54 protein-coding genes and 3 pseudogenes (1 of these 57 cut by a window edge) are annotated in these 55544 nt (G+C 67.0%); 32 read left to right on the top strand and 25 right to left on the bottom strand.

Features of this window, described 5'->3' with window-relative positions; translation table 11 throughout:
- Positions 1 to 78: 78 nt before the first annotated feature.
- Positions 79 to 684: a TetR/AcrR family transcriptional regulator gene (locus WG924_RS06575; protein ID WP_345932200.1), complete on the top strand. Its 606-nt coding sequence runs from the start codon at positions 79 to 81 to the stop codon at positions 682 to 684.
- 349 nt (positions 685 to 1033) lie between these two features.
- Here the strand turns inward: WG924_RS06575 and WG924_RS06570 are convergent, their stop codons facing one another.
- A complete protein-coding gene (locus tag WG924_RS06570) occupies positions 1034 to 1717 on the bottom strand; it encodes a glutathione binding-like protein (RefSeq protein ID WP_345932199.1) in 684 nt (227 codons plus the stop codon).
- Positions 1653 to 1898, bottom strand: a complete 246-nt coding sequence (locus WG924_RS06565) for a hypothetical protein (protein WP_345932198.1) — start codon at positions 1896 to 1898, stop codon at positions 1653 to 1655. Before WG924_RS06565 ends, WG924_RS06570 begins: the two co-directional genes overlap by 65 nt.
- A gap of 13 nt (positions 1899 to 1911) precedes the next feature.
- Here WG924_RS06565 and WG924_RS06560 point away from each other — a divergent pair, with 13 nt between their 5' ends.
- From WG924_RS06560 to WG924_RS06535, 6 genes are all read left to right on the top strand, one after another.
- Entirely contained in the window at positions 1912 to 2748 is an 837-nt protein-coding gene (locus WG924_RS06560) for an AraC family transcriptional regulator (RefSeq protein ID WP_345932197.1), read from the top strand.
- A gap of 427 nt (positions 2749 to 3175) precedes the next feature.
- Positions 3176 to 4801 carry an ABC transporter substrate-binding protein gene (locus WG924_RS06555; RefSeq protein ID WP_345932196.1) on the top strand — a complete coding sequence of 542 codons (1626 nt, stop codon included), beginning with the start codon at positions 3176 to 3178 and terminating at the stop codon, positions 4799 to 4801.
- A 60-nt stretch (positions 4802 to 4861) separates the two neighbouring features.
- On the top strand, positions 4862 to 5803 hold the full coding sequence (locus WG924_RS06550; RefSeq protein WP_345932195.1) for an ABC transporter permease: 942 nt from the start codon (positions 4862 to 4864) through the stop codon (positions 5801 to 5803).
- 77 nt (positions 5804 to 5880) lie between these two features.
- A complete protein-coding gene (locus WG924_RS06545; protein ID WP_345932275.1) occupies positions 5881 to 6663 on the top strand; it encodes an ABC transporter permease in 783 nt (260 codons plus the stop codon).
- Positions 6664 to 6665: 2 nt separating this feature from the next.
- Positions 6666 to 8345, top strand: coding sequence for an ABC transporter ATP-binding protein (locus tag WG924_RS06540; protein WP_345932194.1), 1680 nt, complete (start codon positions 6666 to 6668; stop codon positions 8343 to 8345).
- A 48-nt stretch (positions 8346 to 8393) separates the two neighbouring features.
- Entirely contained in the window at positions 8394 to 9614 is a 1221-nt protein-coding gene (locus WG924_RS06535; protein ID WP_345932193.1) for an NAD(P)/FAD-dependent oxidoreductase, read from the top strand.
- Positions 9615 to 9643: 29 nt separating this feature from the next.
- Here the strand turns inward: WG924_RS06535 and WG924_RS06530 are convergent, their stop codons facing one another.
- From WG924_RS06530 to WG924_RS06520, 3 genes are read right to left on the bottom strand one after another with little or no spacing between them, the layout of a single operon-like run.
- Positions 9644 to 10450, bottom strand: a complete 807-nt coding sequence (locus WG924_RS06530; protein ID WP_345932192.1) for an IclR family transcriptional regulator — start codon at positions 10448 to 10450, stop codon at positions 9644 to 9646.
- Between the two features lie 20 nt (positions 10451 to 10470).
- Complete coding sequence (locus WG924_RS06525) at positions 10471 to 11454, bottom strand: CobW family GTP-binding protein (protein WP_345932191.1); 984 nt, start codon at positions 11452 to 11454, stop codon at positions 10471 to 10473.
- Entirely contained in the window at positions 11451 to 12956 is a 1506-nt protein-coding gene (locus tag WG924_RS06520) for an amidohydrolase family protein (protein WP_345932190.1), read from the bottom strand. Before WG924_RS06520 ends, WG924_RS06525 begins: the two co-directional genes overlap by 4 nt.
- 183 nt (positions 12957 to 13139) lie before the next feature.
- On the opposite strand from WG924_RS06520, the gene WG924_RS06515 reads away from it, so the two are divergent.
- Positions 13140 to 13919, top strand: coding sequence for a HugZ family pyridoxamine 5'-phosphate oxidase (locus WG924_RS06515; protein ID WP_345932189.1), 780 nt, complete (start codon positions 13140 to 13142; stop codon positions 13917 to 13919).
- 9 nt (positions 13920 to 13928) lie between these two features.
- Here WG924_RS06515 and WG924_RS06510 read toward each other — a convergent pair whose 3' ends face one another.
- A complete protein-coding gene (locus WG924_RS06510) occupies positions 13929 to 14486 on the bottom strand; it encodes a superoxide dismutase family protein (RefSeq protein WP_345932188.1) in 558 nt (185 codons plus the stop codon).
- 161 nt (positions 14487 to 14647) lie between these two features.
- On the opposite strand from WG924_RS06510, the gene WG924_RS06505 reads away from it, so the two are divergent.
- On the top strand, positions 14648 to 15322 hold the full coding sequence (locus WG924_RS06505) for a TetR/AcrR family transcriptional regulator (RefSeq protein ID WP_372044729.1): 675 nt from the start codon (positions 14648 to 14650) through the stop codon (positions 15320 to 15322).
- A 68-nt stretch (positions 15323 to 15390) separates the two neighbouring features.
- Here the strand turns inward: WG924_RS06505 and WG924_RS06500 are convergent, their stop codons facing one another.
- Positions 15391 to 16665, bottom strand: a complete 1275-nt coding sequence (locus WG924_RS06500; RefSeq protein WP_345932186.1) for a cytochrome P450 — start codon at positions 16663 to 16665, stop codon at positions 15391 to 15393.
- Between the two features lie 143 nt (positions 16666 to 16808).
- Here WG924_RS06500 and WG924_RS06495 point away from each other — a divergent pair, with 143 nt between their 5' ends.
- Positions 16809 to 18608 (top strand): thiamine pyrophosphate-dependent enzyme, encoded by a 1800-nt coding sequence (locus WG924_RS06495; protein ID WP_345932185.1) that lies wholly within the window; start codon positions 16809 to 16811, stop codon positions 18606 to 18608.
- A gap of 26 nt (positions 18609 to 18634) precedes the next feature.
- Here WG924_RS06495 and WG924_RS06490 read toward each other — a convergent pair whose 3' ends face one another.
- Together WG924_RS06490 and WG924_RS06485 are read right to left on the bottom strand one after the other, a co-directional pair.
- Entirely contained in the window at positions 18635 to 19450 is an 816-nt protein-coding gene (locus tag WG924_RS06490) for an alpha/beta fold hydrolase (RefSeq protein WP_345932274.1), read from the bottom strand.
- Between the two features lie 103 nt (positions 19451 to 19553).
- Positions 19554 to 19859: an ArsR/SmtB family transcription factor gene (locus WG924_RS06485; RefSeq protein ID WP_345932184.1), complete on the bottom strand. Its 306-nt coding sequence runs from the start codon at positions 19857 to 19859 to the stop codon at positions 19554 to 19556.
- Positions 19860 to 19999: 140 nt separating this feature from the next.
- Between WG924_RS06485 and WG924_RS06480 the strand changes: the two genes are divergently transcribed.
- Together WG924_RS06480 and WG924_RS06475 are read left to right on the top strand one after the other, a co-directional pair.
- Complete coding sequence (locus tag WG924_RS06480) at positions 20000 to 20971, top strand: HpcH/HpaI aldolase/citrate lyase family protein (RefSeq protein WP_345932183.1); 972 nt, start codon at positions 20000 to 20002, stop codon at positions 20969 to 20971.
- Positions 20968 to 21432 carry a YaiI/YqxD family protein gene (locus WG924_RS06475; RefSeq protein ID WP_345932182.1) on the top strand — a complete coding sequence of 155 codons (465 nt, stop codon included), beginning with the start codon at positions 20968 to 20970 and terminating at the stop codon, positions 21430 to 21432. The genes WG924_RS06480 and WG924_RS06475 overlap by 4 nt, the downstream gene beginning before the upstream one ends.
- A gap of 78 nt (positions 21433 to 21510) precedes the next feature.
- On the opposite strand, the gene WG924_RS06470 is transcribed toward WG924_RS06475, so the two are convergent.
- Positions 21511 to 21930: an OsmC family protein gene (locus tag WG924_RS06470; RefSeq protein WP_345932181.1), complete on the bottom strand. Its 420-nt coding sequence runs from the start codon at positions 21928 to 21930 to the stop codon at positions 21511 to 21513.
- Between the two features lie 561 nt (positions 21931 to 22491).
- Here WG924_RS06470 and WG924_RS06465 point away from each other — a divergent pair.
- Together WG924_RS06465 and WG924_RS06460 are read left to right on the top strand one after the other, a co-directional pair.
- Positions 22492 to 24189: a methyl-accepting chemotaxis protein gene (locus tag WG924_RS06465; protein WP_345932180.1), complete on the top strand. Its 1698-nt coding sequence runs from the start codon at positions 22492 to 22494 to the stop codon at positions 24187 to 24189.
- A gap of 227 nt (positions 24190 to 24416) precedes the next feature.
- The gene (locus tag WG924_RS06460) at positions 24417 to 26003 is read left to right on the top strand and encodes a bifunctional aminoglycoside phosphotransferase/ATP-binding protein (RefSeq protein WP_345932179.1); all 1587 of its coding nucleotides are present in this window, start codon (positions 24417 to 24419) and stop codon (positions 26001 to 26003) included.
- Positions 26004 to 26098: 95 nt separating this feature from the next.
- Here the strand turns inward: WG924_RS06460 and WG924_RS06455 are convergent, their stop codons facing one another.
- Both WG924_RS06455 and WG924_RS06450 read right to left on the bottom strand, forming a co-directional pair.
- Positions 26099 to 26578, bottom strand: a complete 480-nt coding sequence (locus WG924_RS06455; protein ID WP_345932178.1) for a MarR family winged helix-turn-helix transcriptional regulator — start codon at positions 26576 to 26578, stop codon at positions 26099 to 26101.
- A 39-nt stretch (positions 26579 to 26617) separates the two neighbouring features.
- A complete protein-coding gene (locus tag WG924_RS06450) occupies positions 26618 to 27946 on the bottom strand; it encodes a hypothetical protein (RefSeq protein ID WP_345932177.1) in 1329 nt (442 codons plus the stop codon).
- A gap of 212 nt (positions 27947 to 28158) precedes the next feature.
- Here WG924_RS06450 and WG924_RS06445 point away from each other — a divergent pair, with 212 nt between their 5' ends.
- From WG924_RS06445 to WG924_RS06435, 3 genes are all read left to right on the top strand, one after another.
- Positions 28159 to 29577: a sensor histidine kinase gene (locus WG924_RS06445; RefSeq protein WP_345932176.1), complete on the top strand. Its 1419-nt coding sequence runs from the start codon at positions 28159 to 28161 to the stop codon at positions 29575 to 29577.
- A gap of 163 nt (positions 29578 to 29740) precedes the next feature.
- Positions 29741 to 30508, top strand: a complete 768-nt coding sequence (locus tag WG924_RS06440; protein ID WP_345932175.1) for an SDR family oxidoreductase — start codon at positions 29741 to 29743, stop codon at positions 30506 to 30508.
- A 146-nt stretch (positions 30509 to 30654) separates the two neighbouring features.
- The gene (locus WG924_RS06435) at positions 30655 to 31329 is read left to right on the top strand and encodes a GntR family transcriptional regulator (protein WP_345932174.1); all 675 of its coding nucleotides are present in this window, start codon (positions 30655 to 30657) and stop codon (positions 31327 to 31329) included.
- A gap of 35 nt (positions 31330 to 31364) precedes the next feature.
- Here WG924_RS06435 and WG924_RS06430 read toward each other — a convergent pair whose 3' ends face one another.
- From WG924_RS06430 to WG924_RS06415, 4 genes are all read right to left on the bottom strand, one after another.
- Entirely contained in the window at positions 31365 to 32099 is a 735-nt protein-coding gene (locus tag WG924_RS06430) for a sulfite exporter TauE/SafE family protein (RefSeq protein ID WP_345932173.1), read from the bottom strand.
- Between the two features lie 156 nt (positions 32100 to 32255).
- The gene (locus WG924_RS06425) at positions 32256 to 33128 is read right to left on the bottom strand and encodes an ABC transporter permease (protein ID WP_345932172.1); all 873 of its coding nucleotides are present in this window, start codon (positions 33126 to 33128) and stop codon (positions 32256 to 32258) included.
- Positions 33118 to 33963, bottom strand: a complete 846-nt coding sequence (locus WG924_RS06420; RefSeq protein WP_345932171.1) for an ABC transporter ATP-binding protein — start codon at positions 33961 to 33963, stop codon at positions 33118 to 33120. Before WG924_RS06420 ends, WG924_RS06425 begins: the two co-directional genes overlap by 11 nt.
- Entirely contained in the window at positions 33960 to 35039 is a 1080-nt protein-coding gene (locus WG924_RS06415; protein ID WP_345932170.1) for an ABC transporter substrate-binding protein, read from the bottom strand. The genes WG924_RS06420 and WG924_RS06415 overlap by 4 nt, the downstream gene beginning before the upstream one ends.
- Before the next feature lie 207 nt (positions 35040 to 35246).
- Between WG924_RS06415 and WG924_RS06410 the strand changes: the two genes are divergently transcribed.
- The 5 genes from WG924_RS06410 to blaOXA are packed head-to-tail and all read left to right on the top strand — an operon-like array spanning position 35247 to position 38217.
- On the top strand, positions 35247 to 35951 hold the full coding sequence (locus WG924_RS06410; RefSeq protein WP_345932169.1) for a cysteine hydrolase family protein: 705 nt from the start codon (positions 35247 to 35249) through the stop codon (positions 35949 to 35951).
- Positions 35952 to 36006: 55 nt separating this feature from the next.
- Positions 36007 to 36489: a VOC family protein gene (locus WG924_RS06405; RefSeq protein ID WP_345932168.1), complete on the top strand. Its 483-nt coding sequence runs from the start codon at positions 36007 to 36009 to the stop codon at positions 36487 to 36489.
- Positions 36486 to 36854 carry an ArsR/SmtB family transcription factor gene (locus tag WG924_RS06400; RefSeq protein WP_345932167.1) on the top strand — a complete coding sequence of 123 codons (369 nt, stop codon included), beginning with the start codon at positions 36486 to 36488 and terminating at the stop codon, positions 36852 to 36854. The genes WG924_RS06405 and WG924_RS06400 overlap by 4 nt, the downstream gene beginning before the upstream one ends.
- Positions 36851 to 37351, top strand: coding sequence for an SRPBCC domain-containing protein (locus WG924_RS06395; protein ID WP_345932166.1), 501 nt, complete (start codon positions 36851 to 36853; stop codon positions 37349 to 37351). Before WG924_RS06400 ends, WG924_RS06395 begins: the two co-directional genes overlap by 4 nt.
- Positions 37348 to 38217, top strand: a complete 870-nt coding sequence (gene blaOXA, locus WG924_RS06390; RefSeq protein WP_345932165.1) for a class D beta-lactamase — start codon at positions 37348 to 37350, stop codon at positions 38215 to 38217. Before WG924_RS06395 ends, blaOXA begins: the two co-directional genes overlap by 4 nt.
- 26 nt (positions 38218 to 38243) lie before the next feature.
- Here blaOXA and solA read toward each other — a convergent pair whose 3' ends face one another.
- The 4 genes from solA to WG924_RS06370 form a co-directional block, all read right to left on the bottom strand.
- A complete protein-coding gene (solA, locus tag WG924_RS06385; protein WP_345932164.1) occupies positions 38244 to 39383 on the bottom strand; it encodes an N-methyl-L-tryptophan oxidase in 1140 nt (379 codons plus the stop codon).
- An 82-nt stretch (positions 39384 to 39465) separates the two neighbouring features.
- Entirely contained in the window at positions 39466 to 40872 is a 1407-nt protein-coding gene (locus WG924_RS06380) for an alpha/beta hydrolase family protein (RefSeq protein ID WP_345932163.1), read from the bottom strand.
- A gap of 89 nt (positions 40873 to 40961) precedes the next feature.
- Entirely contained in the window at positions 40962 to 41690 is a 729-nt protein-coding gene (locus WG924_RS06375; protein ID WP_345932162.1) for a DNA-3-methyladenine glycosylase I, read from the bottom strand.
- Between the two features lie 36 nt (positions 41691 to 41726).
- Positions 41727 to 42572 (bottom strand): alpha/beta fold hydrolase, encoded by an 846-nt coding sequence (locus WG924_RS06370; RefSeq protein WP_345932161.1) that lies wholly within the window; start codon positions 42570 to 42572, stop codon positions 41727 to 41729.
- Positions 42573 to 42740: 168 nt separating this feature from the next.
- Here WG924_RS06370 and WG924_RS06365 point away from each other — a divergent pair, with 168 nt between their 5' ends.
- The gene (locus WG924_RS06365; RefSeq protein ID WP_345932160.1) at positions 42741 to 44327 is read left to right on the top strand and encodes an ATP-binding response regulator; all 1587 of its coding nucleotides are present in this window, start codon (positions 42741 to 42743) and stop codon (positions 44325 to 44327) included.
- Positions 44328 to 44553: 226 nt separating this feature from the next.
- Here the strand turns inward: WG924_RS06365 and WG924_RS06360 are convergent.
- Positions 44554 to 44718 (bottom strand): annotated as a pseudogene (locus tag WG924_RS06360) (recombinase family protein); the annotation flags it as partial.
- Positions 44719 to 44847: 129 nt separating this feature from the next.
- Here WG924_RS06360 and WG924_RS06355 point away from each other — a divergent pair.
- The 4 genes and pseudogenes from WG924_RS06355 to WG924_RS06340 all read left to right on the top strand — a co-directional run.
- Positions 44848 to 45099, top strand: coding sequence for an antitoxin (locus tag WG924_RS06355; RefSeq protein ID WP_345932159.1), 252 nt, complete (start codon positions 44848 to 44850; stop codon positions 45097 to 45099).
- Complete coding sequence (locus tag WG924_RS06350) at positions 45096 to 45407, top strand: type II toxin-antitoxin system RelE/ParE family toxin (protein ID WP_345932158.1); 312 nt, start codon at positions 45096 to 45098, stop codon at positions 45405 to 45407. The genes WG924_RS06355 and WG924_RS06350 overlap by 4 nt, the downstream gene beginning before the upstream one ends.
- A gap of 502 nt (positions 45408 to 45909) precedes the next feature.
- Positions 45910 to 46170, top strand: a pseudogene (locus tag WG924_RS28225) (transposase); the annotation flags it as partial.
- Positions 46161 to 46442, top strand: a pseudogene (locus WG924_RS06340) (helix-turn-helix domain-containing protein); the annotation flags it as partial. The pseudogenes WG924_RS28225 and WG924_RS06340, both read left to right, overlap by 10 nt.
- 176 nt (positions 46443 to 46618) lie before the next feature.
- Here the strand turns inward: WG924_RS06340 and WG924_RS06335 are convergent.
- The 3 genes from WG924_RS06335 to WG924_RS06325 form a co-directional block, all read right to left on the bottom strand.
- Positions 46619 to 47308, bottom strand: a complete 690-nt coding sequence (locus WG924_RS06335) for a DUF8453 domain-containing protein (RefSeq protein WP_345932156.1) — start codon at positions 47306 to 47308, stop codon at positions 46619 to 46621.
- Between the two features lie 211 nt (positions 47309 to 47519).
- Positions 47520 to 47792, bottom strand: a complete 273-nt coding sequence (locus WG924_RS06330) for a ribbon-helix-helix domain-containing protein (protein ID WP_345932155.1) — start codon at positions 47790 to 47792, stop codon at positions 47520 to 47522.
- Positions 47793 to 47893: 101 nt separating this feature from the next.
- Entirely contained in the window at positions 47894 to 48628 is a 735-nt protein-coding gene (locus WG924_RS06325) for a response regulator (protein ID WP_345932154.1), read from the bottom strand.
- 279 nt (positions 48629 to 48907) lie between these two features.
- On the opposite strand from WG924_RS06325, the gene WG924_RS06320 reads away from it, so the two are divergent.
- The 5 genes from WG924_RS06320 (at position 48908) to WG924_RS06300 (ending at position 54173) form a co-directional block, all read left to right on the top strand.
- Complete coding sequence (locus WG924_RS06320; RefSeq protein ID WP_345932153.1) at positions 48908 to 50071, top strand: ABC transporter ATP-binding protein; 1164 nt, start codon at positions 48908 to 48910, stop codon at positions 50069 to 50071.
- Between the two features lie 100 nt (positions 50072 to 50171).
- Positions 50172 to 51068, top strand: a complete 897-nt coding sequence (locus tag WG924_RS06315; RefSeq protein WP_345932273.1) for a carbohydrate ABC transporter permease — start codon at positions 50172 to 50174, stop codon at positions 51066 to 51068.
- Positions 51065 to 51907 carry a carbohydrate ABC transporter permease gene (locus WG924_RS06310; RefSeq protein ID WP_345932152.1) on the top strand — a complete coding sequence of 281 codons (843 nt, stop codon included), beginning with the start codon at positions 51065 to 51067 and terminating at the stop codon, positions 51905 to 51907. Before WG924_RS06315 ends, WG924_RS06310 begins: the two co-directional genes overlap by 4 nt.
- Before the next feature lie 19 nt (positions 51908 to 51926).
- The gene (locus tag WG924_RS06305) at positions 51927 to 53225 is read left to right on the top strand and encodes an ABC transporter substrate-binding protein (RefSeq protein WP_345932151.1); all 1299 of its coding nucleotides are present in this window, start codon (positions 51927 to 51929) and stop codon (positions 53223 to 53225) included.
- A gap of 105 nt (positions 53226 to 53330) precedes the next feature.
- The gene (locus WG924_RS06300) at positions 53331 to 54173 is read left to right on the top strand and encodes a phosphodiesterase (RefSeq protein WP_345932150.1); all 843 of its coding nucleotides are present in this window, start codon (positions 53331 to 53333) and stop codon (positions 54171 to 54173) included.
- A 138-nt stretch (positions 54174 to 54311) separates the two neighbouring features.
- On the opposite strand, the gene WG924_RS06295 is transcribed toward WG924_RS06300, so the two are convergent.
- Positions 54312 to 55544: the 3' portion of a hypothetical protein gene (locus WG924_RS06295; RefSeq protein WP_345932149.1), read on the bottom strand. It continues 183 nt past the right edge of the window; only the last 1233 of its 1416 coding nucleotides appear in the window; the start codon falls outside the window, past its right edge — the gene reads right to left on this strand; it ends in the stop codon at positions 54312 to 54314.

Below are 55544 nucleotides of genomic sequence, written 5' to 3'. Positions count from 1 at the left end.
TGTGGTGAAGACCGGTGACAAGCCTGCCATGCCGGGGCCAGACTGGGCTATTCGCGTTTCGAACAGGGCCGCCCACCGATGCCGACATCGCCCCGAACCCGCCGCAGACAGCCACGACAGGCCAGGGCCCGCGCCACGGTCGACATTCTGGTGACGGCGACCTTTCAGATTCTGGACCGGCTGGCCGCCAAGGGTCGGCCGGCATCGGAGGCCACCACCACGCTGATCGCCGCGCGCGCCGGGGTGAGCATCGGCACGCTGTATCAGTATTTCCCCGACCGCGCGGCGCTGATCGCCGCCGTGATCGACCGGGAATGCGATCGCCTTCTGGCGGATGTGGATGGCGTGCTGTCGGGCAACGGGGCGGCGGAGCCCGATCGGCTGATCGAGCATCTGGCCCGCCGCCTGATCAGCCCCGGCCGGTTGCCCCCTGCCCTGCACCGGATGCTGACCGCCGAGGCGGCACGCCCCGAGACGGCGACCCGCGCCGGTGCAACCGGCATCGCGCTGGATGCGCGGTTGCAGGCGCTGGCGACCGCCCATGGCCTGCCGCCCGATCGTGCCGCCATCGCCGGCCGCACGACCCGGCTGCTGTTGCAGGCCCTGGCGCATCAGGACGTGCTGCCAGCGCCCGTGGCATCCGATCAGGCGTGCCGACTGGTGCGGGGAATATTGACCGGATGAGGTGAGAGGCCGCACGAGGTGCGGCGCGGGGTGGTCTTGTCGGATCGGATGCCGGCGCGATCAGCGGGTCCGGCCGAACAGGATCGACACCGGGCTGCCGGTTTCCGCCACGGCGCGTGCAACACGCCGTCCTGATCCGAGAAGGCGAAGCTGACGACAGTGTCGGTCTGGAATCCTGCCGGCAGTGCCTTGTTCACAGACGGGTATGTCTGACGCCGCGCCGGGGGTGTCGGCATGGCGGACGTGGCCTGGCGGCCCCATGCGACATCCTTCGGCACGGCGACAGTCCAACCGGGCGTGATGATGCGTCAACGCATCAAACCATGCCCGGATTGCCCCCGTGCCCGCGTCAGATGCGCCGTTCGCCGCCACCGCCGACCGCGCCCGCGCGGGGAAATGCCGGCAGGTTCATTCGTTGAAGCGCCGGGTCGACGGTCCGACGGAGATGGGCGAAGGACGGCCGTGACGCGACATGCCCGTGGAACCGGGCGAGGTTCGGATACGGTGTCAGATCGACCTTGAACCAGGGCTCCCAGCCGATCATCACGAACAGATAGGCATCGGCCACCGTGAAGCCGTCACCCGCCAGATAGGGCTGATGCGCCAGCCGCTGGTCGATATGGCTCAGCCGGCGATGAAGGTTCTGCCGGTGGATGTCTTTCGCCGCCGCCGGCATCTGCGGATGGAACAACGGCCCGATGGTCTTGTGCACGTCGGAGCCGACATAGCTCAGCCATTCCATCACCCGATAGCGCGCCAGACCGCCCGGCTGCGGCAGCAGCCCGGATCCGGGCTTCAGATCGGCGATGTATTGCAGAATGACGCCGACCTCGGTCAGCAACGCGCCGGAGTCCAGCCGGAGCGCCGGAACCGCATTCTTAGGCGACACATCGGCGAAGGGCGTGCCGTCGTCCATCACGATGTGCGGTTGCGCATAGATGTCGACGAAGGCAACGTCACAGGCAAGGTCAAGCTCGTGCAGGGCCATGACAACCGCGCCCGAACAGGCCAGGGGTGAGGCGTACAGAATCATCAGTCTTCTCCAGCGGCATGATGCAAAATCCGATCAGGTGATCGCGCCCGATCGGGGCCTGCCCCAGACTAGACAAACGAGTGTCCTGTGAATGTGCCGATACAATCAGTTGCAGCACCGATCCGATCAAGGTGCCGATCCGATCGACCTGCGCCGGTTGGCGCCGATCGATCGCGGTCATGTCGAGGGCGCCGATGACACGTGACGCGCAGATACAGCGAACGGTCTGGTCGCGGCACGGGGTGGGGCTGACCGCCGCGGTGTGGCAACGCAATGATCTGCTGGTGCATACCATCGTGACGGATCATCCGGCGCTCATCCTGCTGGGCCGTGGCCGGAAGATCATCAGGATCGGCGGCAGGACGATCACCCTGTTGCCCGGCGATGCCGTGGCGATCGCACCGGGGACGAGCTGCGACATTCAGAACGAGACCGAGCGCGGACAGTTCACATCGACCTGGATCATCTGCGCCGACCCGATTCTGTCGGACATGGCGCGGACCTGTCCCGATCACGGCAAGCTGAAGGACGTCGTCGCCCTGAAAGGCCTGGGCGATGAATTCGTGCAGTCGTTCGAGCGCGCGGCACAGGCCATCATCACGCCCGATCGGGTTCCCGACATCGTCGCCGGGCACCGGATGCGGGAAGTGCTGGCCTGGCTGGCGCATCAGGGCCTGGTGTTCAATCCCGAAACGCCATCCGATCTGCACCGGCGGGTGCGCCTCATGATCGGGAGCGCGCCCGCGAAGAGCTGGATGTCGAAAGATCTGGCACGATCTCTGGCCATGAGCGAAGCGACCTTCCGGCGCCGGCTCGCCGATCAGGGACAGTCTTTCAACGACATCCTGATCGATGTCCGCATGACCACGGCGCTGACGCTGTTGCAGGTGACGGACCGGCCGATTTCCGACATCGCCTATCAGGTCGGCTACCAGTCGGCCTCGCGGTTTTCAGCCCGCTTCAAGACGCGTTTCGGATTCTCGCCCATGACCGTCAGGGCCGACCTGTCGCCGCACCAATCCCCGTCGTGAACCCGGCTGCCACGCAGCCCGGCCGCATCGGCATCGCCGTCATGCCCCGTGCATCGGGCCGCATGCCGAATTGCCGTTGACATCACTCCCCAATAAAATAAGCTGCTCATTAGGGAGCACATACGTCCGTTATAATAGACATTCGCGCTGACCGGGCGAGGATGACGAGACTGGGGAGCAGGATCGTCATACGTGCGGTCACGACCTGTATGCGGCAGCCGCTGAAGATGTATCGGCAGCGAGGGGCATCGGCAGCAAGGGCCATCCGCAGCAAGGAACGTGCGTGACGATGTGCGTGAAGAACCGGCCAGGGTTCCCGACATGATGGCGCCGCCGATCTCGCCGATCCGCGCATCGGCCGGAGCCGGTATGGCCGCCATCCCATCAGGTCAGCAGCGCTGAGTGGCGCACAGAGGAGGCATCGGAAATGCGGTTCATCAATCGATCGCGCCTGCCCGGCACAGGGCATACCCGCACCGTTCCGAGCGGCGCGGGACGGGTTCTTGCCGCAGGCGTCGCCATGCTGGCCGCCACCGTGGCCCAGGCGCAGGCACAGACCGTGACGGCGGTCATGCATTCGGGCCTGCGCATGCTCGACCCCATCGTCAGCACCGCGCATATCACCCGCGATCACGGCTATATGGTTTATGACGTGCTGGCGGCCGTGGATGGCGACGGCGCGGTTCAGCCGCAGATGGCGCAGTGGGACATCTCGGACGACAAGCTGGTCTATACCTTCACCCTGCGCGACGGGCTCAAATTCCACGACGGCGCGCCGGTGACCGCGGCCGATGTGGTGGCCTCGCTGAAGCGCTGGGGTGCCCGCGACGGTGCCGCCGCCTTCCTGATGGCCGCGACCCAAAGCATCGAGGCCAATGGCGACACCACAATCGTATGGACGTTAAAAGAACCGTTTCCGCTACTTCTAGAGGTGCTCGCCAAGCCGTCATCGGTGCCGGCCTTCATCATGCCCGCACGCGTGGCGGCGACCCCCGCCGATACGGCGATCACCGATTATGTCGGCTCCGGCCCGTTCGTGTTCGTGGGCGACGAATTCCAGCCCGGCGTGAAGATCGTCTATGAGCGGTTCGACGACTATAAGCCCCGCGCCGAGCCGGCCTCAGGGCTCGCCGGCGGCAAGGTGGTGAACGTCGACCGGGTCGAATGGGTGACGATGCCCGACAATCAGACCGCGATCAGCGCCCTGATGGGCGGTGAGGTCGACCTGATCGAGAACGTGCAGATCGATCTTCTCGACATCATCAAGTCCAGCCCGGACGTGACCGTGGAGACCCGCGACCCGCTGGGCTATCAGGTCTTCGCGCGGATGAATTTCAAGCACCCGCCCTTTAACGACGTGCGCATCCGTCAGGCGGCGATGGCGGCGCTGGGCCAGGAACAGGTCATGGCCACCATGATCGGCAACCCCGATTATTACCGGCTGTGCGGCGCGATCTTCGGCTGCGGCACACCGCTTGGCAGCGAGGCCGGGTCGGAAAGCCTGAAGGCCGGCGGCGACACCGCCCGCGCGCGCCAGATGCTGAAAGACGCCGGTTACGACAACACGCCGGTCGTGATCATGCAGGCGACCGATCTTGGCATCATCGGCACGGTGCCGGTGGTGATCGCATCCGCCCTGCGAGACGCGGGCTTCAATGTCGACCTTCAGGGCATGGACTGGCAGACGCTGGTGTCGCGCCGTGCCAGCATGAAGCCGCCGGCCGAGGGCGGCTGGAACATCTTCACCAGCTTCGTGAGCGGGATCGAGGCGAACACGCCGCTGATCAACCCCATCCTGCCGTCGACCGGCGACAGCGGCTGGTTCGGCTGGCCGAACGATCCCGAACTTGAGGCGATGCGCGCCGCCTATCTGACCGCCCCGGATCTCGACGCGCAGAAGGCGGTCGCCCATCAGATCCAGGCGCATGTGCTCGACCAGGTGATCTTCATCCCGCTTGGCAATTATCCCTTCGTCCAGGCCCGCAGCAACACACTCAAAGACATGCTGCCGACGGCGGTGCCGGTGTTCTGGAACCTGACGCTCGCCGACTGACACGCCTGCCGCCCGGTCGGCCGCAGGCCGGCCGGGCCGCTCAACGCCGGGAGGCAGAGCATGCTGGGTTACATCGTCAAACGCGTCTTCGCCGTCATTCCGGTGATGGCGATCGTGGCGCTGATCGTTTTCCTGATCCTTCGCCTGACACCCGGCGATCCGGCGGCGATCATCGCGGGCGACACCGCCACGCCCGAACAGATCGCCCGGCTGCGCCAGACCATGGGCCTGAACGAGCCGATCTATGTTCAGTTCGTGCAGTGGGTGGGGCAATTGCTGCGCGGCGACCTCGGCACCTCGCTGCTGTCGGGCACGCCGGTGAATGCGCTGATCGCCGACCGGATCTGGCCGACGCTGAACATCGCCGTGCTGACCATCATCATGTCGGTGCTGATCGCCGTGCCGATGGGCACCTTCGCCGCCTGGCGCCGCGGCCGTATCGGCGACCATGTGGTGATGATCATCTCGGTGGCCGGGTTCTCGGTGCCGGCCTTCGTGGTGGGTTACGTGCTGATCAAGATCTTCGCCGCCGATCTGCGCTGGCTGCCGGTTCAGGGCTATCGGGCGCCCTCGGCGGGGCTGATCGACTTTCTCCGCCACGCGATCCTGCCGGCGCTGACGCTGACCGCCGCCTATGTGGCGCTGACCGCGCGCATGACCCGGGCCAGCCTGCTGAACGTGCTGGGCGAGGATTATATCCGCACCGCCCTCGCCAAAGGCGTCGGCGAGACCCGGGTTCTGCTGCGCCATGGCCTGCGCAATGCGGCCGTGCCGATCCTGACCGTGGTCGGCACCGGCTTCGCCATGCTGCTGTCGGGCGTGGTGGTGGTTGAAAGCGTGTTCAACATTCCCGGCATCGGCCGCCTGACGATCGATGCGGTGATGGCCCGCGACTATCCCGTCATCCAGGGCATGATCCTGCTGACCAGCGGCATCTATGTGCTGGTCAACCTGTTGATCGACCTTGCCTATACGCTCTTCGACCCGCGGATCCGCTATTGATGACCCAGCCATCCCGTTCAAGCGAGCCCTCGCGTTCAAGGATTCCGGTGCCCGGCGTGGTGCCGGTCGTGGCCGTCATGATCCTGGCCGCGATCGCGATCGCCACCCTGCTGGCGCCGCTGCTGGCCCCGCACGATCCGCTGGCGCTGTCACCGCTCAACCGGCTGAAGCCGCCGGGCGGCGACTTCCCGCTGGGCACCGATGCGCTGGGACGCGACCTGCTGTCGCGCGTGCTTTACGGCGGCCAGGTGTCGCTGCTGATCGGCCTCGGCACCGCCGCCGTCAGTGTTTCGGCCGGACTGGCCATCGGGCTGGTCGCCGGCTTCTTCCGAACCGCCGACGCGCTGATCATGCGCGTCATGGACGCCTTCATGGCCATCCCGCCGATCCTGCTGGCCGTGGCCCTGGTCGCCATTCACGGCGCCAGCGCGATGTCGGTCATTCTGGCGATCACGTTTTCTGAAATCCCCCGCGTCGTGCGGCTGGTGCGCTCGATCGTGCTGTCGGCGCGCGAGGAACCCTATGTGGAAGCGGCGATCGCGCTGGGCACGCGCATGCCGGTAATCCTGTGGCGGCACCTGATGCCGAACACGCTGGCGCCGCTGATCGTGCAGGGCACCTATATCTGCGCATCGGCCATCCTGATCGAGTCGATCCTGTCGTTCCTGGGGCTGGGCATCGGCACCGAGACGCCGAGCTGGGGCAACATCATGGCCGAAGGCCGCAGCTATTTCCTTCTGAAGCCGTCGCTGATCTTCTGGCCGGGCCTGATGCTGTCGCTGTGTGTGCTGTCGATCAACATCCTGGGCGACACGGCACGCGACATCCTGGATCCACGTATGCGCAAGCGGGACGCATGATCATGGCTGCACGCTTCAAGACCGCGCGCTTCGACGATGCCGAAGACGTGCTCGCCATCGACGGGCTGTGCATCGACCTCGGCACCGCCGGGCGCCCGCGCCGGGTGCTCGACGATGTGAGCCTGCGGATCAGGCGGGGGGAAACCGCCTGCCTGGTGGGGGAGAGCGGATCGGGCAAGTCCCTGACCTCGCTGGCGATCATGGGCCTGCTGCCCGCGGATGTCCTGAGGGTGACCGCGGGCACGATCCGGCTGGATGGCACCGAGCTTCTGACCCGATCCCGCCGCCAGCTACGCGCCATGCGCGGCGACCGGATGGCGATGATCTTTCAGGAGCCGATGACAGCACTCAACCCGGTGATGCGCGTCGGCGACCAGATCGCCGAGGTTCTGGAAACCCATGCCGGGGCGTCGCGTGGCGACAGGCGCCGCCGGGTGCTGGAGGCCATGGAGCAGGTGCATCTGCCCGATGTCGAGCGGGTCTATCGCTCGTTCCCCCATCAGCTATCCGGCGGTCAGCGCCAGCGGATCATGATCGCCATGGCACTGATCCTGGAACCGGCGTTGCTGATCGCCGACGAGCCGACCACGGCGCTGGATGTGACGACGCAGAAGCAGATCCTGTCGCTGATCGCCGAGATGCAGCGCGTCCACGGCACGGCGGTGCTGTTCATCACCCATGACATGGGCGTGGTCTCGGACATCGCCGACACCGTGCATGTGATGCGCCAGGGCCGCGTGGTCGAGAGTGCGCCTGCCGAACGCCTGTTCCACACACCGCAGCATGATTATACCAGGGCACTGCTGGCGGCGGTGCCGAGCCTGCGCCCGCGCGCGGCGCGGCCGCCCGAAACCCGCCAGCCGATCCTGGACGTGGCGGCGCTGGGCAAGACCTATGAAAGCGGCGGCTTCCTGAAGCGGACCAGCCGCAAGCGCGCCGCCGAGGATGTCAGCTTCCAGCTTCGGCCGGGCCGGACGCTGGGCATCGTGGGCGAAAGCGGATCGGGGAAATCGACGGTGGCGCGCTGCGTGATGCGCCTGATCGACCCGACCCATGGCCGGATCAGCCTGGGCGATACCGACATCACCCGTCTGGCGCCGGGGCCGCTGCGCCGGCGACGCGAAAAGATCCAGATCGTCTTTCAGGATCCGTATCGCTCGCTCAATCCCCGGCGCCGGATCGCGGACAGCCTGATCGAAGGGCCGATGAATTTCGGCGTCGCGCGCGATCAGGCCATGGCGCGCGCCCGGACGCTGCTGGAAACCGTGGGTCTGCCCACCGATGCGCTGAACTGCTATCCTCATCAGTTCTCGGGCGGTCAGCGCCAGCGCATCGCGATCGCCCGCGCGGTGGCGATGGAGCCGGATGTGATCGTCGCCGACGAGGCGGTCTCGGCGCTGGATGTGTCGGTGCAGGATCAGGTTCTGAAGCTGCTGGAACAATTGCAGAATGATCTGGGCATCGCCATCCTGTTCATCACCCATGATCTGCGCGTCGCCGCACAGATCTGCGACGAGGTCATCGTGATGCAGCATGGCCGGGTGGTGGAGCATGGCACCGCCGAACAGGTGCTGGTCTCGCCGCGCCACGCCTATACCCATGCGCTGATCGATGCGGCACCCGGGCGCGGCTGGAACTTTGCCGCCTGCCGCGAGATCGCCCCCCATCTGCCCGGCGCCTGACCGGTCTGCCGGGGCTTTCATATATCAAGTCATCGAGGATCTGATTTCATGACCGATTGCATTGTTCTGGGCGCTGGCATGGTCGGCGTCGGCACCGCGCTGGCGCTGCAACAGATGGGGGTGGATGTGACGCTGGTCGACCGCCGCCCGCCCGGCGAGGAGACCAGCTATGGCAATGCCGGCATCATTCAGATGGAAGCCGTGGAGCCATACCCGTTTCCGCGACAGGTCGGCGAGATCCTGTCGGCGGCGCTGGGCTTCAACGACAAGGTGCGGTGGCGGGCGGGGTCGCTGCACCGCTGGGCGCTGCCGATCCTGCGCTATTTCAGGGCTTCGTCGCCGGCCAGTCACCGCCGGATCGCCGCCGTCTACAGCACCATGATCCGCAGGGCCGGGGATGATCACGACCCGCTGATCGCCGCCGCCGGCGCCGGGCATCTGATCCGGCGCGATGGTTTCCGCGACGTCTATCGCCATGGCCGCAGCTTCGCCGACGCCGTGCGCACGGCCGAACGGCTGGAGCGGGAGTTCGGCGTGGTCTCGCGGATCGAGAGCGGCATAGAGCTCGCCGCCGCCGAGCCGTCGATCCGGATCGGGCTGGCGGGCGCCGTCCACTGGACGGAAGCCTGGAGCTGCGCCGACCCCGGCGGGCTGGTCGCCGCCTATGCGCGGCTGTTCGCCAGCCGCGGCGGCGCCGTTGTGACGGGCGATGCCACCACGCTGCGGCAGATGGGCACCGCCTGGCGGATCGATGGCCCCGACGGGCCGATCGAGGCCGAACACGTCGTGGTTGCGCTGGGCCCGTGGAGCGCCGAACTGTTGCGGCCGCTGGGCTATGCCGTGCCCATGTTCTTCAAGCGCGGCTATCATCAGCACTTTGCGGGCAAGGGGCCGGTCCTGCCGATGATCGACGCCGACCGCGGAATCGTGATCGCGCCGATGCGGGCCGGGCTGCGCCTGCTGACCGGCGCCGAGTTGACCGGGCTCGATTCCGCCGCCACAGCCTATCAGATCCGCCATGCCCGGCGGGCTGCCGGCCAGTTGTTCGAGCTGGGCGAGCCTGTGGAGAGCGAGGCCTGGTTCGGCAACCGCCCCTGCATGCCGGGCATGCTGCCGGTGGTTGGCCGTGCGCCGCGCCACAAGGGCCTGTGGCTCAATTTCGGCCATGGCCATCAGGGCTTCACCCTGGGCCCGACCACCGGCCGAATGCTGGCGGGCGAGTTGGCCGGCAACGAAAAGCTGCCGCCCGAACTGCATCTGGTGGCGTGAAGGGCGGCGGCGTCTAAAGGGGACCGGGCCTAGATGGAGCCGGGCCGGTCGTGAAACAGGTGGCTATAGGCCCGGTCGCCCATCGCCCAGACGGCGGCGCGCAGATAGCCCGACAATTCTTCGGCGCCGCGCCGCAGAAGCGCGATCAGCGCATCCTGCCGGGCATCGAGATCGGCTTGGGGCAGGATGATGCTGAGCGTCGCCACGCAGTGCTGGTGGCGGTTCACGATCGGCACGCCGGCGGTGCCGACATAGCGATCGATCAGCCCTCGGGCGATGAAATAGCCGTCGATGCGGGCCTGATCGATTTCGTCGCAGAACTGCTCGAAGGGCAGCGAGGCGCCCGAGCCCAGCCTGAAATCCTGGTCGGGGATGTTGCGGCGGATCAGATCACGCGGAATATCGGCAAGTTGCAGGCGCGCCGAGCCGGTGATCGGCAACGGATAGCGCGAGCCTTCAACCGTGCGCAGATAATTGCGGCTGCGGCCGGTCGCGGAAATCAGCACAAGCTGCTGCCAGTTGTCGGCGATGTTGATTTCGGTCACCACCCCCGCCTCGACCGCCACCCGCTGCACGACCTCGCGCGCCACCGGCTCGAACCGGGCGTTGCGTGAATAGGCAAGCCCCAGCAGCCCGGCGCGATGGCCAAGGCTGATCGTGCCGGTGTCGTCCTGGGTCAGCCAGTCGCGCGCGACCAGTTGGTCGACCAGGGAATAGATCGTGGACCGGGGGCAGTTCAGCGCCTTGGCCAGCGCATTCCGGCTGACGGGTTTCGTTTCATTCTCAAGATGTTCGAGAATATCGAGAATTCTGTCGGTGCCCTTCGCACGCTGCATGAACAGTCTTCTTCTTCCGGTCAGTGGTTTGCGCACGGGGTGGCTGTCTCGGCGCCGAGGCGCGCCAGAAGCGCCTGGCGGTCGAGCCGTCCGGCCTCGGCGATCATGACCAGACGGCAGCCGGGCTGATCATCTCCCGGAAGCGGCTCCAGCGTAACCCTCCGCCCGACCATCTGGAGCAGATAGCGCCGACCTGGCTTCTCGTGAAAGTGGAAAATGCCCTTCGCGCGGATCAGAATCAGCGCATATTCGGCGATCAGGGCCTGAAGCGCCGTCAGGCTGATCGCGCCCGGGCTTTGCCATTCGACGGTGGCGAAACGGTCAGACCGGTGCGGCTCGCCGGCCGCGACCGCCGTAAATCGCGTGGGTCTGGCGCCTGTGTCGAGAAACAGCCCGGTCGGCAGGGCCTCGCGGGCCATGTCGATCACCGGCGGCTTGCCCGCGGGCGACAGCAGGCCCGACAGCGCCTCGACGGCGGCGTCATCGATCGCCGCCGTCTTGGACAGCACCACGAAATTGGCCGCGGCCAGTTGCGCCCGCCACAGATCGTCGCCGCGCCGCGCCGGATCTCCGATCACGTCCTCGGCATCGACCACGCACAGCACCGCATCGAGCCGCGCGCTCTTCCACAGAACCGGATCGGCCAGCGCCTGGACGATGCCGGCCGGATCGGCCACGCCGCTTGCCTCGATGACGATATGATCGGGCGCCGGATCGCGCGCCAGAAGCAGTTTCAGCGTGCGCAGCAGATCGCCCTGCAAGGTGCAGCACACGCAGCCATTGGCCAGACCGACGATGTCATCGGCCCTGCCGACAAAGCCATCCGCTCTGTCGGCGGCGCCATCCGCCCTGGCCCGGATCAGTTCCTCGTCGATGTTGATCGCGCCGAAATCGTTGACGACGGCGGCGATGCGCCGGCCCCCCGCCTGCGCCAGCATCGCGTTGATCAGCGTCGTCTTGCCGGCGCCCAGATAGCCGGTGACGACGAGGACCGGCACGGTCATCGCGGATCGCTCCGGATCGCGCGGCCGGGGCGCGCATCACGCACCAGCGCGCCATCCGCGATCACCGCCTGACCGTTGACCAGCACATGCACCATGCCGTCGGCGGCCAGATGCATCGCCTCGAACGTCGCCCGGTCCTGCACCCGGGCCAGGTCGAAGACGACGATATCGGCGTCGCAACCGGCCTGGAGCCGGCCCTTGCGGCGGAACGCGTCGCTGCAGCTTTCAACGATCCGCGCCGGGATCAGCGTGCATTTGGCGATGGCCTCCATCAGCGGCACCACCTCACGCTCGCGCACCCATTGCGCCAGAAACCGGGTGAAGGTGCCCGAGGAGCGCGGATGAGACGACTTGTCGGCGCCAATCGGCCAGTCCTCGCCGGCATAGAGCGAGCCGTCGGGATTGCTCCACGGCACCGCGTCCGACGCGATCGCGCCGCCGGGATAGGTGACGGAGATATCGAGCAGCTTGTGGTCATGGGGGTTTTCGGTGTCGAGGAAGTGCCACAGCACCAGGGATTCGGGCGCGTCGGCACGCGCGGCCGCCAGATCGTCGCGGCTTTGGAACCGCCGGCCGGTGCTGACCACCTCGATCGCGTCATAGCCGGTGCCGGTCCGCTCGACGAAATTGCTCTCCATAAAGAACCCGGCGCTGAGCACGGTGGAGCCGGTGCCATAAGGATAGGCCTCGGTGGTGATCGGCAACCCTTGCGCCTGCGCCTTGCCGATCAGCCGCGCCGCCTCTTCGATGTCGCGCAGGCTGGTGCTGTTCAGATGGCAGATATGCATATGGGCGCCGGTGGCGCCCGCCAGCCCGATCAGATTGACATAGGCCTCGATCGAGCTTTTCGGATCGATGTTCGACATATAGGCGATGTGGGTATAGGTGGGCCGGGCGTATTCGGCCGCCAGCGAACAGATCCGGGCCATCTCTTTCATGCCGGCGCCGGAGGCATAGCCATGCGGGATCCCGATGCCGAGCGCGCCCTCGTCGAGCCCCTGCCGGGTCAGCGCCACGATCGCGTCGGTCTGCGCCGGCGTCGAGGCATCGACCGACCAGCGCATGTCGTTCGACCCCGCCCCCATCAACTCGATCGGTGCCAGTCGGCCGTCGAGGTCAAGGCCGATCATCGCCGCCTTGCGCGCGAACAGCCATGCGGCGGCGGTGCCGTAATTCAGCACCCGGCCGGCTTCCTGCTGCTGGTCGTACCAACGCGCGACCGGCAGCGCGCCGACCTCCAGTTCCAGCGCCGTGGTGACGCCGTCGAAGGCCTGCATCCGGTCGGCCGGCACCGACTGACCATGGGCATGCAGATCGATGAAGCCGGGCGCCACGACCAGACCCGCCGCATCGATCTCGCGCATCCCTGCCCCCAGCGACGGACCCACCGCCGCGATCCGGTCGCCGACGATACCGATATCGGCAATCGCGTCATGCCCGCTTTCGGGATCGATGACCCTGCCGGCACGGATGACGAGATCGAACATTGGGGTACCGGCCATCTGCATGTCCCTTATAAGCGGCAATGCCCACTACAATGCCGAGACTGGCACCATGACAGAACAGGCAAGCCCCTGTCCATGGCTTCCCGGCCGCTTCTGGCAATTGAATTGCGCCTGTCGGCCAAAAGGCGCGATGCTGGCCCCAGCGCGACCGTCTGTCTGGCTTTTCAAGGACCACCCCCCATGGACATGCCTGTGATAACGCCGCGCGGCGCCGAACTTCGGATGGATGCCGCGCTGCCCTTCGATGCCGGCGATGCCGGCCGCCGGCTGCTGCGCACCGCCCGCGTCGCCACCCTGTCGACGCTGGACCCCGGCAGCGGCTATCCCTATGGCGCCGTCACCAATCTGGCGACCGATCACGACGCCAGCCCGGTGTTCATCATGGCCGCGCTGGCGCTGCATGCCCGCAACCTGCACAACGACCCTCGCGCATCCCTGACCCTGGCCGAGCCCGGGCTGGCGGATGCGCTGGCCGGTGTGCGGATGACCGTGGTCGGCCATGTGGAGAAGATCGACGACGCCTCGCGGGTGGCCGCCCTGCAGCGCCGTTATCTGGCCCGCCATCCCAAGACCCGGCTGTATATGTCGCTGCCGGATATCGGCTTCTATCGGATGAGCATGCTGGATCTGCGGATCAGCGGCGGGCCCAGGCGCAATGCCGGCGAACCGCAGGTGGCACACTACACCACCGATCTTGCCGGCGCCGAGGCGCTGATCGCGGCCGAGGCCCGGCTGATCGACCAGTTGAACGGGCCCGAGGGCGCCGACCTGCCGCGCCGGCTGGCGCTGCGCCATGGCGGCCCGGCCGGCACCCGGTGGACGGCGACGGGCCTTGACCCCGAGGGGCTGGACCTGTCGTCGCCCGGCACCGATCTGCGGATCACCTTCGCCCGCCGGGTGACCACGCCGGAGGCGTTCCGCGCGACCATCGAGGCGCTGGCGGATACCGCCCCCGGCTGATAGCCGGGATCATTCGCCGCCGATGACCCCGCAGGCGATGCGGTCGCCGGCGGCACCCGACGGCTGGCTGCGGTAATCGTCGCGGCCGGCATGGATCATCAGCGTCCGGCCCATGATACCGGTATCGCCCTGATCCAGCCGCACGGCGCCGTTGAACACCTCGACCGCGAGCGTGCCGTCCTGGGCGACCTTCTGATTGGGCATGTCGCCGGCATGCGGCCCGCCTTCCGCCAGATAGCCATGGGCGCGGTCATCGGGATTGAAATGGCCGCCGGCGGTCTTGTGGCCCTGTTCGGCGTCGCAGGCATCGCCTTCATGGATGTGGAAGGCGACCCATTTTCCGGGCGGCAGGCCACGAAGATCGGTCGCGATCAGAACCCCGGTCGGCGTGCCGGTGAGGGTGGCGCTGCCATTGTCGCGGCCCGAGGCGTCGACGAAATGCGCGGTGGCGCTGGTGGTCTCGGCCGCCGGCACCCTGGCGTCGTCTGCCGCCAGCGACACGGCCGGCACCGCCAGGGCAATGGCTGCAAGCATGGTGGCGGCACGGGTTGCGGAACGGTATGGCATGGATCTGTCCTCTGTGGTCGGTGTGTCCCGGTCTGCGCCAGACCCGGAAGGATATGCGCCCAACAGACCGGCCCGCCCGCTGGTTCCGCCGGATCGGGCCTGCCATCGGCAGGGTATCACGGGCGTTGCGACACCGCCCGATCGGGTATATGTATCGATCGATGCAGAACAACGCTCGCCCCACATCCGGTGAACCCGCGCCGGCCGCACGTGGCCGCGGCCGCCCGCGCGCGTTCGATCGGGATACGGCTCTGGCCGAAGCGACCCGGCTGTTCTGGGCCAAGGGCTATGAAGCGACGTCGATGGCCGATCTGACCAAAGCCATGGGGATCGGGTCGCCCAGCCTGTATGCGGCGTTCGGTTCGAAGGACGCGCTGTATGCCGAGGCGCTGGACTATTACGCCCGCGTCTGGCAGCCGCTGTTCTGGAAACGGTGCCAGAGCGCCGCGACGGCACGCGAGGCCATCCAGTGGCTGCTGGAGGATCTGGCCGCCGTCCTGGGTGGCGCATATGGCGACATTCCCGGCGGCTGCATGGTGGCGCTGTCGTCGGTGACCGGAGAGGGGCATGAGCACCTGGACGCCCTGGTCCGATCGGCGCGCGCGGTGGGCCTGGACCTGCTGAAGGCACGCTTCGCGCGCGCCGTGGCCGAGGGCGAGATTCCGGCCACCGTCGACATCCACGCGCTCGCCCGTTTCGTGCAAACCGTCCAGAACGGCATGTCGATCCTGGCGCGCGACGGCGCCAGCCGCGCCGAGCTGGAGGCCGTGGCCAGGATCGCGATGGCGGGCTTCGACGCGCAGGTCGGCGCCGATCAGGGCACAGGGGGTCGATAGCGCGGTCTGCGTCGGCATCGGCGCCTGATTGCGCGGTGTCAGACGGGGAGGCGTCAGACGGGGCGGTGTCAGACGGGCGGCAGGCCGGTGATGCCGGTCATCGCCAGCCCGCTGGCGGGACGGGCGGGCATGCGGTTCAGCCGCACCGACAGATCCTGCGGCGGCAACCGCCAGTCCATCTCGCGGGTCAACAGGCGCATGGCCGCCATCACCAGCGCGATCGTTGCCCGCTCCCCCGGGCAGCGATGGGTTTCAGCGGCATGGCCGGCGCCCTGGGGCACCATCCGATAGGGGGCCTCGTCCCAGTCGCGGAACCGCTCGGGCCGGAAGCTGTCCGGCGCCGCCCACACCGCCGGATGATGATTGGTGCCGTGGATGTCGAGCAGCACCCATTGCCCGACCGGGAAACGGGTGCCCTGCCAGTCGAACGCCTGCCGCACCCGGCCGGCCACCGCCGGAAAGAACGGATAGAAGCGCCGCACCTCCTGCACGAAGGGCAGCAGGTCGGCCTCGTCGCCTGCGGCAAAACGGGCGCGCCAGGGCTGGTGTTCATGCAGGGCCAGGGCCGCGAACACGATATAGCGTTCCACCGCCACGATCGGCCGCAACAGGTTGATCAGCTCCACCGCAGCAATGGCGGGCGGCAGCCCGCGGCCATCGAGATCATGATGATCGGCCAGACGCGCCGCCGGCGATGTCGGCGCCGCGCCCCGGTCAGGTAAACGCGCCAGCGCCCGTTCGGCCCAGCGTTCCGTGCGGCGGCGGCGCCAGCGCGCCCACCAGTTCGACGGCCCCACCCGCCCGGCATTCGCGACCATCGCCTCAAGCTCCGCCGCGCGGTCGTCGCGTTGATCGGCGCCGACCGGCACACCCGCCCAGGCGGCACCGGCACGGGTCAGCAGCGCCGGCAGTTCATCGGCCAGCACGATCTGCCCCGCCGCCTGCCAGCGCGGCAGCGCCGACCGCCATTCATCGGCGAACAGCGATACCAGCCGATCGATGGCGGCGGCATCGGTCAGCAGCGCCATGAACAGCGCCTTGCGGTGGCGGTGGGCGGCGCCATCCAGCCCCTGAACGCTGCCGTCATCCTGCAACAGATGGCGCACCGATGCCGGCATCGCCCCCTGGCGGGTGAAACGGTCGCCGTCATAGAAGATCCGCGCCGCTTCAGGGCCGCGCATGCAGATCACCGGCTTCAGCATGATGCGGGTGGCGAAGACGTCGCGGCCCAGGCGCTGGAACCGCCGCGACCCGAAGGTATAGCCATCGCGCAGAAACCCCAGCGAGCTGTCGAAGGCGGCTGTGCGGGGAATGGGGGCGGTGTCGTCGGCGGGAACGGCCATGGGCGCGCGGCATCCTTGGTGGGCGGGCGATGCCATCGGTAACCGGCAGAACGCCGGAAGGTTGCGCAGGGCGCGCGCGTGGGAACCCTGGCCCCCGGCCGCCGTTGCCATCAGACGCGCCCCCCGGTCATCTGGAGACGATCATGCCCCATGCCCCCGACACCATGACCTCCGCCGATATCCTGATCGAAGCCCTGATCAGCTGGAATGTCGACACCGTCTTCGGCCTGCCCGGCGATGGGATCAACGGCATCATGGAGGCGCTGCGCGTGCGGCAGGACCGCATCCGCTTCATTCAGGTCCGGCACGAGGAAAGCGCCGCCTTCATGGCCACCGCCCATGCGAAATGGACCGGCCGGCTGGGCGTCTGCCTGGCGACATCGGGGCCGGGCGGCGCGCATCTGCTGACCGGGCTTTACGACGCCGCCCTCGACAGGGCGCCGGTGCTGGCGATCACCGGCATGCAGGCCCATGATCTGGTCGACACCTTCACCCAGCAGGATGTGGATCTGACCCGGGTGTTCAACGATATCGCGGTGTTCAACACCCGGGTCGCCGATGCGGCGCATATGGAGACCGTGGCCGGGCTCGCCTGCCGGGCGGCGCTGGCCCATCGCGGCGTCGCCCATCTGTCGATCGCCAACGACATGCAGGAACAGGCGCTGGGCGATGCCGCGCGATCGTCGCGCAACAAGCCACGCCACACGCCCGATCAGTGGTTCCAGGGCCGGCGCCTGCCGATGGAGGCCGATCTGGACCGCGCGGCCGAGGTTTTGAACGCGGCGTCGCGGGTGATGATCCTGGCCGGACGCGGCGCCGCCGGCGCCGCCGCCGAGCTTGAGGCCACCGCCGACCTGCTGGCCGCCCCGATCGCCAAGGCGCTGCTGGGCAAGGCGGTGCTGCCCGATGATCACCGCCATGTCACCGGCGGCATCGGCATGCTGGGCACCCTGCCCTCGCAGGAGGCGATGGAGCAATGCGACGCCCTGGTCATCATCGGCTCGACCTTCCCTTATATCGAATATTATCCGGAACCCGGTCAGGCACGGGCGGTACAGATCGACCGCGACGCCGAGCGCATCGGGCTGCGCTATCCGGTGGAGGTGGGGCTGGTGGGCGATGCCGCCGAAACCCTGCGGCTGCTGAACGACCGGCTGCGTCGCAAAACCGACCGCCGGTTTCTGGAACAGGCGCAGGCGGGCATGACGCGGTGGCGGCGGATGATGGCCATGGCGCAGTCGAAAACCGACATGCCGCTGAAGCCGCAGGTGGTGGCGGCCGCCTTCGGGCGCCGCCTGCCCGATACGGCGATCCTGGCCAGCGATTCCGGCCAGAACACCGAACTGGCCGCCCGGCATGTCGATCTGCGGCCGGGGCAGGATTACAGCGTGTCGGGCACGCTGGCATCGATGGCCTGCGGCCTGCCCTATGCGATCGCGGCCGGGCTGGCCTTTCCCGACCGGCCGGTGTTCGCCATCGTGGGCGATGGCGGCTTCGCCATGCAACTGGGCGAATTCTCCACCGCCGTGCGCTATGGCGTGCCGCTGAAGCTGCTGGTGATCAAGAACGGCATGCTGAACCAGATCGTCTGGGAACAGATGATGTTCCTGGGCAATCCGCAATTCGGCTGCGAGCTTCAGCCGATCGATTTCGCCAAGGCCGCCGAGGCGATGGGCGGCACCGGCTTCACCATCGACCGCCCCGAAGACGTCGAGAGGGTGCTGGATCAGGCCTTCGCCACCGATGGCGCCGTGGTCATTCAGGCGGTGGTGGATGCCTATGAACCGATGATGCCGCCCAAGCTGCCACCGCAAAAGGCCCGCAACTTCCGGCAGGCCCTGCCCGAGACCCCGGGCCACGAGCGGATCGAAGCGGCGATCGCGGCCGAGCCGCTGCACAGCATGATCGAGGCGGGCACGGGTGGCGACGACAAGGCCGGTTGAGCGGCCGCCCGCCCACGGGGGCGTTCCTACCCCGTCGGGCCGTGCGCGTCGGGCGTGGCGAGAAAGCCGTTCAAGGCAGCGAGAGCGTGATCGGGCACCTCCTCGGGGATGAAATGCCCGCTCGGCATGGGCGCGAACCGGGGTTGGTCACACCAGCCCGACCAGATCCGCTCCACATCGAAATGCCGCCCGACCACGCCGCGTTCCCCCCACATCACCAGGGTCGGGCAGGCGATCCTCCGTCCGGCGGCGCGGTCCGCCCGATCATGCAGCCGGTCGATGTGATAGCCGGCGCGAAAGCACTCGCACATGGCTGTCACCGCGGCAGGCGTGGCGTTCGCGGTGAGATAGGCCTGCAACGCCAGATCGTGGTATCGGACGGGCCGATCCGAAAGCCCCGACAGAATCAGCCGCAGAAAAGCGTCCGGATCGCCGGCGATCAACCGGTCGGGTATTGGATAGTCCTGAGTCAGAAACGAAAAATAGAAGTAATCCTGAGCAATCGCGGCATTTGAATTTTCGTAGAAATCCAATGCCGGGACGATGTCCATGACGACGAGCCGGGTGACGGCCCCGGGGTTGTCCAGGGCCAGCCGCCGTGCCACCCGCGCGCCCCTGTCGTGGCCGACGAGCACGAAGCTGTCATGCCCCAGGAACCGCATGACCGCGAGCTGCTCAGCCGCCATCTCGCGCTTGCTGTAAGCGTTCCGCCCCTCGCTATGGCCGGGCTTATGGCTTTCCCCTCGCCCCCGGATATCGGGCAGCACGATCGAAAACCGGTCCGCCAGCTTTAACGCCAGATGATGCCAGCACAGATGGGTTTGCGGGTCGCCATGCAGCATCAGCAAGGGCGGGCCATTGCCACCCGTCACCACGAGAAGCCGCCTGCCTGCGATGTCGATGAACCGGCGGGTGAATCCGGGCATGAGGCTGGCGTCGGCCCGTTCAAAGATGGTCATTGATCCACGCCTTGAACTGGGAGATGGCGGCCTCGTCCCGCTTGAAAAAAGACCAGCGGCCAATCCGGTTCACGGTCAGGAAGCCGGCGCGCCGCAGAATCTCCAGGTGGCGGCTCACGGTCGGCTGCGCCATGCCCAGTTTGTCCGACAGAAGCGTCACGCAAACCCCGATCTCGGACGGTCTTCCCGTCACCTGATGCGGAAAATAGGTATCCGGTTCGCTCAACCACCCCAGAATGGACAGCCGCGTGTCGCTTGCGAGAGCCTTGGATTGTTCAAGTCGATCAGCCATGGGCGTCTTATACATCGTTATTTAGCTATGAGTCAATGCGACTGCTCCTTGGACAGTGGGGTCGTCGAGGGATGGATGAGAGCTCGCCCGGCCGTTTGCGGTCGTTGCCCCCTGTCCGGGCGGTCTGTATTCTGGGCGCCATGGATCAGCAAACCCGCCCGTCACGCCAGATGCCGCCACGCCACCACCGCCAGACACCGCCCAGCCGGACACCGCCCAGCCCGGCCGATTTCCGGCTGTGCCGGACATGGCTGTTCCGCGATGGCGCCGCCCCCGCGACCGCCGATGCCGGCACCGAGGCCGATGTGCTGATCCAGGATCTGGAGGATTTCACCACCCCGGCGCTGCGGCCGGTGGCGCGCGATCTGGCGCCGGCGCTGTATCGGCAGTGGCGCGCCGCCGGGCGGGTGGCCTGCGTGCGCATCAATCCGCTGGCGGCATGCGGCAGCCTGGATCTGGCGGCGGTGATGGCCGGCGCGCCCGATATCGTGGCCTTGCCCAAGGTCGACAGCCCCGCCCGGATCGTGGAACTGGATGCGCTGATCGGCGAGATGGAGCGCGATCACGGCCTGAGCCCGGAATCGACCGCGATCCTGCCCAATATCGAAAGCGCGCGCGGCATCCTTGCCACCGCCGCGATCGCCACCGCCAGCCCGCGGGTGATCGGCTGCCTGATGGCGTCCGAGGATCTGGCGGCCGATCTGGGCGCCGAACGCGACCGCGACGCCGCCGAACTGGATCATGCCCGCGGCCGGTTCCTGATCGATTGCGTGGCGGCGGGGGTGGTCGCGGTCGACTGCCCCTATACCTGGAGCGATGCCGAGGGGGCCGCCGCCTGCGCGCGCCGCGCCCGCCGCCTGGGCTATACCGCCAAAAGCCTGGTCGATCCGGGCCATGCCGGGGCCATCAATGCGGTGCTGACGCCATCGCCCGCCGAGATCGCCACCGCCCGCCGGATCGTCGACACATTCGATGCCGCCCGCGCCCGGGGTGCCGCGCGGGTGGAACTGGATGGCGTGCTGGTGGAACTGCCCCGGCGCAACAACGCCGCCCGGCTGCTGGCCCGCGCCCACGCCTTCATTGCCGCCGGACTGATCGGAGACCCGTCATGACCACCCGACCGGTCATCCACATCGATGCCGATGCCTGCCCGGTGAAGGCCGAGGTCTATAAGGTCGCGGCACGCTATGGGCTGAAGGTGCGGGTGGTTTCCAATGCCTGGATCAATATTCCCGAAGGGCCGCTGGTCGAACGGGTCATCGTGGGCGACGGCTTCGACGCGGCCGATGACCGGATCGTGGAAGACACGGCGGCGGGCGATATCGTCATCACCGCCGACATCCAGCTTGCCGGTCGCTGCCTCGGCGCCGGCGGCGCCGCGATCGGCCCGGACGGGCGGGAATTCTCCGGCGCCAATATCGGCTCGGCGCTGGCGATGCGCGCGCTGATGGCCGACCTGCGCGCCGGTGTCGGCGCCGAGGGCCTGCGCGGCCCGAAGCCGATGACCGCGCGCGACCGGTCGAGCTTCCTGCAGACGCTGGACCGGGTGGTGACCCGCCAGTTGCGGGGGTGACACGCGGCGAGGGTGCCCGCCACGGGGGGGCTGGCGGTCAGGTCGTCAGGTTCAGGTGTCGGGTGGTCCCTGATCCTTTCATACCTCTTCAAGCTCGGCATCGCGGTGGAGTTCGGTGCGCACCGGCATCCCCGGCTTGATGGTTAGCGTCACCGGCGTGCGCTCGGCCAGATCCAGCAGCGCGGCGGTCTGGGCGTCGTCGAGGTCGCCGTGCAGGGCAATGGTGCGATCGATGACCACGATGTTCTCGTCATCCTCGTCACGGGCGAAGGCGACGGTGACGTCCAGCCCGTCCAGCGGCCAATGCTGATGAGTGGCATACATCTTCAAGGTGATCGATGTGCAGGCCGCGAGGCTCGACAACAGCAATTGATGCGGGGTCGGCCCCTGCTCGCTGCCACCCATGGCCACGGGCTCGTCGGCGGTGAGGCGATGGACGCCGGTGGACAGGGTAACGGCATAGGGAAGGCTGCCGATCGAGGCATTGACGTGCGACATGTCCTGGCTCCCTTGACTGAACGCGACCACCGGGCCGCGGCGGGAGCGGCCCATCCGTCTGTGCCCGACGGTCGGTGTCTCTCTATTGATATGGCGTCGTCGTCGCACGGAACCAGCGCCCCGTTCCGCGAAACCGCCCGGGCACGCAGCATGGCATTACGGGACACCTGCCGCCCGGCCCCGGATCTGCCACGTTTTCCGCCCCGATCGGCGATGACCGGCTGTTATCGGCGCCAGAAACGCCATCTGGTAGCGGCCCACGGCCTCGGCGGCGACCCATTTCCGCCCCAACACCCCCTGCCGCCGGATGTGCGTTGCCCAATATATGCCACAGCGACTGGCTAGCCCGACGCACGCTGTAATAGCGGGAGGCGCGTGTCGCACAATGCCATGCAAATTGCCCAGAGACAGTGCAGAATGCCTTGCCCACCACGACTGACAGGATCTTATGCATTATCCTGGCGACGGATAGTCTTCTCTTTACCGATAATCAACTGTTGGCTGGCATATTTCAGAGAGAGCAGTCTGGAACGAGTTTGAATTGGGATCTGGGCCATGATCATGACAATGCTGTCAAACCTTCGGGTGTCTTCAAAGATCCTGATCGTCATCATGATGATGGCGCTGGTGGCAACCACCATTGCCGGGCTGGCGAATTGGGGCCTGACACGGCTGAGCATGGCGACCGAGACCGTCAAGATGGCCGGCCACAATGTCCGCGACGGCACCCGGACCAATCAACTGATCGTCGATCTGAACCGCGCCGAATACCGGATCGCGGCGGACCCGTCGCAGCTTGACGAGGCGCTGGCAGACATCACCGCGGCCGAGGCCGAGGTGGTGACGCTGCTGAACGGGTTGAAGACGCAGGCGAGCCCCGAGGAACTGACGCGGATCGCCGCGGTCGAAGCCGGGATCGCGCCTTATTTCGCCGAGATCGACGAGGCGGTGCGGCTGGCCGGACAGGCCGCCGGCCGCGTGGTCGACGCCGACCAGCGGGCATCGATCGCCGAAGCGGCCCATGGCCGCGAGATGGCCGCCGTTCTGGAACGCGACATCGCCGAGCTGGTGAACGCGACCGTCGCCCGTGCCGACCGGACCGCGCGGGAGGCCGAGGCCATGGCGCATGAGGTGGAACTGGTGGTGATGGGCGTGGCCCTGGCCGGCATTGCCGCCGGTCTGGTGTTCGGCCTGCTGATCGCCAGCCGTGGCATCGTGCGGCCGCTTGCCGCCACCGTCATCGGTCTGAAGGATCTGGCGAATGGCCGGCTGGACGTGACGGTTGCGAATACCGGCCGGCGCGACGAAATCGGCGACATCGCCCGCACCATGCTGGTGTTCAAGGACAATGCGATCGAACGTCAGCGTCTGGCCGACCTTCAGGCCGCACAGGACGCGGCCAAGCTGAAGCGCGCCGAAGAGGTCAGCCGCCTGATCCTGGGCTTCGACAAGGACGTCTCGGAAGTGCTGGGCGTGATGAGCCATGCCTCGGAGGAACTGGAAGCGACCGCACAACTGCTGTCGGCGGGATCGGAAGAGACCTCGCGTCAGGCCGCCACGGTCAATGCCGCCGCCGAACAGGCATCGGTGAACGTCCAGACCGTCGCCGCCGCGACCGAGGAGCTGACCGCGACCGTGGCCGAGGTGGCCCGCCGGATGGAGGATGCCCGGATGGTCGCGACCGATGCCTCGAACGAGGCCGACCGGGCCAAGAGCTTCGTGGGCGAGCTGGATCAGGCCGGGCGCGCCATCGCCTCGGTGATCACCCTGATCAGCGAGATCGCGAGCCAGACCAATCTGCTGGCGCTGAACGCCACGATCGAGGCGGCGCGCGCCGGCGAGGCCGGCAAGGGCTTCGCGGTTGTGGCATCGGAAGTGAAGACACTGGCCACCCAGACCGCGCGGGCCACCGACGAGATCCGCACCCAGGTCGGCGGCATGCAGAGCAGCATCGACCAGGCGGTCGGCGCCATCTCCCATATCGCCACGGTCATCTACCGGCTGAACGACATGGCCGGCGCGGTCGCCGCCGCGGTTCAGGAGCAGTCTGCCGCCACCGCCGAGATCGGCCGCAACGCCAATCAGGCCGCCCTCGGCACCAGCCATGTCACCGCGAACATGTCAGGCGTCAGCGAGGCGGCACAGACCACCTCGGCCGGCTCCACCCAGGTTCTCTCGGCCGCACGCTCGCTGGCCGACCGCTCGACGCGGCTGCGGAGCTCGGTCGACGGCTTCCTGCGCGACGTGGTCGCCGCCTGACGGCCGCACCCCGCCCCGCCATCTTTTCTTCGCGTTTTCACGGCTCTCTCCCGGGTGATCCTCCAACCCGCACCTTGGCCGCGTTCCGGACATCATCCGGGGCGCGGCCTTCTTTCTTTCTGGGCGCATGGGCCTGCGGCCTGCGGCCATGCGCCTCGCCCACAACCAGGGCGATCCGCGCTATACTGGCGCCTATATCACAACGCGCGGGCAGCACGGGGACCGGCATGCACACCCAGGATCAATCGGCGGCCATCGCCTGTCTTCGGGCGGCACTCGACACCGGCGACGGCGAGCCGCCCCGGCTGGTGGAAACCCATATCTCGCTGGTGTTCATCGGCGACAGCCGGGTCATGAAGCTGAAAAAGGCGGTGCGGCTGCCCTATCTGGATTTCGGCACCGCCGAACGCCGGCTGGCGATGTGTCATCGCGAAATGACCCTGAACCGGCGCACCGCCCCGGATATCTATCGCCGCGTGCACCGGATCACCGCCACGGATGCGGGGCGCGCGGAGCTGAACGGGCCGGGCGCACTGCTGGATGGCGTGGTCGAGATGGCCCGGTTCGACGAAGACGGCCTGCTGGACCGGGTGGCCGCGGCCGGCCGGCTGGATGACCGGCTGGTGGCCGACCTGGGCGCGGTGGTGGCCGGCTTTCACACCGCCGCCGCCATTGCCGGCCGCGATGACGGCGCCGCGCGGGTGCGCCGGGTGCTGGACATCAACCACGCGGCACTGGATGACGCGGGCGATCTGCTGAACGATGCCCGCCGCCGGCAGGTGATTGCCGCCACGGATGCCGCCTTTGCCCGGCTGGCGCCGCTGCTGGACGCGCGCGGCCGCCTGGGCCGGGTGCGCCATGGCCATGGCGACCTGCATCTGCGCAACATCGTGTTGATCGATGGCCGGCCGGTGCCGTTCGACTGCATCGAATTCGACGACGATCTGGCGACCACCGATGTTCTGTACGATCTGGGCTTCCTGATCATGGATCTGCTGCATGGCGGCTTCGCGCCACAGGCGGCGCTGCTGCTGAACCGGTATCTGGATGCAACAGGTGGGGCTGCGGCTGGCGGCGACACGGCGGGCGCCGCCAGCGACCGGGGCGCGGGACTGGCGCTGCTGCCGATGCTGCTGGCGATGCGGGCGACCATCCGCGCCCATGTCGGCGCCACGGCGGCGCGCGACATGGCCGATGCCGATGCCCGCGCGGCCGCGATCGCCGGGGCGGCGGGCTATCTGGATCTTGCCGCCCGCCTGCTGAACCCGCCACCGCCACGGCTGGTGGCGGTGGGCGGGCTCAGCGGCAGCGGAAAATCGACCACCGCCGCCGCCATCGCTCATCTGGTGGGACCGGCACCGGGGGCGCGGGTGATTTCCAGCGACCGGATCCGCAAACGCCTGTGCGGCGTGGCGCCGACCACCCGCCTTGCAGCCGATGCCTATACCCCGGCCATGTCCGAGCGGGTCTATGGCGTGATGGCGCAAGAGGCCGCGGCGGCGCTGGCCGCCGGCCATGGGGTGATCGCCGATGCGGTGTTCGACCGGTCCGAGGCCCGCGATGCCGTCGCCGCGGTCACGGCCGGTGTCGGCTGTCGTTTCGACGGGATCTGGCTTCAGGCCCCCGAAGCCGTGCTGATCGACCGGGTGACCGCACGCCGGGGCGATCCGTCGGATGCCGACGCGGCGGTGGTGCGCGCCCAGATCGCCCGCGCCGCCGCATCGCCGGTGACCGGCGACTGGCATCAGGTGGCCGCCGATACCGACCGGGCCACACGCATCGAGGCCATCCGCCGGCACCTGACCGGTACCTGACGGGGGGCGATCAGTCGCGCGCCCGGGTCAGTCGCGCGCCCGGGTCAGTCACGCGCCCGGGTCAGTCACGCGCCCGGGTCAGTCACGCGCCCGGGTCAGTCACGCGCCCTGTCCAGATGCATCCTGAGACGCAGCAGGCGCGGCAGCAGCACCGCCAGATCGTCATCCGATACCACCGGCGCCAGATCGGCCATGAACCCCGCCACCCGGCCGACCGCGCGGTCGCGCATCCGCCGGCCGTCATCGGTCAAGAACACCCGCTTCGCCCGGCCATCCACCGGGTCGGGCTCGATGCGGATCAGCGATCGCGCCTCCAGCCGTTGCAGGGTGTTGGTCATCGCCCCCTTGGTGACCTGAAAGGCGCGCGCGATGGCAACCGGCGTGCGGCCATCGCCCAGCCGGGTCAGATGGTTCAGGACATGGAAATGCGGCGCGCGCAGACCATCGGGCAACAGGCGTTCCAGTTGTGCGGTCGCGAGCTGATCGATGATGCCGATCTCGTTGAACAACTGGAACAGGGGCGGATCGGCGTCGCCGCCGGCCGTGATGTCGTCTTCGGGGTTCAGCGTCTGCATCCTCGATCGGGACCGGCCGCCGACCGCCCGCCGCCGCCATCAGGTGCGAAGGGCGGCTGACACCGGGTGGCGCGGGCTGGGTCGGATATGGGGGCCATGGCCGAAGCGGCCCAGCATCTGAAGGCGCAGATTTGCATCCCCCGCCACCGCCGGCAAGCCCTGTCGGAACGCGGCGCCCCCGGCCGCCATAACCGTCTGATGCATCGCCTGAAAGGCCGGGGCCATTTCCGGAAACTCCTGCAGAGCCTGACTGACCGGATGAACCGCAAGGCCGCTGGCCGCCGCCGCCAGATCCAGCCGCATCCATGCGGCCCCGGCCGCCAGTTCCGATGCCCGCCCGCCATCTTCGGCGGTCGCCACGGCCAGAAAGGCGGGGGTATGCGCGATCATCCGATCATAGATCTGCCGGCCCAGCGCGGTGGCGTCGCTGTCCGGATCGGCCAGATCCGCGCGCGACAACAGGCCCAGACGGTGCAGAAGCTGAAGTTTCGGGCCGCCAAGGGCAATGCCGTCGGGATTGGCGTCGATCTCGGCCCGGCCGACGCGCATCAGACGCACGCTTTCCATGAAGGCCGCCGGGGTTTCCGCCTCGATCACCCAGGCCTGCCAGGCGATGGCCCGCATGGCGGCCACCACCGCCGGCGCGATCATCGCGGCCGATGCCGCGGGGGCGCCCGCCCATCCGCCACCGGCGGTGCCGGCCGCACCCGCCGCAAGCCCCAGCACCGCCGATGTCTCGGCCCCGGTGAGGGCACGATCGTCGAACGGCTCCTTCGTCGAACGCCGGTCCTGCAGCGCGTCGACCAGACGCAGCGCCGCCGCGCGGTCGGCATCCGACACCGTGCCCGCACGGTCGATGCGCACAAGGGCGACCGGCCGGGCGTCGAGACGCCCCCCCGCCCGCGTATCGGGCATGCCCTCGGGCAGCGGCTGTATGCTGACAGCGACCCCCTGCGCCAGGGCCACCAGCCGCAGCAATTCGATCAGGCAGCCGAAGCCGATGGTGATCTGGCGGTCGAAGGGGTCGGTTTCCGGCAGGCGCTTGTCCAGATCGCAGCCGATCACCACCAGATCGGGCTGACCGGCCGGCAGCGCGAACAGCCAGGGCTGGCGGTTATGGGGATTGGGCGCCAGGATCGCCCGCGCCAGCAGCCGGACCCGCAGATCCGCCGCCAGGCCGGCCGCCAGATCGGCCGGGCCGTCATCAGCCGCCGCCTGCCATGGCCGCACCGCCAGCCGGGGCGGACGCAAGGCATCGACAGCCAACAGGCCACCCGCCGCCAACACGCCCACCCCGCCACCGACACCCAGTTTCAACAGCCGGCGCCGCGCCGGCTTCATATGCTCATCGCCGTTCCGCCGCATCATCGTCTCCTCTATATAGTTTAATGATGAACTATATAGTTCAACGTCGAACCACCGTCAACAGGGCCACTGTAGAACCAACGCGAATTCGATGAAGGATCAATCGCTTTTTGTTTACGATCTGTGTCGCATAATATGGTCAAGAGGCTGGCGCGGAAGACCGCGGTCACGGTCGACACCATGCGGCGCCACCTACCGCAGACAGGGTGCACGGAATGCCCACCATCGCCCGCAGACGGGTTCCGGTCTCGGTTGCGATCATCGTCGCCGCATTGCTTGCGATCGCCGTGTGCGGCGCAGCGTTGATCACCGGCGCGCGCATGCATGGCGCGTTTTCGCGCGCCGACCGTACTCAAGAGATCATCGGGGCCGTCGACGGCATCCTGATCACGCTGCTGAATGCCGAAACCAGCCAGCGCGGCTTCATCCTGACCGGCGAGAACCACTATCTGGACCCCTATGACCAGTCGGACCGGATTCTGCGCAAACGATTGGCCGAACTGGACGTTCTGCTGGCCGAGCATCCCGACCAGAGATCGCGGCTGGCCCTGCTGACCGGCCTTGCCAACAGCAAGATGGCCGAGCTTGCCGAAAGCATCGGCGTGCGACGGTCGGGCGGAATGGATGCGGCTCTGGGGATGGTCCGCACCAACCATGGCGCGGAAATCATGGACGCGATCCGCGGCGTCACCCGCGACATCCTGAACGAAGAGCGTGCCAGGCTGGATGCCGATTATCAGGCGGTTCTGGCGCATTTCCAGCGGGCCGGCATTCTTGGCGGGATCACCATCTTCACCATCACCCTGGTGCTGTATTTTCACCTGCGCGCCCAGGCGCAGGCGCAGCACCGCCAGCAGGCCATGACCCAGGCGCTGGCACAGGCCAACGAGACGCTGGAACGGCGGGTGGCCGAGCGGACCGCGGAACTGAAGACGGCGAATGATTTCAAATCGCGGTTCCTGGCCAATGTCAGCCATGAACTGCGCACGCCGCTGAACGCCATCATCGGCTATGCCGGCGCCATCGCCGCCGAGATCGCCGGCCCGCTGGGGAATGACAGATACAAGGGCTTCGCCCGTCAGATCGATATCAGCGGCCGGCATCTGCTGCACATGATCAACGACGTGCTCGACTTCGCCAAGATCGAGGCCGGCCATCTGGAACTGAAGATCGAAGCGCTGGACCCGGTGGCGCTGGCAACCGGCTGCGTGGACATGGTGCAGCCACTGGCCGACGCCGCCGGCCTGGCCATCGATGTCGAGAGCGACATGGCCCCGGCCAGCATCGATGCCGATCCGCTGCGCATCCGGCAGGTGCTGCTGAACCTGCTGTCGAACGCCATCAAGTTCACGCCCGAAGGCCGGCGCATTCATCTGTGGCTGGGCCCGCCGCCCCCCGAGGCGGCCGACCGCCGCCTGCTGATCCGGCTGCGCGACGAAGGCATCGGCATGACCGCCGAGGACATCGCGGTGGCGATGACCCCCTTCGCGCAGGTGAACAACGCCATGGGCCGCAAACAGGCCGGCACCGGGTTGGGCCTGCCGCTGGCACGGTTTCTGGTCCACCGGCATGGCGGGCAGATCGAGGTATCGAGCACCCCCGGCGAGGGCACCCTGGTCGAGATCATGCTCTGACCGCGACCGACCACGCACCCGATGCACCGCTGTTCCATCAGACAGAACATGACCGCGCACCCCTTCCACCAGGGGCGGCACACGCCTATGCTGCCGCGCGATACGCAATGAACGATGCCGGCGCAGGCCGGCTGGCTTAGAAACCACAAGGGAGACGCCCCAGATGCGCAATCTGTTCGACATCAGCGGCAAGGTGGCGCTGGTCACCGGCGGTTCACGCGGCATCGGCGAGATGATCGCCACCGGCTATGTCGAGAACGGCGCCACGGTCTATGTATCGTCGCGCAAGGCCCAGGTCTGCCAGCAGATCGCCGACAAGCTGTCTGAGCGCGGCACCTGCATCGCGCTGCCCGCCGACGTCTCGACCGTCGAGGGCATCAAGGGCCTGGCCGCGGAACTTGCCGCCCGCGAACAGAGGCTCGACATTCTGGTCAACAATGCCGGCGCCACCTGGGGCGCCGATATCGACGACTATCCGGAAAGCGGCTGGGACAAGGTCGTGGACCTGAACATGAAGTCGGTGTTCTTCATGACCCAGACCCTGTTGCCGATGCTGCGCGCCGCCGCCACCGCCGAGGCACCGTCGCGAGTGATCAACATCGCCTCGATCAACGGCATCAACCCGCCCTTCCTGGATACCTATGCCTATTCGTCGTCGAAGGCCGGCTGCATCATGCTGACCCGCCATCTGGCCAAGCGGCTGGCGGCCGAGCACATCCTGGTCAACGCCATCGCCCCCGGCCCCTTCCCCAGCCAGATGATGGCCGCCACCCTGGCGGAGCGCGGCGACGAGGTGGTGGCCGAAGTGCCGCGCGGCCGCATCGGCCAGCCGGAAGACATCGCCGGCGTCGCGATCTTCCTGGCTTCGCGCGCATCCGCCTATACCACCGGCGCCACCATCCCCTGCGACGGCGGCGCGGCGGAGGTGTGATCCCGGCCGGGCCGGTGTGCGCGCCGCGCGCGCCGGCCCGGATCTGCCGCTTGCACCCGATTTCGTATACCAAGTACAATTCACCGAATGCCTTCCGCCCCAACCGGGCACCCTTCGCCCCACCCAGACGGGATGATTTTTGAGCGATGCCGCGCCCCGACGACGGACCGCGCCTTGGCGAGACCCACAGCCCGCTGCATGAGCGGGTGCGCGCCGAGATCCGCAAGGCCATCCTGACCGGGGCGATGAAGCCGGGCGACCGGCTGATCGAAGACCGGCTGGCCGATATCTATGGGGTGTCGCGCAACCCGGTGCGCGAGGCCATCCGGGGGCTTGCGACCGAGGGGCTGGTCGAGGTTCTGCCCCGGCGCGGCGCGCTGGTCGCCCGCATGAACCCCGATGAAGCACGCGAGACGATCGAGGTGCGCGCCCTTCTGGAAGGCCAGACCGCCCGGATGGCGGCGCGGCGCCGCGACCCCGAGATGCTGCGCCGGATCGGCGATATTCTGGCGCGGGGCGATGCCGCGATGGCACAGGGCCGCGACGATCTTCTGGCCGGGCTGAACCTGGATTTCCACCGCGCCCTTGCCGAGGCCGGCCACAACCGGGTGTTGCAGGATCTGATGACCGGCCTGCGCGACCGCACCGCCGCCCTGTTCGCCGCCGACACCCCCGCCCGGCGCCGCGACGCCTGGGCCGACCATACCGGGATACTGGAAGCGGTGATCGCCGGCGACGAGGATCTGGCGGCGGCACGGGCCGCCGCCCATGTCGCCCGCGCCGGCGATGGGTTCCTGAGCGGCCAGATCGCCCCCCTGTAGCAGGCGCCGCCCCTATATGGCAGCCATCGGCCCTATTATATCATCTGCCTGATCAGCAGCAGCGCCGCCGCGGCCCCCGACAGGGCCAGCACCAGCCAGCGCATGCCTGCGCGCGGCAGCCGCGACGCCAGCGGGCCCGAGATGGCGAAGCCCGCCGCCAGCGGCAGCGCCAGCCAGGCGCCCAATGTGAGATCATGCAGGCCGAACCGGCCGACCGCCGCCAGGGCCGCGATCGAGATCAGCGTGCCCGCCACCAGATAGGCGCCGATGGTGGCGCGCAGTGCCGGTGCATCGGCGTTCTGATAGACCAGCGCGATCGGCGGCGTGCCGACCGAGGTGATCGTGCCCATGAAGCCCGATACCAGCCCGGCTGCGAACAGCTTACCCGGCGACGGCACGATGCGCCGGCCGCGAAGCGTGACGACGACGCTCATCGCCACCCCGGCCAGAATGACCAGCGCGAACACGATCGACAGCATGCGCAGGGGCAGCACCCCGATCAGGGTGGCCGCCAGGATCGAGGTCGGCAACCGGCCGGCCAGCGCGAAGCCCAGCCCCTTGGGGTCGAGCGCCGCGCGTTCCCGGGCCACCGCCAGAACCGCCACCATCAGCCCCAGCAGCAGCATCGGGCCGGGCAGCAGTTCCGGCATCAGGATCGCCATCACCGGCGCCGCCACCATGCCGAAGCCGACGCCGCCAGTGCCCTGCAGGCAGGCCGCCACGGCGATGACCACCGCCGCGATCAGCCAGTCCTGCGTGATCACGCCCATTCTGTGGCTCCTTTACTAGAAACAATTCCATATTGTCTTTTGTATACAAATATGGATACCACGTCGCCGGATCATTGACAACGGGCTGGATCGGGGGTCCGATCGGGGGGCTGGATCGGGGGGACCGCCCCGGAAGGGCCGCCCCTGCCCCGCCGGTCAATGCCCGTTGCCACCGCGCGCCAGCCGGGTTTCGACGGCCTGGATCGCCAGATAGATCACCAGCGAGATCACCGCCAGGATCACGATCGCGGCCATCACCATATCCATGCGGAAGATCTGGCTGCCATAGACGATCAGATAGCCCAGCCCGGCATTGGCCGACTGGAATTCCCCCACGATCACCCCCACCAGCGCCAGACCGGCATTGGCCTTCAGCGTCGCGATGAAGGTGGCAAGATTGGCCGGCAGCACCACTTTGCGCAGAATCTGGCCACGGCTGGCACCGAGTGTGCGCACCAGCTTGATCTTGTTCGGATCGGTCTGCACGAAGCCGGTGTACATCATCAGAATGGTGATGAACACGGCAACCGCCACCGCAACCGCATAGATCGATTGAGCAGGCCCCAGCCAGATATAGAAAATCGGTACCAGCGCGATCTTGGGCAGGGCATTGGCCACCACCAGAAACGGGTCCAGCACCCGCTGCACCATCGGCCACGACCACAAGGCCAGGGCGGCGGCGGTGCCGAGCACCATCGACAGGGTGAAGCTGATCACGGTTTCCATCACCGTGACACCGACATGCAGGCCAAGATCGCCCTCGTCGATCAGCACCACGAAACCGTCCCAGACCGCCGTGGGATGGCTGGTCAGCATCGGGTTGACCAGACCCAGGCGGGGTGCTGCCTCCCACATCGCCAGCACCGCCATCACCAGCAGCAGCCGCCAGCCGATCACCGCCAGCCGGTCGCGGCGGCGATCGGCCAGCCAGCGGGCATAGGCCGGGCTCGGCGCCGGCGCATCGGCCGCGGCCACCTGGATGGCGGCGCCGGTGGCCGCAACGGTGGCACCTTTCGCGTCACTCTGCATGAACGTCCAGCTCCTCCCAGACGGTGTTGAACAGATGCGGAAATTCTGGGGTCTCGCGAACCGCCAGCGCCCGTGGCCGCACACCACCGGCGCTGGGAAAGCCGATGTCGTGCACGGCCCGGATCCGGCCGGGCCTGCGGCTGAGCACCACCACCCGGTCGGCCATGCTGATCGCTTCGGGAATGTCGTGGGTGACCAGGATCGCGGTCTTGCCCTCGCGCCGGATGATGTCGGCGATTTCATCCGACAAGGTCAGCCGGGTCTGGAAATCCAGCGCCGAGAACGGCTCGTCGAGCAGCAGGATATCGGGGTCCATGCACATGGTCCGCGCCAGGGCCGCGCGCTGGCGCATGCCGCCCGACAACTGCCCCGGCTTGTGATCCATGAAATCGCCCAGGCCATAGCGGATCAGCAGATCCCGCGCCCGGTCGCGCGCCGCCGCCATGTCGCCGCCGCGCAGTTCCGGCCCCAGCAGGGTGTTTTCCAGAATTGTGCGCCATTCGAACAACGTGTCCTGCTGCAACATGAAGCCGACCCGACGGCCCGGCCCGGTGACCGGCACATCATCGATCAGCACCGTGCCGGCGCTGGGCGACGCCAATCCGGCCAGCAGCGACAGCAGCGTGCTCTTGCCGCAGCCCGACTGGCCAACGATGGCGACGAATTCGCCGGCGGCAATGTCGAGGTCGATGCCACACAGCGCCTCGGTTTCGCCGCGCGGGCTGAAATAGCGCAGGCCCACGCCCCGAAAGGCGATCCGGGGCACTGGCCGGACGGTGACCGCATCGCCATCGGCCAGGCGCTTCGCCGTATCAACGGTTATCGTGATGGTCATTGCGCGGCCGCCCTGGCGAAGGCCGGCGCCACCACATCCTCATAGGCGACGCGCGCATCCGGCTTCAGGATGCCGGCATCGACGAGCAGGGTCTGAAGGCTGTCGATGGCCGCCGGCTCGACCAGCGGCGTGGCTTTCCAGATTCCGGCGCTGCGGTGGCGCACCACGCTGTCGGCGATCAACCCGGTATCGACGCCCGGGAAATAGGGCGCCAGAACATCGGCGACCGCCGCCGGATCGACGGTTGCCGTCCAGGCCAGACCCTGGGCGATGGCATCGGTCCAGCCCTGGATAAGCGCGGGGTTCCGGTCGATGAACGGTTCGGTCGCGACGAACACGGTGTAGTCGATCGGCCCGACCGCGTTGCCGACATTCGCCACCGCCCGGCCCTTGCCCTCGACCTCGATCCGCGACACGTCGGGCTCGAAGAAGGTGCCGTAATCGGCGGTGCCGGCCATGAACGCCCCCACCCGCGCCGGGATCGCTGTGTTGGTGATCAGTTCGACATCGGTTTCCGGGTCCAGCCCCGCCTTGCGCAGCGCCGCTTCCATGAACAGCCCCGGCGCGCTGCCCTTGCGCCACGACATGATCCGGGCACCCTTCAGGCCCGACCAGTCGAAGCTGCCATCGGCGCCGACACCGGGCTTGTCGTCATGCGCCATCAGAAACGATCCGTCGGTGGCGGTGAGGCCGCTGAAGATCCGGGTCTTCACCGGCGAGCGGCCGCCGGCGATATAGATCGCGGTTTCCGGCCCGACCAGCACGATATCGGCCGATCCCGACAGCAGGGCCGCCGTCGCCTTGTCGCTGCCCTGCGAGACCCCGAAATCGACCTTGATGCCGTGATCGGCGAAGAAGCCTTTGCCGTCGGCCACGTAGAGCGGCGCATAGAACAGCGAATGGATCGGCTCCATGAAGCTGACCTTGGTCAGGTCTGCGGCACCGGCGGTTGCCGGCGCGATCAGGAGCGGCGCCAGCGCCAGGACAAGCGCGCCCGCATGCCAGCACAGGCGGTGACCGGGGGCGGAGGTGTGAGAGGTGTGAAAGGTGTGGGCCGGGCGGCCGGGTGCTTGCATAGGCGTGTCACTGCTGACCATCGTCTGTCACTTCCATCCCATTGCGTTGTGCGGCGGGCATCCGCGGATGCTGGGGGCAGATGGCGGAACGCAAGGATCGGGCCAGATCCGGCTTGTTCGCATACTGTCCACTGTATACGATTTAGCGGCCCCCTTGAGCGGCGCATCGCTGAACCGGTGGCGCCAGACTGCACAGGAATTGATCATATGCATGATTATGTGATGCCGGAATGGGCATTGAACCGGGTGGTCGCCCGTCAGGGCGCGGCGCTGGTCCACGATCGGGTTCCGGCTGTCGAGACGGCGCTGGTGGTCATCGATCTTCAATCATGGTTCATGGAACCCGGCATGCCGGCCGAGGTGCCGGCCGCCCGCGGCATCGTCGGCAATGTCAACCGGCTGGCGGCGGGGCTGCGCGCGGCCGGCGGCACGGTGGTCTGGGTGCGGACCCTGTTCACCGAACAGGCGCTGGCCGAGCTGTCGCATTTTCACCAGGTGCTGATGCTGCCCGAGCGGATGCGGGCGCGATCGGCGGCCCTGCATGTGCAGGCGGCACCATCCTTTCTGTGGCCGGAGCTGGATGTGCGGCCGGATGATCTGGTGGTCGGCAAAACCCGCTACAGCGCCTTCATTCAAGGCGCGTCGGACCTGCACGCACAGTTGCAGGCACGCGGCGTCACCGCCGTGGCGGTCGCCGGCACCATGACCAATGTCTGCTGCGACAGCACCGCCCGCGACGCCATGATGCTGAACTATCGCACCACCATGGTCTCCGACGCCAATGCCAGCCTGACCGCCGAGGAACATGCCGGCGCCCTGACCCATTTCGCGCTGCAATTCGGCGACGTCACCACCACCGACGCTCTGGTTGCCCGCTGGCAGGCGCCGACCGGCGATATCCCCCGCCCTTGACTCGATGATTTCGATATGCGTTAAATATTGCATCAGACGTTAAGGAGATGTCGCCATGACCGATCCCTTCCGCCGCCCGACCTTCGGGTCGGCCGTGTTTTATGACGATCCGTTCGCCGCACTCGACTGGCTGGAAGCGGCGTTCGGCTTCGAACGGACAATGGTGATCACCGATGCCGAGGGCAAACTGGCCCATTCCGAAATGGGTTATGGCGACGGCTATGTCATGATCGGCCCGATCTGGAACGACGACGTCGCAAGCCCCGGGCAGTTGGGTGGCCGCAACACCCAGACGGTTCATGTCCAGTTGACCGACGGCATCGACGCGCATTGCGCCCGCGCCGAAGCGGCCGGGGCGGTGATCGTGCGGCCGCTGGCGACGCAGTTCTATGGCGACCGCACCTATTGCGCCCGCGACCCGGAAGGCCATGTCTGGAGCTTCGGCCAGACCGTGGCCACGGTCGGCCGCGCCGAGGCCGAGGCGGCGAGCGGCTTGACCATCGACGGCTGGCCCGACCAGCCGGCCGGATCGCGATGAGCGGCGCGGCCGGCGCCGGCATCGATCAGGTTCTGGCGGCGCTGGCCGATCCGCATCGGCGCATGGTGGTGGAGCGGCTGCGCGTCCGGCCGCATCGGGCCGGCGACCTGGCCAGGGCCACGGGGTTGAGCGCGCCGGCGATGAGCCGGCACCTGCGCGCGCTGCGCGAAAGCGGGCTGATCGAGGAAAGCCACCCCGATTTCGATGCGCGGGTGCGGATCTATCGGCTGTGCCCGGAACCCATGGCCCGGCTGAAGGCCTGGGTCGACCAGATGGATCAGCTGTGGAGCCAGCAGCTTGCCGCCTTCAAGGCCCATGTCGAGGCGGACACGGCCGACACCACGGATGGAAGCGACGCCGAATGAGCGGATCCGAAATCCTGATCGCCCTGCGCATCCAGGCCCCGGCGGCGCGGGTGTTTCGCGCCTTCGTCGAGGATATCGGCCTGTGGTGGCAGCCGAGCGGCCTGTTTCAGTTTACCGCCGGCCCGCCGGGGCGACTGGCCTTCGATCCGCCGGGCGCCGGCGGCCGGCTGGTGGAGTGCAAGCCCGACGGTTCGGTGTTCGATATCGGCCACATCACCGACTGGCAGCCGCCGGCACGGCTGGCCTTCACCTGGCGGCAGGCCAGTTTCAGCCCCGACCAGAACACCCATGTGACGGTCAGCTTCGACACGGTGGGCGACCAGACGCGGGTGAGCGTGCGCCATCGCGGCTGGGATGTCATCCCGATCAGCCATGCCGCCCGCCACAATTTTCCCGATGCCGTCTTCCTGCATCGCCATGGCGGGTTCTGGCGCCGGCAGATGCAGGCTCTGGCACAGCGGCTGACATCGCCGGACAGCATTGGACACCGACCATGACCAACAGATGGCTGATCGGCGCGCAACTGGTGCTGCCCTCCCTGGTGCTGGCCGCCCTGGTGCTGCCCCTGCTGACATTGGCGCTGCAGGCGGCGCCAGCCCAGGCCCGGCCGATCTGCACGGTGATCATGCGCGCCGACAGCGGCGAGCGGCTGGTGGAGGATGGCGACTGCACCAGCCGGGTGACGCCGGCATCGACCTTCAAGATCGCGCTGAGCCTGATGGGCTTCGATGCCGGCATTCTGACCGGGCCGCATGCGCCGGTCTGGCCCTATCGACCGGGCTATGTCGCCTGGGGCGGCGCCGCCTGGACGCAGGACACCGATCCCGACCGCTGGATGACCCATTCCGTGGTCTGGTATTCGCAGCAGATCACCCGTGCGCTGGGGATGGAGCGGTTGCAACGCTATGCGACCGCGTTCCGTTACGGCAATGCCGACATGTCGGGCGATGCCGGCGCGGATAACGGGCTCGACCGGGCATGGATTGGCTCGTCGCTGACAATCTCACCGCGCGAGCAGGTGGCGTTCCTGGCCGATCTGGTCAAGGGCCGGCTGCCGGTTTCGGCCGAGGCCCATGCCATGACCCGGCGGCTCCTGGAGCGGACCAGCCCGGGCGATGGCTGGACCATCGCCGGCAAGACCGGCGCCGCCCTGCCCCGCCGCCCCGATGGCGGGCTGGATCGCGGGCGCGGCTGGGGCTGGTATGTCGGCTGGGCCCGGCGCGGCGACGAGACGCTGGTGTTCGCGACCCTGGCGCAGGACGACCCCGCCGAGGCCGGCGGGCCGGCCACGGGATCGCCCGGCAAGCGCCGCCGCGACGCGTTCCTTCAGGCCTGGCCCACCCTGATCGCCGGCCGCCCCTGATCGCCGGCCATCATGGCGACGGCTGATCAGGCAGCCGGCGCCGTGAACCGGTCATAGGTGAACAGCGACAGGTCGTGGCGGCTGGTGCCGGTGGTGGCCAGATCGGCCAGCACCTCGCCCATCACACTGGCGAATTTGAAGCCATGGCCGGAACAGGGCGACGCCACCACCACCTCGGGATGCCCCGGCAGGGTGTCGACGACGAAATGTTCATCCGGCGTGTTGGTGAACAGGCAGGCGGCCAGCCGCAGGATCGGCCCATCGGCTTCGGGGAAACAGGCCCGGATCACCCGGCGCAGCGCCTCTTCATCGGCCGGGGTGGGTTCGCGCGACAGGTGGTCGGCATGGCCGCGCTCGCGGAAATGATTGTACAGCCCGATCTTGAAGCCCGGAATGCCCCAGCTCGGGAACTGATAGACATGGCCCAGATCGGTGGCCACATTCGACACCGGAAACACCGCCGGCGTGAACAGCTCCGGCCGCCGGGGCAGGAACCAGCCCAGCACCTGACGTTCGGGCACCGCGGTGCCGGCAAGCCCCGGCACCAGATCGGCGATCCATGCCCCGGCCGACACGATCACGCGGCCGGCCTCATAGCGGCCGCGATCGGTGACCACCACCACCCGGCCATTGCCCGGCTCGATACCCAGCACGGTTTCACGCGCATGCAGTTGCGCGCCGGCCGCCACCGCCAGCGAGACATGCGCCAGGATCGCCCGTTCCGAGGCCACGAAGCCGCCATCGGGCTGATAGACCCCGGCATGACCATCGGGCAGGCGATAGCCGGGAAAGCGACGGTTGATCTCGGCCGCGGTCAGAACCTCGTGGGGCAGATCATGCTCAAGACAGGCGGCCAGCGCGCCGGTGACGATGCGGCCATCCGCCGGTCCGCCATCGATACCACCGGTGATGTAGAGCAGTTGCTCGCCCGCCAGCGCCTCGGTCTCGCGCCACAGCGCATAGGCCCGGCGCAGCAGCGGCACGTATTTCGGGTGCTCGAAATAGGCCAGCCGGATGATCCGGTTCAGCCCGTGCGACGAGCCCATGCTGTGGCCGATATCGAACCGCTCGATCCCCAGCACCGACTGTCCGCGCCGCGCGAGCTGCCACAACGCCGCCGATCCCATGCCGCCAATCCCGATGACGATCGTGTCGAAATGCTGCACGGCTCTGATCCCGCAAATGGTGTGTGCCCGAAGCGGTCAGACTATCAGCGCGACCGGCGAGGGAACAGGGGGAATGGCCGGATCAGTCGGCATCCGGTTCAGCGGGACCGGCCGCCGCCGCGGACCGGGCGGCATCGACCTGGATATCCACCCGGAACAGCGCGCGGCGGCCGGAATGCGTCACCTGTTCGGCGATCAGGGTATCCGTGCCGGCGAAGCCGGCATCGGGGGTATAGTACAGGCGGCGCACAGGTACCTGATGTGTGCAGTGCGCCCAGCGCGCGGCCGGGTTCAGCGCCGAGACCGCCGCCGTCTCGACGACACCTTCAAGCACCCCGTGGCGGGGCTGATAGACGATCTCGTGGGCGGCCAGTGGTGTCGCGACGCAACCCTTGTTCCATCGCGTCTCTGTCCACAGCACCGTTCGCGTGCCGGGCCGGACCGTGACCCGGCGGAGCATCCAGGCAGCGGCGCGAGAGGGCGGCGCATCGGGGATCGCCCCATCCTGCGACAGCAGGCGGCAGCCCTCGGCACCGCTGGACATGCATTGCGCCATGGCACGCCCGGCAGCGTCCTCGATGCTGTCCTGATAGGCCACCGCCCATACATCGCCATTCGCGGCAACGCTGATCGCCCGGTGGTCGGCGGCGTTGAGATACCAGAACCAGACCTTGGCGCCGGTGGTGCCGAGCGGGTCGGGCACGGCCGACATCAGCGGGCGCGGCTCGTCGGCCAGACCGTCACGATATGCAGCACCCGACCGGGCAAGGAACGCCGCCACCCGCGGGCGCCACAATGGCTGGCCGCCGCTGGCGATCAGAGCGTGGCCATCATCATGGCCCAGCACATGGCCGACCATCTCCAGCCGGGCCGGCGCGCCGGCATCGGTATAGGCGGCGAACATCAGCGCCACCTGTCGTGGCGAGAATGCCTGATCCTCGTCGGAATACATGAACAAGGCCGGCGCCCGCGCCGTGGCGCCATATGTCCGATGCGCCGACATCAGTTCGGTTTCGTTGCAGTTCTGATGAAAGCGCCGGGTGGCGAGGGCACCATGGCCGCCCGACATGTTGATCACCGCCGCCAATCCGGGCGGCGGATCGGCCGCCAGAGCCAGCACCGCGAAACCACCACCCGACACCCCGGCGGCGATGGTGCCGGTTGGCAGCACATCGGGCCGCGCCTGCATCGCCTGGATCACCGCGCGATAATCGTCGGCATCGGCCTGACCGCTTTCGGCATAATCACCAATGCTGTTGCCGCGGCAATCATTGGCCCTGCCGCTGAAATGACCGGTGGATGAACCATATCCCCGCCGCGCCATGATGACCGTGAGATAGCCATGACGGGCAAGATCGATCGCGAAGGGAAGATAGGCCCGCAGCATCCCATGCTCACGATCCATCCGGCTCGTCGTGGTCCCGTGGGACACGACCGCCAGCGGAAACCGCCCCGGCCCCGGCGGCCGGACAACGTTCGCCTCCAGCACCTAGAGTGATTTTCGCGTCCTCAGGTCCACGAAAACCACTCTAGATTAATGGCTTGTCGGAGGCGCTGGCCAGCGGTATTACGGGGCGATCAATGGTCATGGTCGCCGCCGTCACCGGCGCCGGCATCGATCGACAGGGCCAGGATCTGACTGATCCGGGTGAGGCCATGGCCGCTCTCGGCCATCCACCGGTCCAGCGCCGCCTGGACCGCCGCGATATCGCGGGCGGATGTCGGCATGCGGTGGACAACGCCCGCCGCCGACAGCGCCGCCAGCACGTCGCCCGACAGGATCAGGCTGTCGACCCCCATCCGGCGCAGGAACACCTGGCCGGTCTTGCCGCCCAGCCGGCTGCCCCGGGCCTTCAGCGCCTGGGTCAGCGCCATATAGCGGCTGGGCGGCCAGCCGGCGATCCAGGCGCCGACCGAGCCATGCTCACGCGCGACCGCCTGGAAGAAGACCGCGTTCGCGCCCACCGCGCGCAGCTTGGCTGCGTTGCGGATCAAGCCGGTGTTGCGCAGCAGCCGGTCCAGATCGTCATCCGACATCAGCGTCCAGCGCGCGAGGTCGAAGCCCTCGAAGGCATCTTCGAAAGCGGGCCAGCGCCGGTCGACCGTCTGCCAGTCGAACCCCGCCTGAAAGATCGCGCGGGTGGCCTCGGCCAGAAACCGGTGATCGGGCGTGGCACGCAGGGCATCGGCGCTGCGGGGGTGCAGCAGACGGGCTGTCAGTGCCGCCGGCCCACCATGGCGGGCGGCGGCGCGCGCCTCAATATCGGCGAAAGCAGGCCATGCGGGCGTTGTCGGCAATGGAGGCATCGGCAAGGCTTCCGGTGCGGGCGGAACGGACCAGGGTCACCGCGATATGGTCGGGCGTCCGGTATCAGAGGTGGCCAGATGCCGGGCCAGACATTGCAGCACCGCATCCGGGGCCGTCAGATGCGGCAGATGGCCGGTGGCGTCGATGACATCCAGGGTCGATCCAGCGATGCTGCGATGCAGCCAATCGGCCACTGCCTGCGGCACCGCCATGTCGGCGCGGGTCTGGATCAGATGGGTGGGGCGTCGCAGCCGCGGCACCACATCGCGCATATCGGATTGAAAGACGGTCTTCACGGTGGCGAGCGCGATATCGGGGCGGATCTGGAACAGCATGCGGGAGACATTCTCCACCGCCACGTCGTCGGGCACGCCCACCGCCGCCGACGCGAAACCCGTGGCCCAGGCGCGGAAATCTGCCGTCAGCCCGGCATAGAGCCGGTCCAGATCGCCCTGTTCGAAGCCGCCGGTATAGCCGTCTTCGTTCAGATAGCGCGGCGAGGCGCCGATCAGTACCAGCCGGCTGAACAGGTCGGGCCGCGCCACGGCGGCGGCGGCGCCGATCATGCCGCTCATCGAATGGCCGACATGGATGCAGTCGCTGATATCCAGCTCGTCCAGAATGGTCAGAAGATCGTCGGCATAGCCGAACAACGAGCTATGGCGCGCGCGGTCATAGGTCTCGGCGCCATCGGGTCCGGCGCCGGCGAGGTTATAGGTGACGACGCGGAACCGTGCCCCGGCCCAGGGCATCAGATGCGCCCAGACCGACCGGTCGCCCCCGAAGCCATGGGACAGAACCAGGGTCTGCGGCCCGGCCTCGTCCGGGCCGCTGGCGTCCCGGCCGGCGATATAGCCATCAAGCTCTTGAAAACGCGTCATCTACCTTCCCCTGCACGGCTGCGGGCGTCGTGACCGCAACAGACCACGATATCGGCCCGGCAGACGGGTGCCGGGGCCGCGGTGTCGAAAATTCTTCACACAGGCAACCGCGCGGCGGCGCATGCCGGCCTGATAGCATAGGTTCCCTGTTTGAGAGGGTCACCGATCGTGCCGCCTGCCGCAATGCCCAACCCCGTTCCATCCGACGATCGGCTGGCGAACGACCCGCTGATTGACGCGATCGAGAGCGCGTCGGAAGCCTTCGTCATCTGGGATGCCGATGACCGGCTGCTGTTCTGCAACGATCATTACCGGAATTTCTTCGCCGAACCCGACCGCGTGCGCCGCGGCGTGCCCTTCGACGATCTGGTCGAGATGAACATCGTCTATACCAGCATCGCCGAAATCAGCCTGCTGCCCAGCGGCTGGGATCCCGATCGCTATCGGACACTGCGCAAGGCCTGCCATGCCGGCGCGGCCGATACCTTCATCCAGTTGCGCGACGGCCGCTGGCTGCAATCGCGGGAGCGCCGCACCCGCGCCGGCGGCATCGTCGGGATCTATTCCGATATCACCGAACGGATGCAGACGGAAATGGCGCTGGCGGCCGCAAAGCGCGCCGCCGACGACGCCAATCTGGCCAAATCGCGGTTCCTGGCCGCCGCCAGCCACGATCTGCGCCAGCCCTTGCATGCGGTGGGCATTCTGATGTCGGCCCTGCAGGCCCGGCTGACCACCGACCGTCAGACGGCCATCGCCGCCCAGATCGGCGACTGCCTGGACACAGTGACCGGGCTGTTCGACGCGCTGCTCGACATCTCGAAACTGGATGCAGGCGTGGTGGCGCCGGCGATGACCGCCCTGCCGCTGGCACCGGTGCTGCGCAGCCTGCGCCGGGAATTCGGGCCGCTGGCGCAGCGCAAGGGGTTGCGGCTGACGGTTCTGGACAGCCGCGCCACCGCCCGCAGCGATCCCGCGATGCTGGGCCGCATCCTGCGCAATCTGGTGTCGAACGCGGTCAAATATACCAGCGCCGGCCGGGTGCTGGTGGGCGTGCGCCATACACGCCATGGCCTGCGTATCGATGTGCTCGACACCGGCCCCGGCTTCGACCCGGCCGAGGCGCAGGCGGTGTTCCGCGAGTTTCACCGGCTGGACGGCGCCGGCAGCGAACAGGGCATCGGCCTTGGCCTCGCCATCGCCGACCGGCTGGCGCGGCTGCTGGATCACCGGCTGTCGGTGGACACCCGCCCCGGCCACGGCACCCGGTTTTCACTGACCTTGCCGCGCGCCGATGCCGGCATCACGGCCGCGACGCCACCCCCGCCCGAACATCAGCCGCCACGGGGTCTGGCCGGCGCCAGGCTGCTGATGATCGACGACGACCCCGACATCCGCGCCGCCGCCGCCGTGCTGTTCGACGCCTGGGGCTGCGACACCGCCCTCGCCGCCGGCCCCGACGACCTGGATGCGGCCCTGGCCCGGCTGGACGGCCCGCCGGATGCGGTGATCCTGGATTATTTCCTGAAGGATGGCTGGACCGGCGCCCGGCTGGCGCCGCTGCTGACCGCCCGGCTGGGCCATGCGGTGCCGATGCTGATGGTCACCGGCGAAACCACCCCCGACCTGCTGCGCGAGGCCCAGCGCCTGGGCTTTCCGGTGCTGCACAAACCGCTGCACCCGATGCGTCTGGGGGCGGCGCTGCGGCAGATGGTGGGGAGGGGGCGAAGTGGTCGCCCTGAAGGCACGCCATGATGCACAAGCGCAAGATTCTGATGCTGCCATGTCCGTCGACTGCAGCCATCCGCCGGACCTGCGCAAATATTAGATTGCAGATAAGGCAGAATATGAAACATAAAAAGATTCGGATGGAGCCGAAATCCTGAATTAATTCTTGGATATTTTCCTGGAATACGCGGGATACTGACAAGTATTTACATAGAAATCCTTTCTTCAGAAGAAATCAACACCGTGAAACGGATCGGTCGGGACGCGCACCTGATGCCTTCTCACGATAGACGCCAGCACCATAGTACCCGACCAACCGCGCGGCCTCGATGGTTCTTTCCTGGCGGTCCTGGTCCTGCGTGTCGGTGCTGACGCGCAGATATACCCGCGCCACGCGAGGGGATGGGTGGCCGTTCATGATGTTGCGTCCCACACGTCACCATCCTCTATGCGTACGCCTGCCGGCAGCAGCGCCCTTGCGGCAGGCGGTGGCTTCACTCCCACATAGGTGCTAATGTGGGTTTGTGTAATTTGCGGAGCTTATCATATGAGTCGCCTGACAATCGACATAACCGACCAGCAACACCAAAGCCTGAAGGCGCTGGCCGCGTTGCAGGGCAAGACCATCAAGCAATACGCCCTCGAACGCCTGTTCCCCGGCGATGCTGATGCCGGCCAGGCATGGCAGGAGTTGAAAGCTGTGCTAGAGAACCGCATCAACGATGGGCTTGCGGGGAAGGTGTCCGACAAGAGCATCGGCGAAATTCTTGATGAAGAACTCGCCGGGAAGCGTCGTTGACGGACTACTTCCTCACGGCGGAGGCCGAAGCAGATCTACGCGGCATCATCCGCTACACGCGCAAGCAGTGGGGCGCGGCGCAGGTACGTCGCTATATCGCCGAGCTGGAACAGGGGATTGACGGCCTTGCAGCCGGGCAAGCCCCTTTCAAGGACATGAGCGAAATCTATCCCGCGCTGCGGATGGCTCATTGCCAACATCATTTCATCTTTTGCCTGCCACGCGAGCGAACACCCGCATTGGTCGTGGCGATTTTCCATGAACGCATGGACCTCATGACGCGATTGGCGGGCAGGCTCATTGAGTGAAGGTAGACGATGGCGAAGCCAGAGCAAATTGCCCGACATAGGACTCAAGGGAGTCCCCCTCTGCCATCAGATGTGATTCAAGACGGCGGCTGGAGAAGGAGGCCAGCCCATATGGCGAAAGCTCTCATCCGTCGACCTGCGATAGCGGGTGGTGGATGCGGTTGCGTCTGGGATGTCGTGTCGTGCCACGGCGGTATGTTCTGGTGTGGGTATGTCATCGGCGATCCGCGGGGCGGCGCGGGCTCGCACACCCGGTGATCTGACGCCGGACAAGCGCGGGGGCAATGTCCGATCTCACCAGATCGACGCCCATCGCGATGTCATTCTGGATCTGATCAAGGCGAAGCCTGATCTGACGCTGGCGGAGGTGGCCGCGCGTCTCTCCGAGGCGAGGGGTATGATCCACGCCCCGGCATTGTGTGCCGGTTCTTCAAGCGCCACCCCGTGGCGCGTAAAAAAAGACGGCGCATGCAGCCGAGCAGGACCGGCCCGACATAGCTGCGCGCCGGTGCCGCATGGTCCTTGGAAAACGACAACCTTCGTTGGTGGCCTCCGGCTGTCCGGCATCACCGCGGCCATGACGCTGGATGGCGCCATGGGAGGTGCTGCCTTCCTCGCCTATGTCGAACAGGGTCTGATCCCGACCCTGCTGCCCGGCGATATCATCGTCATGGACAACCTGCCGGCCCACAAGGCTCCGGCGGCACACATCGCCATTGAGGCAGCCCGTGCCCGCCTGATGCTCCTGCCACCATACAGCCCGGCCACGACCTCGGCAACGTCTCCAGAACCTGCAAGGCGATGGGCTACAGCCGACAGCAGTTCTACGAGATCCGCAGAAATTTTCAGACATATGGAGCGGAAGGGCTGATCGACCGCCTCCCCGGCGCCTGGAAGCCGCACCCGAACCGGGTGTCCGAGGAGATCGAGAAGGCCGTCCTCGACCATGCCCTGGAACATCCCTGCCACGGGCCGCTGCGGGTTGCACAGGAGTTGATACTGCTGGGCATCGAGGTCTCGTCCGGCGGTGTGCGCCGGAAACAGGTCACGGGCATCACGCTATCGGAAACACGACCGGAGGAGGCCGACGTAGACACACTAACCAACACCCGACCGGCCGTTGCCTGATACGGCCTACGGATGCGGCACTGTCAGGTGATTACCCTCTCTGTACACACAGCGGGCTATTGCTGAAAACTCAGAGTGTCGGTCTATGCATCAGTCGAAGAATGTGCCTCGTGTTCTCGTTTCCGCTGACGATGCATCCGATTCGCTTGGCGTCTCTCATGCAGCCTGTCGGAGCCGCTAAAAAAATCCGCTTTCACACGTTGTTGGCCTTTAGCTATCGGACTCCAGTTTTTCTCGATTCTCTTGATATATCTTGCAATCTCGACCAATGGATCATCACCAATGCGACTGATTACTTCATAGTCTTCCATGTTTAAGGTGTAAAAGTTCTTCTGAAGCTGTGGTCTGGATGCATCGCGCTTCCAGATAATTTCAACTTTATAAGTCTTACCCTTCAGTCTCTTGAATTCAGACAAGTAGCTCACCATGCCTTGGCTGGGTTTCAGGACACTGATTTTTTGAAATGGAGTCTCGATATGCTCTCCACGTGCTTCTCCATTTTCTAATGGAGGATCAAAGGTGACAAAAATATCGTATGCGGTTGCATTGCCAGTGTTATCAATGTGAATATCAAAATGTTCCATTGACCACGGATTCGGTGTGAGCGTTACGACGACATGTGGTTGAGCTGCGGTTTCGGCCATTCTTGTCGTCTCATGGGCAAGAATTTTGGTGGCGCGCCATAAAAAGAAAGTTGCGATAGCGGTAACAAGCGTTCCTAGAGCGCCGCCAGTGGCAATCGTCACATTAACCCAAGAGGGCATGTCTTCCATAAGAGTTCCTCTAAATTACTGAACGACACATTGCATCGCTGCGTGTATTTTAACGTGGCCTCACGAAGAATTATGAGGACGGTTTAATCTATGTGCTGTTGTCGCCATTACGCCAGTTAGTACAGAGAGGATATTCCCCCGCGATAAGATGCCAGAATACGGATGCCGGTTTCGTTGGCTCAAGCGCGGGCGTGGTAGAAATAGTGCACGTTCAACCCCGGCTGGCCGCAAGCCGCCTGCGGGCGGCTTGCTTGATGTCCCGGGCATCGAACGCGATCGCCGGACCGCTGTCGATGCCCTCTTGCACGAGCCCGCGCAGGTCATCGACCGTATAGCCCAGCAGGTCGCGGCGGTCACGCCACTCCCGCACGGTCTCGCAGACGGCGTCGCTGGCCGACCCATAGTCTCCGACCTCCACGGCATGCCGAACAGATGCAGCCAGGTCCGGGGGGAGCGCGATCGTGATCTTTTCTACCGGTGCCATGCCAGGCCTCGATCAATGCTGTTCCGATGTTCGGCGATAAGCATACCGCGCGCAAGTTCCGCGCTCGTACAACCTCGGTGACCGACGATGTGCCCGCGCCCTCACCGCCGCCGATGGCGGATCAAGGCCATGGCCTCGGCGCGTGAGCGCAGGCCCAGGCGGTGCAGGATCTGGGACATCTGGTTCTTGACGGTCTGTTCGGCCAGCCCCAGGCGGTCGGCGATCTGGCGGTTGGCGAGGCCGGTTGCGGCCAGGCGCAGCACATCGCCCTGACGCGCGGTCAGGCCCAGCGCGGCCGTGTCGACCGGGGGCGGCAGGGTGTCTACCGCTGCATCCGCCGCCGATGCGTCGGACCATGGGGCATCTGACCAGGGGGCCGCGGGCGAGGAGGCGTCGTCTTCGCCATCGAGGGCCGCCAGCGGCACATAGACGCCGCCGGCCAGCACCAGCCGCAGGGCGCCTTCCAGCACCTCGGCCCGCATCGATTTGGGCAGATAGCCGGCGGCACCGGCGGCCAGCGCCTGACGCATCAGCCCCGGGCGTTCATCGGCCGATACCACCGCCACCGCCACCGACGGAAAGTGCCGGCGCAGCACCGCCAGCGCCTCCAGCCCGCGTGCGCCCGGAATGTTCAGATCCAGCAGCACCAGCCCGATCGACGGATCGGCCGCAAGCAGCGACGCCGCTTCCGGCAGGCTCGCCGCCTCGACGATATCCAGCCCCGGCGCGCACAGATCGAGCATCTCACGCAGGCCCGCGCGGATCAGGGCATGGTCGTCGGCGATCATCGCGCGGGTGGCGATGGCCGGTTGGGCGGGCGCGCAGATGGCGGACATGGGCATGCACTCCGGTGGCGGCGTGGAACGGGCGGTACGGTACGACAGGTACCGGGTTTCAATGACAGTCCCAATCGCGCCCAATCCCGCCGGATGCAGCGCACCATGCCGCCCCGGGCGGCGCCATCTGCCTGCCCACGCATGCAGTCGGGCGGTACGCGCTGTTTTGTAACAGTCAACGCGGGCGTCGCAAAACTGCCATGGACCCGGCTTATCGTCCGCCCGTCGGCCATGGAAGACGGACACGCTCCATGGCAAGGAACTGAAGGACCGGCGGCCATGGCGGCGATTGATATCGAGGGCATCACCAGACAATTCGGCCAGACCGAGGTGTTGAAACGCATCGATCTGGCGATTGGCGACGGCGAATTCATGACCCTGGTCGGGCCGTCGGGCTGCGGCAAGTCGACGCTGCTGCGGATCGTGGCCGGGCTTGAGCAGCAGACCGGCGGCGCGGTGCGCATCGACGGCCAGCCGGTCGACGGGTTGCGGCCGCGTGATCGTGATCTCGCGATGGTGTTCCAGTCCTATGCGCTGTATCCGCATCTGACGGTGGCCGAGAACATCGCCGTGCCGCTGCGCATGCGCCGGCTGGCCAGCCATCAGCGCTGGCCGCTGATCGGCCCGCTGATGCCCGGCACCCGCCGCCAGACCCGCGATATCGCGGCCCAGGTGATGGCGACCGCCGCCATGCTGGGCATCGAGCATCTTCTGTCGCGCCGCCCCGGCCAGTTGTCGGGCGGCCAGCGCCAGCGGGTGGCGCTGGGCCGCGCCATGGTGCGCAAACCCCGTGCCTTCCTGATGGACGAGCCGCTGTCGAACCTGGATGCCAAGCTGCGCGTGCATATGCGCACCGAGATCGCCCAGCTTCACCGCCGCCTTGGCACCACCTTCCTGTATGTCACCCACGATCAGGCCGAGGCCATGACCATGTCCGACCGGATCGCGGTGATGATGGATGGCGCCATCCTGCAGGTCGACAGCCCCGACCGGGTCTATGACGATCCGGCCTGCATCCGGGTGGCCGAGTTCATCGGCAGCCCGCGGATCAACATTCTGCCGGCCTGCCTGCGCGCCGACGGCCGGATGGTGATCGGCACCGCCCATGATGCGATGGCGGGCGACCGGGCGGTGCGGATCGGCTTTCGCCCCGAACACGCCAGCCTGACCGCGCCCGACCACGCGGCGATCCGCGGCCGGGTGAGCCATCTGGAAAATCTGGGCTCGGACCTGCTGGTGCATCTGCTGGCCGAGACGGCGCGCGGCGCCGATGGCCAGCCGGTGGCCATGGTGGTGCGCAGCACCCCCGAACAGGGCCGCCCGGCCATCGGATCGGTTGCGGGCATCGATATCAGCCGCCGGCCGCCGCTGCTGTTCGACGCCGACGGCACGCGCATGGCACCGTTGCGCCACGCCCGCCGGCCGGAGATGGCTCATGGTTGACCACAGCATCGGCCGGGGCACAGGCCTGAACGACACCGGCCGGGGCAGCGGCCTGAACGACACCGGCCGGGGCACAGGCCTGAACGACATCGCCCCCCGCATGGCCATGCGCCGCCGCCCCATCCGGCGCGGGCCGGGGCTTGTGGCCTGGGCCTTGTCGCTGCCGGCGGTGCTGCTGATGGGTCTGCTGCTGGTCGGCCCGGTGCTGGCGGTGGTGGTGCTGTCGCTGACCGATTACCAGCTCGGCGCGCGCGGCTTCAGCTTCATCGGCCTCGACAACTACGCCGAGATGTTCGCCGACCGGGTGTTCCGCATCTCGCTGGCCAACACCCTGATCTATGTGGCGATCGTGGTGCCGGGGTCGGTGGCGCTGGGGCTTGGCGTGGCGCTGCTGGTGGAAAGCGGCGGCAGCGGGCGCGGCTTCTATCGCGCGGTCTATTTCCTGCCGGTGATGGCAACGCTGATCGCGATGTCGATCGTGTGGGAATTCATGCTCCACCCGCAATTCGGGCTGGTCAACCTGCTGATCAAGCTGGTGGGGCTGACGCCGCGGAACTGGCTGAGCGATGGCGATCTGGCGCTGTTCGTGCTGGCGGTGATCGGCATCTGGCAGGCTTTGGGTTTCAACATGGTGCTGTTCATGGCCGGCATTATCTCGATCCCGCGCTTTCTGTATGACGCGGCCGAGATGGACGGCGCGCCGGGCGCCTGGGCGCGGTTCCGGCTGGTGACATGGCCGATGCTGGGGCCGGTGACGCTGTTCGTGCTGGTGATCACCTCGATCCGGTCGTTCCAGGTGTTCGACACCGTGCATGTGCTGACCAAGGGCGGCCCCAACAAGGCGACCGAGGTTCTGCTCTACACCATGTATGCCGAGGGCTTCGAGTTCTTCCGGTCCGGCTATGCCGCCGCCATCACCGTGGTTTTCCTGGCCTTCGTGCTGCTGCTGACGCTGGTCAAGATCCGCGTCCTGGACCGAAAGGTGCACTACAGTTGAACGCCGCGCCCCGCCCCTCGTCTCTGCTCGCCGGCCTGCTGCGTCACGCGGTTCTGCTGACCGGCGCGGCGTTCATGCTGGCCCCCTTCGTGTGGATGGTCGCCACCTCGCTGAAGCCGGCCTCCGAGATCTTCCTCGATCACATCCGGCTGTGGCCGCACGAGCTGTATGCGGTTGAAAACTATACCGCCGCGGTCACCCGGGCACCCCTGCTGCGCTTCATGATCAACGGCGTGCTGGTGACCGCGGCGATCTTCGCGCTTCAGGTGGTGGTGGCGCTGCCCTGCGCCTATGCGCTCGCCAAGCTGCGCTTCCGCGGCCGGCAGACCATCTTCGCGGCCATCCTGTTCTGCCTGCTGATCCCGCCCCATGCGATTTCGGTGCCGGTGTTCCTGCTGTTCCATCAGCTTGGCATCCTGGACAGCTATGCCGCCCTGATCCTGCCCTTCACCATCTCGGTCTTCGGCATCTTCCTGATGCGCCAGTTCTTTCTGACCGTGCCGGATGACCTGATCGACGCGGCCCGGATGGACGGGTTCAGCGAATTCGCCATCGTCTGGCGGGTGATGCTGCCAACCGCGATCCCGGCGATCACCGCTTTCGGCATCTTCTCGGTGGTCGCGCATTGGAATGATTATTTCTGGCCGCTGATCGTGATCAACAGCGAACACCTGCTGACCCCGCCCTTGGGTGTCGCCGCCTTCCGCAATCAGGAGGCCGGCAGTGATTTCGGGCCCCTGATGGCGGCGGCAACCCTGATCATCGCCCCTCTGGTCGCAGCCTTCCTGCTTGCCCAGCGCCGGTTCATCGAGGGCATCACCCTCACCGGCATGAAATAGACATCAAAGGACCGCACCCATGCTGAAGCATCTGCTGTCCGCGGCCACCATCGCCGCGGCAATCGCCCTGCCCTTGTCCGCAACGATGGCCGTGCCGGCCGCGATGGCCGCCGACCCGGTGGAGCTGACCGTTCAGTATCCTTATGGCGAGCTGTTCAACGAGACCCACAAGCAGATCCGCGAAGCCTTCGCGACGCTGCATCCCGAGATCACGCTGACCTATCGCGCGCCCTATAACGATTACGAGGAAGGCACCCAGAAGGTGCTGCGCGAGGCGGTGACCAGTCAACTGCCCGACGTGACCTTCCAGGGCCTGAACCGGGTGCGCATTCTGGTCGATCGCGAGATCGCCCAGCCGCTGGACGGTTTCATCGCCGCCGAAACCGATTTCGAGGCCGAAGGCTTCCATCAGGCGATGTACGACATCGGCACCCAGAACGGCCATGTCTATGCCCTGCCCTTCGCGATTTCGCTGCCGATCACCTATTGGAATCTCGATCTGGTGCGCCGCGCCGGCGGCGACCCCGCCAACCTGCCGACCACCTGGGACGGGGTGATCGCCCTGGCGGCGAAGATCGACGCGCTGGGCCCCGACATCAACGGCATGACCTATGTCTGGGACATCACCGGCAACTGGCTGTGGCAGGCGCCGGTCTTCGCGCAGGGCGGCACCATGCTGACCGCCGATGAATCCAAGGTCGCCTTCGACGGCGAGGCCGGACGCGCCGCGATGCGCAATCTGGCGCGCTTCGTAACCGAGGCCAACATGCCCAACCTGTCGCAGCCCGATGCCCGCGCCACCTTTGCCGCCGGCAAGACCGGGGTGCACATCACCTCCACCTCCGACCTCACCAAGACCACGACCATGATCGACGGCAAGTTCGAGCTGAAGACCCATGTCTTCCCCGACGTCAAGCCCGGCACCGGCCGCCTGCCCGCCGGCGGCAATGTGGTGATGATCGTCACCCCCGATCAGACGAAACAGGCCGCCGCCTGGCAGTTCGTCAAATTCGTCACCGGCCCCGAGGGTGCGGCGATCATGGCCAAGACCACCGGCTACATGCCGCCCAACAAGAAGGCCAATGACGTCTATCTGAAGGACTTCTATGTCGAGAACCCCAACCACTACACGGCGGTGAAGCAGTTGCCGATCCTGACCAAGTGGTATGCGTTTCCGGGTGAGAACGGCCTGAAGATCACCGATGTGATCAAGGACCACATGAATTCCATCGTCACCCGCGCCCGCGCCGCCGAGCCCGATGCGGTGCTGGACGACATGACCCGCGACGTGCAGCGCCTGCTGCCCAAGGCCGGCTGACCCGCCGGCCCCTCCGCCCCGACCATCAGATATCCCCAGCCATCAGATCTCTCTGGCCCGCCGGCGATCGCCGCTGGCGGGCCTCGCTATGCCAGGATTTCACCGATGAAGCTGATCCATCTGACCGACACCCATTTCGTCCGCCCCGGCGAGCGCCTCTATGGCCTGGACCCGCGCGCCCGGCTGGACGCCTGCATCGCCGATATCAACCGCAACCATGGCGATGCGGCGCTGGCGGTGATCACCGGCGACCTGACCCATTATGGCGACAAGGCGGCGTTCCTGGCGCTGCGCGACAGCCTGCGGGCGCTGACCGTGCCCGTGCGGCTGCTGCTGGGCAATCACGACACGGTCGAGACCTTTCGCGCGGTGTTCCCCGATGCGCCGGTCGATGCCGATGGCCGGGTGCAGAGCGTCGACGACACCCCCGCCGGCCGGCTGATCTTCCTGGACACCAACCTCTCTGGCACCCATGCCGGCTGGTACGATCAGCCGCGCCTGGACTGGCTGGCGGCACGGCTGGCCGAGGCACCGGATGCGCCCGCCTATCTGTTCATGCACCACCCGCCCTTCGCGCTCGGCATCGCATCGATGGACCGGATCGGCCTGATCCGCCCGGATGATTTCGACGCCTGCATCGCCCCGCACCGCGCGCGCATCCGCCATATCTTCTTCGGCCATGTCCACCGGCCGGTTTCGGGCTCGTGGCGCGGCATTCCGTTCTCAACCCTGCGCGCGACCAATCATCAGGTCTGGTTCAACCTCCAGGCCCCGGACATCCAGGTCAGCCACGAACCGCCGGCCTATGCGGTGGTGACGCTCACCCCCGACCAGACCACGGTCCACACCCACGACTATCTCGATGCCGGCCCGGTGACCGACCTGACCGATGTTTCGGGTGGGTTCTGGGAGGAGCAGGCGCGGCGGGCGGAGATGGGGGTGGGGTGAGTGTGCTGTGCGGCGTGGATCGGGTCGTCAGCACCCGCCGGATGGTCAGGGCCAGCGACGATCCAGGAAGCCAGATGCCCAAGATGCCGCGCCGCCCTCGCGATGACCATGGAAGCCGGTACCCCTGTGACGACCGGCTCAGACCGCCTTGAGGAACGCCTCCTCCTGCAGCACGGACATATAGACGAGGTCAGTGCGGACCGTCGTCGGCACGATCTGCACGCCTGAATTTTGGGCCGCGGTATATCCCAGGACGGGACCGCCATTGCCGCCCCAGCTGTAGACCAGAAAGGCGCCCCCATGTTGCGCAACAATACGCCTCATGTCGGCTTCGTCGCCAGCCGTTCCCAAGGAGATGCCTCTATTGCTCGGGTCACTTACCCCGTATTGCGGCAGTCGCCAGATCAGCGCCAGAGGTGATGATTCCAACGTGAGCACCGATGCGTTCGAGGTCAATGATGCACTGGGCGATTCGACAAAGGATAGAACGCTGCCGGCCTGAATGTTGAAAGTCGGCCTTGCCGAACTGGGCCAGGGAGGAAACATGTACGAGTTGCTCAACCCCTGGGTTTGGTAATTGATCATGGTGCCGCCGTCACATTCGGCCAAATTACTTCTGTAATCAAAGGCTTCTCCAAGCAGCTTGTTAGGAATGTCGATACCAGAGATGACGGCGATGGCCCTGGCCTCAATTCTCTTATTCTGATCTGAACCCAGATCAAGTTCGAGTAGATTTTCCCACTTTCCTCCGATTTTGTTGAGGATATATCGAAGACTTACTGTGTCAGTGCCTAAACCGTCGTAAGATGCCACCTGAACAGACAGGATATGGCCATTCCGAATAGTGACCTGGGTCAAGGTGACGGCATTGTCAGGGGCGACAGAGTATCCGGATTCGGACAATCTCGACATCCGGCGCTCGGGCAGGAGAAGCGTTTTCACGGGCCCGTCGGTGGACGAGGGAATTAGCGTGTCCACGAGCGAGCCTCCAGCCAGCATCGCCCCCTGTGCCGCGACGCTCGCCCCAACGATGAAGGGCGTTCCCGGCGCCAGTGTCAGCAGGCCAATGAAGCCATAGAGTGCTCCGACGCTACCCAGAATGATCGATTTTATATCGGCGTGACTACTTGATTCCTCCATTGAGCAATAATAAGCGGTGGATGTATCATTGACGATTACCGAATTCTTATTCCAGACCGCGTCGATGCTGGGGGCGATGGCGGATGACGGCCGCAAGACCGTTTGCTGCCGTGTACCGGCACGACCATTCGTGATATCCAGCACAAATTCGGCGCCATCTGAACCGACCGTGCCCTCAAATCGGTAGTCCAGATCACCGGAAAACGAGACCACCTTGCCATTTGCGGAGAT

Origin of the sequence: Tistrella arctica (assembly GCF_039630945.1) — a bacterium.
Taxonomy (GTDB): domain Bacteria; phylum Pseudomonadota; class Alphaproteobacteria; order Tistrellales; family Tistrellaceae; genus Tistrella; species Tistrella bauzanensis.
The sequence above is the reverse complement of the archived record's forward strand: the minus strand, read 5'-3'. Positions and strand labels throughout refer to the sequence as shown.

Excerpts from the sequence above, each read along its gene's own strand:
- WG924_RS06575 (WP_345932200.1), top strand. The coding sequence starts at position 79 with ATGCCGACATCGCCCCGAACCCGCCGCAGACAGCCACGACAGGCCAGG.
- WG924_RS06570 (WP_345932199.1), bottom strand. The coding sequence starts at position 1,717 with ATGATTCTGTACGCCTCACCCCTGGCCTGTTCGGGCGCGGTTGTCATG.
- WG924_RS06565 (WP_345932198.1), bottom strand. The coding sequence starts at position 1,898 with ATGACCGCGATCGATCGGCGCCAACCGGCGCAGGTCGATCGGATCGGC.
- WG924_RS06560 (WP_345932197.1), top strand. The coding sequence starts at position 1,912 with ATGACACGTGACGCGCAGATACAGCGAACGGTCTGGTCGCGGCACGGG.
- WG924_RS06555 (WP_345932196.1), top strand. The coding sequence starts at position 3,176 with ATGCGGTTCATCAATCGATCGCGCCTGCCCGGCACAGGGCATACCCGC.
- WG924_RS06550 (WP_345932195.1), top strand. The coding sequence starts at position 4,862 with ATGCTGGGTTACATCGTCAAACGCGTCTTCGCCGTCATTCCGGTGATG.
- WG924_RS06545 (WP_345932275.1), top strand. The coding sequence starts at position 5,881 with ATGATCCTGGCCGCGATCGCGATCGCCACCCTGCTGGCGCCGCTGCTG.
- WG924_RS06540 (WP_345932194.1), top strand. The coding sequence starts at position 6,666 with ATGGCTGCACGCTTCAAGACCGCGCGCTTCGACGATGCCGAAGACGTG.
- WG924_RS06535 (WP_345932193.1), top strand. The coding sequence starts at position 8,394 with ATGACCGATTGCATTGTTCTGGGCGCTGGCATGGTCGGCGTCGGCACC.
- WG924_RS06530 (WP_345932192.1), bottom strand. The coding sequence starts at position 10,450 with ATGCAGCGTGCGAAGGGCACCGACAGAATTCTCGATATTCTCGAACAT.
- WG924_RS06525 (WP_345932191.1), bottom strand. The coding sequence starts at position 11,454 with ATGACCGTGCCGGTCCTCGTCGTCACCGGCTATCTGGGCGCCGGCAAG.
- WG924_RS06520 (WP_345932190.1), bottom strand. The coding sequence starts at position 12,956 with ATGGCCGGTACCCCAATGTTCGATCTCGTCATCCGTGCCGGCAGGGTC.
- WG924_RS06515 (WP_345932189.1), top strand. The coding sequence starts at position 13,140 with ATGGACATGCCTGTGATAACGCCGCGCGGCGCCGAACTTCGGATGGAT.
- WG924_RS06510 (WP_345932188.1), bottom strand. The coding sequence starts at position 14,486 with ATGCCATACCGTTCCGCAACCCGTGCCGCCACCATGCTTGCAGCCATT.
- WG924_RS06505 (WP_372044729.1), top strand. The coding sequence starts at position 14,648 with ATGCAGAACAACGCTCGCCCCACATCCGGTGAACCCGCGCCGGCCGCA.
- WG924_RS06500 (WP_345932186.1), bottom strand. The coding sequence starts at position 16,665 with ATGGCCGTTCCCGCCGACGACACCGCCCCCATTCCCCGCACAGCCGCC.
- WG924_RS06495 (WP_345932185.1), top strand. The coding sequence starts at position 16,809 with ATGCCCCATGCCCCCGACACCATGACCTCCGCCGATATCCTGATCGAA.
- WG924_RS06490 (WP_345932274.1), bottom strand. The coding sequence starts at position 19,450 with ATGCTGCATGGCGACCCGCAAACCCATCTGTGCTGGCATCATCTGGCG.
- WG924_RS06485 (WP_345932184.1), bottom strand. The coding sequence starts at position 19,859 with ATGGCTGATCGACTTGAACAATCCAAGGCTCTCGCAAGCGACACGCGG.
- WG924_RS06480 (WP_345932183.1), top strand. The coding sequence starts at position 20,000 with ATGGATCAGCAAACCCGCCCGTCACGCCAGATGCCGCCACGCCACCAC.
- WG924_RS06475 (WP_345932182.1), top strand. The coding sequence starts at position 20,968 with ATGACCACCCGACCGGTCATCCACATCGATGCCGATGCCTGCCCGGTG.
- WG924_RS06470 (WP_345932181.1), bottom strand. The coding sequence starts at position 21,930 with ATGTCGCACGTCAATGCCTCGATCGGCAGCCTTCCCTATGCCGTTACC.
- WG924_RS06465 (WP_345932180.1), top strand. The coding sequence starts at position 22,492 with ATGACAATGCTGTCAAACCTTCGGGTGTCTTCAAAGATCCTGATCGTC.
- WG924_RS06460 (WP_345932179.1), top strand. The coding sequence starts at position 24,417 with ATGCACACCCAGGATCAATCGGCGGCCATCGCCTGTCTTCGGGCGGCA.
- WG924_RS06455 (WP_345932178.1), bottom strand. The coding sequence starts at position 26,578 with ATGCAGACGCTGAACCCCGAAGACGACATCACGGCCGGCGGCGACGCC.
- WG924_RS06450 (WP_345932177.1), bottom strand. The coding sequence starts at position 27,946 with ATGATGCGGCGGAACGGCGATGAGCATATGAAGCCGGCGCGGCGCCGG.
- WG924_RS06445 (WP_345932176.1), top strand. The coding sequence starts at position 28,159 with ATGCCCACCATCGCCCGCAGACGGGTTCCGGTCTCGGTTGCGATCATC.
- WG924_RS06440 (WP_345932175.1), top strand. The coding sequence starts at position 29,741 with ATGCGCAATCTGTTCGACATCAGCGGCAAGGTGGCGCTGGTCACCGGC.
- WG924_RS06435 (WP_345932174.1), top strand. The coding sequence starts at position 30,655 with ATGCCGCGCCCCGACGACGGACCGCGCCTTGGCGAGACCCACAGCCCG.
- WG924_RS06430 (WP_345932173.1), bottom strand. The coding sequence starts at position 32,099 with ATGGGCGTGATCACGCAGGACTGGCTGATCGCGGCGGTGGTCATCGCC.
- WG924_RS06425 (WP_345932172.1), bottom strand. The coding sequence starts at position 33,128 with ATGCAGAGTGACGCGAAAGGTGCCACCGTTGCGGCCACCGGCGCCGCC.
- WG924_RS06420 (WP_345932171.1), bottom strand. The coding sequence starts at position 33,963 with ATGACCATCACGATAACCGTTGATACGGCGAAGCGCCTGGCCGATGGC.
- WG924_RS06415 (WP_345932170.1), bottom strand. The coding sequence starts at position 35,039 with ATGCAAGCACCCGGCCGCCCGGCCCACACCTTTCACACCTCTCACACC.
- WG924_RS06410 (WP_345932169.1), top strand. The coding sequence starts at position 35,247 with ATGCATGATTATGTGATGCCGGAATGGGCATTGAACCGGGTGGTCGCC.
- WG924_RS06405 (WP_345932168.1), top strand. The coding sequence starts at position 36,007 with ATGACCGATCCCTTCCGCCGCCCGACCTTCGGGTCGGCCGTGTTTTAT.
- WG924_RS06400 (WP_345932167.1), top strand. The coding sequence starts at position 36,486 with ATGAGCGGCGCGGCCGGCGCCGGCATCGATCAGGTTCTGGCGGCGCTG.
- WG924_RS06395 (WP_345932166.1), top strand. The coding sequence starts at position 36,851 with ATGAGCGGATCCGAAATCCTGATCGCCCTGCGCATCCAGGCCCCGGCG.
- blaOXA (WP_345932165.1), top strand. The coding sequence starts at position 37,348 with ATGACCAACAGATGGCTGATCGGCGCGCAACTGGTGCTGCCCTCCCTG.
- WG924_RS06375 (WP_345932162.1), bottom strand. The coding sequence starts at position 41,690 with ATGCCTCCATTGCCGACAACGCCCGCATGGCCTGCTTTCGCCGATATT.
- WG924_RS06370 (WP_345932161.1), bottom strand. The coding sequence starts at position 42,572 with ATGACGCGTTTTCAAGAGCTTGATGGCTATATCGCCGGCCGGGACGCC.
- WG924_RS06355 (WP_345932159.1), top strand. The coding sequence starts at position 44,848 with ATGAGTCGCCTGACAATCGACATAACCGACCAGCAACACCAAAGCCTG.
- WG924_RS06335 (WP_345932156.1), bottom strand. The coding sequence starts at position 47,308 with ATGGAAGACATGCCCTCTTGGGTTAATGTGACGATTGCCACTGGCGGC.
- WG924_RS06330 (WP_345932155.1), bottom strand. The coding sequence starts at position 47,792 with ATGGCACCGGTAGAAAAGATCACGATCGCGCTCCCCCCGGACCTGGCT.
- WG924_RS06325 (WP_345932154.1), bottom strand. The coding sequence starts at position 48,628 with ATGTCCGCCATCTGCGCGCCCGCCCAACCGGCCATCGCCACCCGCGCG.
- WG924_RS06320 (WP_345932153.1), top strand. The coding sequence starts at position 48,908 with ATGGCGGCGATTGATATCGAGGGCATCACCAGACAATTCGGCCAGACC.
- WG924_RS06315 (WP_345932273.1), top strand. The coding sequence starts at position 50,172 with ATGGCCATGCGCCGCCGCCCCATCCGGCGCGGGCCGGGGCTTGTGGCC.
- WG924_RS06305 (WP_345932151.1), top strand. The coding sequence starts at position 51,927 with ATGCTGAAGCATCTGCTGTCCGCGGCCACCATCGCCGCGGCAATCGCC.
- WG924_RS06300 (WP_345932150.1), top strand. The coding sequence starts at position 53,331 with ATGAAGCTGATCCATCTGACCGACACCCATTTCGTCCGCCCCGGCGAG.